The organism is Amycolatopsis sp. CFH S0740, from assembly GCF_004522315.1.
Classification (GTDB): domain Bacteria; phylum Actinomycetota; class Actinomycetes; order Mycobacteriales; family Pseudonocardiaceae; genus Amycolatopsis; species Amycolatopsis nivea.
Genome location: NZ_SDLS01000009.1, coordinates 166,528 through 223,349 on the forward strand (window position 1 = coordinate 166,528; position 56,822 = coordinate 223,349).

Genomic DNA, 56,822 nt, shown 5'->3' on the forward strand with positions numbered 1-56,822 from the left:
CGGTTTCCAGGAGCACCGCGGTGAGCGACACGTAAATGGTCGCCGCGCTCGCGACGCCGAAATCGACGGGACCGAGCAATCGCGCGAGCACCAGCGCGAACCCGAGCCGGCCGAATTGCCGCGCGATCATCGCGATGATCGTCCACCGGGCCCCGTGCGCGGCGGTGGCGGCCTCGGTTTCCCCGGGCAGCACCGGCTCGGGTGCGGTGGGCTGCCCGGCGCCCGGGCGGTGAACTGTCACAGTAGTCGTCTTCCGCCCGATTCCGGTGGGACAGCTGGGATACTCCTGAAGTCGCCCGTTCGCCGCGGTGGGTTACGCCCGCGGAGATATCGAATCCGACTCGGTTGTCCGGCGCAGCACCGCGATCGCCGTTCCGGCGACGGCCAGCCCGAGCAGCCAGCCGCCCGCGACGTCGGTGAGCCAATGGTCGTCGACGTAGACCCGGGCGAAGCCGACCAGCAACACCCAGCAGCTCGCCACCGCCCGCCACCCTCGCCGTTCCGGGGCGAACAAAGCCACGAACAGGAGCGCGACGACGACGGCGGTCGCGGCGTGTCCGGAGGGATAGGCGGTGCCGTCGACGTGCAGGGTGCCGGGGGTGCGGTCCGGGCCCGCACGCCCGATCAAGACCTTGGCCGTCACCGTCACGGCGGACAGCAACAGGAGCGGGATGCCGCAGGCGAGCACCGGCGCCCATGACGAACGACGGATCGCCAGGATCGCCGCGCTGGCGAACAAGATCGGCGCGGACACCGGAAACTGGGCGACCGCGCTCACCGCGGTCATCGCCGCGTCCAGCGCCGCGCTGTGCTGGCGGGTCACTAGGTCGTGCACCGGCAGATCGGCCTGGGTCAGCGGGCCGCGGCTCAGCACCTGCTGGGTGAGCACGACGAATCCGCCGAGGGCGAGTGCCGGAAACAGCCAGAGTCCGGCCCGGGGAGCGCTTCGGCTGCCTGCGGAATTCACGATGTCGGGAGGGCCTACGTCCGGGCCAGCGGTGCGACGGCCGTTTCGGCGACTCCCCTGGCGAGGCTCCGGGCGAACTTGGTCCGGTTGGCCATCGCCCACTTGGCGAGGACGGCGTACGCCCGTTGCCGTTGCGGTGGCGTCAAGTCGGCTCGTTTGATCGCCCGGAAAAGTTCCGCGCCGTGGTGCCAGGTGAGGAACCGCGAGCCGTAACCGGTCTTCCGGTTGAACGCGCTCACTTGCCGTTTCGCGACCTGGGTGGACAATTTCGCGCTGTGCTCCCGTTCCTGGAACAGCGGTTCGCCGAGCATCACGATCGGCCCGGCCAGTGCGAGTTCGGCGAGGAAAACCCGGTCGCTGCCCCAGAACGGAAGCAACAGCCGCGTACGCGCGGCGAGTGCGCGTCGTTGTACACCGAAGGCGACCGCGCACGAGTAGTCGTAGCGGATGAGGTCTGCGAACCGGTCAGCCGGTTCCGGTGCCTCCGAGGTGCGGAGATCCTGCGTGATGCCGAGCGAGTTGCCGTCCTCGTCGATGTGTTCGATGGCGGAGCAGGCTGCGGCGGCTGCGGGAGCGTCGTGCAAAGCCGTCACGCAACGCTGCACAAACGTTTCGTGCTGGAGGTCGTCCGCGGCCGCCCATTTGAACAGAGCGCCTGAGGTGGCTTGGAAAACGTAGTTGAAGTTCGCAGCCGCGCCGATGTCGTGCGGGTGCCGGTAGTAGCGCACTCGCGGGTCGCGCCGGGCGTAGTCGTGGACGATTTCCGCGGTTTCGTCGGCGGAGTCGTTGTCGGCGACCAGCAGCTCGAAATCGCCGAAAGTCTGGGACAGCAGGCTTTCCAGCGCTCCGGCGAGGAAGCCGGCGCCGTTCTTGACGGGCAACCCGATCGACAGTGGCGCTGGAGAGTTCGGCACACCTTGACGGTCGTCGCGGGCGGCGCTGCCGTTACGAACGCCGGTCAGGAATCGGGAGGAGGCCACGAAACCGCGGTCCCGTCCGGAAAATGATTGCCGGAGAACACCTTCGGCGGCGGGCCTGGGTAGATCGGCTGGTACCGGTAGTCGCGCCGGAACGTGTTCCCAGTGATCTCGACGTCCGGGTAGTCCGGATTGTGGTAGAGCGTGTTCGCCCCGCCGCCGAGCACGTTGTCGCGAATCGTCACCGGGCCCGCCACCGCGGGGGTCGGGTCCGGAGACGAGGACAGGATAATCGCCGAGGTGACCTCCTCGGCCGTGCCGGGATCGATCACGTTGTCTTCCACCAGGATCGAGCCCGCGAGGTGGTCCGACTGCGCCCCGTCGGAGTGCGCGCCCGGTGCCGGGGCGAAGTCGTGGATCCACGAGTCCGCGAGGCGGACGTTGTTGCCCAGCTTCACGCCGTCGTGCGTCATGCCGGAGATGTCGACCCGTTCCGCGGTCCAGTTGTGGAAAGCGATCGCCGCGCTGCGGTAGTCCCCGGTGATAGTGACGTTTCGGATCGTCACCGATCCCGCGCCGGTCGTGGTGATCGCGAAGTAGTCGGCACCGGTGCCGGTGAAGCGGCTGCGCTGAATCACCACACCCGGTGCGGACACCGTCACCGCGCCGCGCACGTCGAGCCCGTCGAGGACTTGCCCCGGCTGGTCGGCGTTGAGCGAGCCGGACGGGCGCAACGACTCGGACGGCGGTGACCCGATCGTCGGCGGCGCCGGACTGGCGGACGGTGTCGTCGCGGCAGGCGGCGCGGCGGGCTGGGCGGTGGCCACGCAAGCCGCGGCCGCCAGCAGGACGGCTCCGGTGCAGGCGGCTGCCGCCAGCCGGCTCATCGGACGCTCTCGAGCGGCCGGACCGAGCGGTCCCGGACGGCGATCCGCCACAGCGCGGCGGCCGCGCCGAGCAGGCTGAACGTCATCACGAACATGATCTTGTAACCGAACGCGTCGAAGGTGAACGCGCCGACCGCGGCGGCGGCGATCGAGGCGGCGAGGGCCTGGGCGAGGCTGCGCACGGCCGGGTCGGCGACAGTGCGGTGCACCCGCCGGGCGAGCGAGTAACCGGTGGCGAGGATCGCGAGTTCGGCGGCCACTCCGAGCGCGCCCATCGTGGCGAGCGTGAACAGGTACTCGTTGTCCAAGATCCGGTACAGCTTGGGAATGTAGGTGCCGACGCCGAGGCCGAGCAGCGGATGGTCGTGCCAGACCGTGAACACGGCGGTGTAGTCGTCGGTGCGGCCCTGGATGCTCGGGTCGGTCGCCAGGGTGCTGGGCAGCAAGATGCTGCGGAGACTGCCGAGCAGCCCCGGCACCACCGCGCTCATGCCGACCAGCCCGGCGATCGCGAACGGAATCAGGTTGAACACCATCCGCAACCGGACGCTGAGCAGGTACACCGCCATCGCGACCCCCGCGGTCAGCACCCCGGACCGGGACACCGACAGCGGCATGCACCCGGCGATGAGCACGAACATCGCCCACCACCGCACTCGGCACTCCTTCGGCGCGGTCAGCGCGAGGTGCAACGCGATCGGCGTCGCCATGCCGAGCACCACGGCGTACTCGATCGGATGGCCGGCCAGCCCTTGCACCCGGTGGAAACCGGACCGGGCGAGCGCGTCGACGTCCTCGGTGAAATGGAAGGTCAACCCGGGCAGCCGGAGCTGCTGGTAGAGGTCGACGACTCCGAAGAACTGGAGCAGCGCGCTGACCGCGAGCAGCCCGCAGGCGATCACGATCAGCCGCAGGAAGCGGGTGACGCCGCCGATGTCGCGCAGGGTGTCGGTGACGAAGAGCAACAGGCCCATCGCGCACGCCTCGCCGAACAGCGAGGCGTCGGAGGCCGACGCTTCCAACGGCGAAAGGCCGCGCAGCTGACCGGCGATGTAGCTGGCGAGGACCACCCCGACGAAAATGAGGCAGACGATCCGCATCGGCTGCCGTCCCCGGTCGGTGCCGAGCGAACTGTCGACCCGCCCGTAGCACCAGAGCACCAGCAGCAGTGCCGCCACGATCAACCCGGGCACCCCGATCTGCCCGAGCGGATTGATGATCAGCGACGCCGGGACGAGAAAGGTCAGCGCGAACAGGATGGCGAGCGCGGTTTGCTCGTCGCGGCGGGCGTTCAGCCAGAGCGCGGACACGATGATGACCACGACGACGAAGGGCGTCATCGTCGGCGCGATGATCGGGACGGCCAGCAGCGCGAGCGCGGCGGCCGCGCAGATCGCCCGCAGGATCGGCCGCCCGGCGAGGTCGGCGCTGAAGCGCGCGATGCCGCGGCCGGTGAGCGAGTCGAGGGGACGCTGGCTCATCAGCCGCGCCGGCCGAGCGGACTCCGGGTGCCGGTCTTGCCTCCGTCGCTCTCCTCAGCGTTCGCCGGCGCGGTCACCGGCAGCAAACGGGCGGTTTCCTCGCCGTGCCGGACGGGTTCCGCGACGCCGGGCCCGCGGACGGGCGTGGCCACCCGGTCCGTCCTCTCGGGTCGCGGGTCCACCGGCAGTTCGCCGCGGTGGCTCTCCGGCGGGTGACCGGACTGGGCTTCCGGGACGGCCGGGCGGGCCGGGCGTTTGCGCGAACGCAGTTCCACGACCACGCACGCGGTCAGGGACAGGATGACCCCGAGCGCACCGGCGGCCAAGGCGGTCTTGAGCTGGTTGCTGTGCGAGACCGCGGCGTCCTGCGGTTGCACGACGTCATCGACCGTCACCCGGAACGGACCCGGGATCTGTTTCTGCGCCTGCAAATCGTCGAGCCGTTTCGCGAGCTGTGCCGCGATCGCGCGGTAGGTGGTGAGCGTGTTCTGCCGGCCGGGGTCGGTCACGGTGACGGTGAGCACCGCCTTGCCGCTGTCGTCGATCTGGTACTTGGCGGTGCCTCCGGCCGCGGTGATCGCGGCGGCGACGTCCGGCGACTTCGCCAGCTGGCCTAGCACGAGCGCGGTCGCGGCGGTGTCGTAGTACGGGTTGCTCTGGAGCCGGGCCGACTGGTCGGCGGTGGCGGCGAAGGGATAGCTGACCTTGAGCGCCCCGTCCACCTCGTAGGTGGGGGACACGCTGCTGGCCAGGATCCAGCACACGACTGCGGAGACGACGAGCGCGGGGACGAGGATGAGCCAGCGACGGAGAGCGACCTGGAAGATTGCGAGCAAGTCCATCGGAGTTCCCCTCACCTCCTGCGTTTCTTATGCTGTCGGCGGTGCCGAATCGCAGTCCGGCGTCATTTCGTTGTCGCACCCGGCTGCCCGGATGTGACATCGGAACCTTCCGTCTTCCGGAAAGGCATCGAATCGTGACCACGCCGAAGATCGGGTTCGCGTGCGCCTGGGACCGCCCTCCGCAGGGGACGTGGTCGCACACGCCGTGGAACCTTCGCGCGGCGCTGCGCGAGCGGACTGCCGTCGTCGACCTCGGGCTGGAGTGGTCGCTCCCGGTCCGGTCGGCGCTGCGGGGCCTCGGCGCGCACCGCCACGAAGGCCGCTGGGGCAGCCACTGGAAGCACCTGCCGCTGACGATGGCGCTGGCCGGGACGAAACTCCGGGCCGCCGAACGCAAGCTCCGTCCCGACGTCGTGCTGCAGATCGGCGACCTCGCCCGCACCGACACGCCGTTCCTGCTCTACCAGGACTCCAGCTTCGACATCCTCCTCGAACGCCTCGACACCGAAAGCGGCCGTGCCCTGCACTTTCCCGGTCTCGACCGGGCCGCGCTCGGCCGGCTGCGCGACCGGCAGCACCGGATCTACCGGGAAGCCGCCGGATTGCTGACGATGAGTCAATGGCTGGCGGATCATCTGGTGCGCGTGTCGGGAGTGCCGCGGGACAAGGTGCACGTGGTCCCGCCCGCGGCCAACGGGCTGCCGGACGGCCCCGTAGCCCGGTGCCACGAGGGGCCGCGTCGCCGACTGTTGTTCGTGGGAAAAGACTTTTCCACCAAGGCGGGCGATGTGGTCGTCAAGGCGCTCGCGGTATTGCGCGCGGAATCGGACCCGGAACTGACGCTCACCGTGGTGGGCCCCAAGGAATGGCCATTGCCCGGCCCAGTGCCCGCGGGCGTCGAATTCCTCGGCCGAATTCCGGTCGAGCAGGTGCGAATGCTTTACCGGACACACGATCTGTTCGTGATGCCCAGCCGGTTCGAGGGGTACGGCATCGCATTGGTGGAAGCGCTCGCGCACGGGCTGCCGTGCGTGGCGAGGCGGGATTGCGCGATGCCGGAGATCGTCCGCGCGGGGGAGAACGGCGACCTGATCGGTTCGGACGATCCCCGGGAACTGGCGGGCGTGATCGCTGGTCTGCTGGCGGACGACGGCGTTTACGAACGCGTGCTGGCCACTGCTCCTCAGGTGATCGCGCGGCATTCGTGGGGGAGGGTCGCCGACGACGTGCTCCGCGTGGCTACGACGGTGCGTTAACCGTTTTCGAGCGCGTCAGCGGGCACCCACCGGCCGCCTGCCGCTTCGACCTGGGGGAACTGCCTCCGGACCTCGGCCAGCAGGTCGGGGAGGAAGAGCAGGACCGCGTCGGGGCGAGCCTCGACCAGTTCCGCGGGCGGGATGATCGGGATTTCGCTCGACGGCATCCGCCGGCCCTGTTTGGCTTCCGAGGCGTCGGCGATGGCTGGGAGCAGCGCGCGCGTGACGCCTGCCCGGCACAGTTGTGCGACCGCACGGGAAGCCGCGCCGTACCCGAGCACGCGTTGACCGGCAGCCAATTGCTCTTCGAGCCAGGCAGCTACGGAACCCGCGTTGCGGACCGCCGCTTCCTGCAGTCCGGCAACGATTTTCGGCTCGGTCACGCCGGAATCGGCTTCTTCGGCGACGAGCGCCCGCATTGAGCTGTCCGGTTCTCCGCCGCGGCCGGCGGCCAAGAGAACCGTTCCGCCGTAAAGATCGAACCGGAACGCGGAGCGGGCGACGAGCCCGGCCGCTCGCAGCATTTCGACGAGGACCGGCGTCGAGTAGTACGCGTAGTGACCGTGGCGCAATGCGTTCCACTGTCCTTCGCGCAGAATCGAGGCCAGCGAATGGAATTGCAGCAGCAGCACGCCGTCGTCGGCCAGCCCGGCAACGCGGGCCTGCAGAGCGGCCTGCTGATCGGGTTCGTGCATGAGACCGAAACAGTCGACGATCACGTCAGCGTTCCCGTCAGACACCGGGGCGAGCCCGCGCGCGCCGAGCAAGGAAAGCCACGAACCACCGTGCGGGCTGCCGTATTCGCGGACAGTGCCGCTGGCGGGCAGCATTCCCGCGGCGTGGCTGACCGCGTCCGCCGCCTGCTCGACCAGCGCGGCCGGTTCGACTCCACGCGGTTCGTCCGGTTTGGTCTCGTCCTCGGCGAGCTGCGCGAGCCCGCATCCGGCGCACAACCACATCCGGAGCGGGAAGACGAGGTCCGGGCCCGGCTCGGAGAGCGCCGGGAAATGATCGGCTGGCGGTTGCGGGCCGAGGTCGAGCACCACGGCGCCGTCCGCCGATCGGCACCAGCGGCAGCGTGGCGAGGTCACCGCGAGAGTCCTTCCGGGGGGAAAATGGGCGAATGAGAGTCGAATCTTGTGCGCTTGCCGGAGTACTGGTGTTCGTGCCGGAACCGCATCACGACGACCGCGGCCTCTTCACCCGGACGTTCGACACGAAGATCGCCGCCGAACACGGTCTGGCCGCCGAAACGTTCCAGCAGGATTCCCAGTCGCGCTCGCGATCGGGAGTCCTGCGGGGCATGCACGGCCGATCCGGCCGCGGCGAGGCGAAACTGGTGCGCTGCGCGCGCGGCGCGGTGCACGACGTGCTCGTGGACATCCGCCCCGGGTCCGCGACGTTCGGCAGGCAACAGGCGTTCCGGCTCGACGACGTCGAGTTCGCGCACCTGTACGTTCCGCCGGGTTTCCTGCACGGGTTCCAGGTGCTCACGGAGTACGCCGATGTCTGCTATCGGATCGACCGCCCGCATGACCCGGCCGAGGATCTGGCGGTGCGGTATGACGACCCGGACTTGGCGATCGAGTGGCCGCTGCCGGTCACGCTGCTCAGCGCGCGCGACGCCGCTGCCGGGACGTGGGCCGACTTGGTCGCGAGCGTCCGGGGGTGACGTCATTGGGCTCGAGGCCGCAGGTCCGCGCCCAGCGTGCCGTCCGCCCGGCGGACCGAGAGGTGCGCGAGCCGGGTGAACCGCTGGTCGAAGGCGGCCTGGGTGAGGTGATGCTGTCGGTAGGCGTCCGCGAGTTCGCGGGCCCCGGCGGGCACCGTCCAGGCGCACGTGAACTCCGGCAGCGCGGCGCGGATCCGGCTGAAGTCGACCCGGTAGGACCGCGGGTCCGCACCGGCCTCGCCGGTGATCTGCAGGTCGGCTCCCGGCACCGCTTCCACGACGGCTTCGGCGATCTCGGAAACCCGCAGGTTGTTGGCCTCGGTGCCGACGTTGAACGCCTTCGCGTGCACCGCGTCGCGGGGAGCGGTCAGCGCCGCGGCGAAAGCGGTGGCGATGTCCTGGGCGTGCACCAGCGGACGCCAAGGCGTGCCGTCCGACAGCACCTTCACCGTGTTGGTCAGGATCGCATGGCCGACCAGGTTGTTCAGCACGATGTCCGCACGGAGCCGCGGGGAGAATCCGAATGCGGTGGCGTTGCGCAGGAAAACCGGGCTGAAATCGTCGTCGGCGAGGCCGAGCAGATCGTCTTCGACCCGCACCTTAGATTCGGCGTACGGCGTCACCGGCCGCAGCGGCGCGTCCTCGTCCACCAGACCGTCGTTTCCGCTGGCCCCGTAGACCGAACATGTTGACGCGTAAAGGAAACGCCGCACACCGGCGTCCTTGGCCAGTTGCGCCAGCCGGGTCGAGGCGCGGTGGTTGATCGCGTAGGTGATTTCCGGGTCCAGCGCGCCGAGCGGGTCGTTGGACAGCGCGGCGAGGTGGATCACCGCGTCGAAGCCCGCGACGTGCTCGGGGCGAACGTCGCGCAGGTCGACGCTCACCGCCTTGGGATCGTTGACCGCCGGACCGAGCACGCAGGTCGAGTACAGGCCCGAATCAAGGCCGACGATGTCGTGGCCCGCGGCGGCGAGGACGGGCGCCATGACCGTGCCGAGGTAGCCGAGGTGTCCGGTCAGAAGTACGCGCACGGGTCTTCCTCATCTCATTCCGTAGCGGAGCCGCGGGCTGCCGCGATCGTCAGTTTCGGTGCGTGGAAGGCCTCGGCGTACCGCTGCTGGCACTGCACGCCGCGCACCCGGGCGAGCCCGGCGAACGCTTCGTGGTCGAACCAGCCCCTCCCGTGCTGCGACGGGTAGTGCGCGGCGAGCAACTCGCTTTTCTCCCGGACGGTTTCCTCGCTCAGCGGGAAGAAGACCGTCGGCTGTGCGAGGTCGGACTCCCACTTCAGGATTTCGTAGCCGAGGATCAGGTGGTCGCGGAACGCGGTCGGCACGAGTTTCGCCAGTCCGCGGTGGTCCTGGTGCGCGTCGTGGGCGGCCGGGGCGAACACCAGGTCCGGTTCGCAGTTCCGGCGCACCGCCTCGAGCGCGTCCTTGGCCAGGTCCCATTGCGCCGGAAGCCGCCCGTCGCGGAGGTCCAGGACGGTCACCGCCACCTCCGCTTTGGGACAGAACGCCTCCAGCGCGGCACGTTCTTCGGCTTCCCGCGGCGTGCCTGCCCCGGACAGCACGAGCGCGGTCACGCGTACGCCCGGGTTGGCCCGGCACAGTTCGAGCAGACTCCCGCCGGCGCCGATCGCGATGTCGTCGCAGTGCGCGCCCAGCACCGCGATCTCCGAACAGACTTCGGGAAGCAGCGCCCGCATCAGCGTCCTGCCCGCGCGGTTTCCCAGAGCATCCAGGGCCGGTCCCCGTGCGCGTAGGCGGCGTTGAGCGAGAGCCGTTCCTTGACCGTGTCGGTAGGTTTCCAGAACCCGCGGTACGGATAGCCGAGCAGCTTGCCCTCCTTCGCCAGCCCGACACACCCGTCGGCCACGAGGTCGCCGTTCTCCGGGATGTGGTCGAAAACCTCTTGCCGGAGAACGAAATAACCGCCGTTGGACCACAGCGGCATCTCGCTCACCGGGGTGATCCCGCCGACGCGTCCGTCCGGGGCGAGTTCGACGCAGTGGAAGGTCGACTCCGGCGGGACGACCATCATCGAGGCGCCCGCGTCGGTGGCCGCGAACCGCGTGATCATCTCGTCGAGCGGTGCGTCGGTCAGGACGTCGGCGTAGTTGGCGAGGAACATCTCCTCGCCGTCGAGATAGGGGCGCACGCGCCGCAGGCGCTCCCCGATGGGAGATTCGATTCCGGTCTGCACGAAGGAAATCGACCAGTCGCTGATGTCTGTCGACAGCAGTTCGACCCGGCCGTCGCGGAGCACGAAGTCGTTGGACTCGGTCTCGCGGTAGTCGAGGAAGAAATTCTTGATGTGGTGCGCCCCGTACCCGAGGCACAGGACGAACTCGGTGTGCCCGAAGTGGGCGTAGTAGCGCATGACATGCCAGATCAATGGCCGGGGGCCGACCGCGGCCATCGGTTTCGGCAGATCGTCGTCGGTGCCGTTGCGCATGCGCATGCCGTAACCGCCGCAGAACAGAACGACCTTCACTTCACTGCCACCTCGACGATTTCCAGGCGCGGAATCGGGAAGACGAGCTTGCCGCCCCACGCGCCGACGTAGGAAAGCTGCTCGGTCAGTTCGTCCCGCAGGTTCCAGGGCAGGACGAGCACGTAGTCCGGCCGGTCGGCCGCGATCCGGTCCGGTTCCACGACCGGGATCCGGGTGCCCGGCGTGTACCGGCCGTGCTTGTACGGATTGCGGTCCACCGTGTAGGCCAGCAGGTCCGGGCGGATGCCGCAGTGGTTGAGCAGGGTGTTGCCCTTGCCTGGCGCGCCGTACCCGACGACCGTTTTCCCGGATTTCCGGGCGGCGAGGAGAAATTCGAGCAATTCGAGCCGGACGCGCGTGACCCGGTCGGCGAATTCGGTGTACCCGGACAGCTCGTGCAGCCCGGCGGCCTTCTCCCGCGCCAGCACGTCGACCATCCGCGCGCTCGGCTCCCCGGCGGCTTCCTCAGGCCGCGCCCAGAGCCGGATCGACCCGCCGTGCGTGGGAAGCAGTTCGACGTCGACGACGGTCAGGCCGCCCGCCGCCAGCGCCCGCCGGGCGGATTCGACGGTGTAGTACTGGAAATGCTCGTGGTAGATCGTGTCGTACTGGTTCTTTTCGATCAGCGTGAGCAGATGCTGCACCTCGATCGACACCCAGCCGTCGTTCGCGACGAGCGCCCGCAGTCCGTGGGTGAACCCGCGGATGTCCGGGATGTGGGCGTAGACGTTGTTCGCTACGACCAGGTCGGCCGGACCGTGTTCGGCGCGCACCTCCCGGCCGGTTTCCTCGGAGAGGAACGCGGTGTGCGTCGGCACGCCGGCCTCGCGGGCGGCCTGCCCGACGTTCACCGAAGGTTCCACGCCGAGACAACGGATTCCGCGTTCCACGACGTGCTTCAGGAGGTAACCGTCGTTGCTCGCGACCTCGACGACGAAGGACAGGTCGGTCAGCCCGAGCCGCTCGACCGCGGCGTCGGTGAACCGTTTCGCGTGCTCGACCCACGAGGTGGAAAAAGACGAGAAATACGCGTAATCGGTGAAAGTGTCGGCCGGATCGAGCAACGGCGGGAGTTGCGCGAGCCAGCATTCGGTGCACACTTCGAGATGCAGCGGGAAAGTCGGTTCGGGTTCGGCCAGCTGCGCGGCGGTCAGGAACCGCTCGCACGGCGGGGTCGCGCCGAGGTCGACCACGCTGGCGGTTCTTTCCGAACCGCAGAGTCGACATGTGGTCATGTACCAGGCTCCTCCGACTCGGATGCGCGATCTGCGTAGGGCAGGTCGATCCGCGCCCGGCCGTCGTTACAGCGTGCCGGGAACGTCGCCGGAGTCGATTCGGAACCGAGACCATGACAGCGGCGGAATGCCGCGAGGTGCTGGGACGAACGGGTGGGCGACCGGAGCCGGACGGCGCAGCCGCCACCCGTTCGTCAGCGGATCACAGTTTTTCCGCCGCCGGGATCACTTCGGTGGCGAACCGTTCGAGCACCGCCGGGTCCGGCACGCCGTGTGCCCAGCCGGTCGCGACGGTGAACCCGAGCTCCGACAGCCGGCCGAGTTCGTCCAGCAGTTCCCCGGTTTTCTCGCCGTTTTCGCCGGTGTCGAGCCGCAGCGAAGCGGTTTTCGTGATCTCGGAGTAGTCGCGGCCGACGTCCTCGCAGTGCTGCTTCAGGACTTCCAGTTTGCGCGGAAGGTCCGCGTTGGGCAGCAAATTGCAGATGTCGCCGTATTGCGCGACAAACCGCAGGGTCTTCTTCTCGCCGCTGCCCCCGATCATGATCGGCGGATGCGGACGCTGGATCGGCTGCGGGCTGTTGAGCAGCCGCTCACCGCTGAAATGCGTTCCGGTGAACGGTTCGTCGCTGTCCGACCACATCTGGTGGACGTACCGGAGCGCGTCCTCGAGCTGTTCGAACCGCTCCTTCATCGGCGGGAACCGGAACCCGAGCGCGCGGGATTCCTCCTCGTTCCAGCCTGCCCCGATGCCGAGGATCGCCCGCCCGCCGGACAGCACGTCGAGCGTCGTCGCCGCCTTCGCGAGCAGTCCGGGGTGGCGGTAGATGACGCCGGTGACGAGCGTGAGCAGCTTGACGCGCTCGGTGTGCGCGGCCAGGAAGCCGAGCGTGGTCCAGGCTTCCAGCATTTCGTGCTCGGGCGGGCCGTAGCTCGAAATCTGGAAGAAATGGTCCATCACCGACAGGTATTCGAACCCGGCCTCGTCCGCCGTCCGGGCCACCCGCGCCAGGTCCGCGCCGAGCGCCGCCGGGCCGTTCGGCCAGGTCTGCTGAGCCAGGTGCAACCCGAGTTTCATGCCAACTCCTTAACCGCCGGAATGATGTCTTGCGCGAAAATCTCGATCCGGTCCCGATCCAGGCCGCCGGGCAGCGGGCCGATCACGGCGTGCACGCCGAGCCGGTGCAGCCGCCGCGCCTCGGCGAGAAATTCGCCGGTTTTCTCCCCGGACGGACCGATGTCCAGGTAGTGGTAAACGGTCTTGGCGATCTCGGCGTAGTCGCGGCCCTCGGTTTCGCAGTGCCGCTTGAGCACGTCGAGCTTCCGTTCGAGATCCGGTCCGTTGCCGATGTTGCAGAAGTCGCCGTACTTCGCGACGAGCCGCAGCGTCTTCTTCTCGCCCCCGCCGCCGACCATGATCGGCGGCCGGTGCGGCGGCTGCGGACTATTGAGGAGCCGTTCGGCGGTGAAATGCTTGCTGGAGAAGGGTTTTTCGTCCTCGTCCCACATTTGCCGGACATACTGCAGGTTCTCTTCGAGCAGCTCGAACCGTTCCGAGGTGGACGGAAACGGGAAGCCGAGACCACGGGCTTCTTCTTCGTTCCATCCGGCTCCGATGCCGAGCATGGCCCGCCCGCCGGACAGCACGTCGAGCGTGGTGACCGCCTTCGCGAGCAGGCCGGGATGCCGGTAGATCGCGCCAGTGACGTAGGTGAACAGTTTCGCGCGCCGGGTGTGTGCGGCGAAGTAGCCGAGCGTCGTGTACGCCTCAAGCATGGGGCGATCGCTCGGACCGACACTGGGAATCTGGAAGAAGTGGTCCATCACCGCGAGATACGCGAACCCGGCGTCGTCCGCCGCCCGCACCGCCTCGGCGAGTTCGCCGCCGAGCGCGGCAGTCCCTCCCGGCAGCGTGAAGTCGGGCACTTGGAGGCCAAGTTCCATACCCGACACCGTATACCTGGAGTAACTTCATGTGCGCAGTCAGAAATCGCGCACCACGTTGACCGTGCCGTGCAGCGGATCGGTCACGTACACCGTGCGCGTGCGCTGATCCACCGCCACGGCGCCCGGATTCACCCCGAGGCTCAGTTCGCCGGTCAGCGTCCCGGTTTGTCCGTCCACGCGGGACAGTCCATTTTGCCCGCCGTTGGTGTACACGACATCGCTGCCCTGATGCACCGCGAGCGACGAAGCTTCGCTGCGCAGCAGCACCGTCTTCACCTGCGCCCGCGCCGCGCCGTCCACAATGGACATATGGTGGATCGCTGAATTCGCGACGAACACGGCCCCGCTCAGTTCGTGGACGTCGATCCCGGTAGGAGAAGCACCCACCGGAACGCTCGCGGTGAACGCGCCCGCGTCCAGGTCGCAGATCTCGACCGAATTCGTGTTCGGGCTTGTGCAGTAGGCGCGCCGTCGGCCGCGGTCGAGCGCGATTCCGGCGAGGCCCGGCTTCGGCGCGGGCAGCAGGTCCTGCTGAGTGAGACTGATGCTGTCCAGCACCGCGAACGTGCCGGTCTTGCCGCTCACCGCGTATACGAGGTTGGCCTGCGGATCGATCGCGAGCGCCGACGCCCCCGCCCCCGCGCTGACGGCGCTCAGGAACCGGTGCGTCTGGCTGTCGAAGGCGAGCACTGTGCCGCCGGCCGGATTGGCGACGTAGATCCGCTCGGCGTCCACCGCCACATCGCTCGGTTCCCCGCCCACCGCGAGCGCGGCCACGACCCTCGCCGCGTCCGGATCGAGCACGACGACCATGCCGGACGCCTGGTCGGCGGCGTACACGAGCCCGGTGACCGGACTCACCGCGAGCGCCGCAAGCGTCCCGCCGACCTGCACGCTGGTGACCCGCCCGGACGCCCCCGCGGTACCGCCGAGCAGTGCCGCCGCACCCGCGCTGACCAGGCCGAACAGCCCTCTCCGGGACCACTGGGAACCGCGCATCGCTCACCTGCCCCGGTCGGTTGGGTTGCCCGCCGACCCTAACCCGGACGAGGATCGGCTGAAGGAACTTCGCGTCCCCCGATCGCGTTGTTTCCAGTGAGTAACCCACCTTGCGGCACCTGCCAGAGCGGACGGAGGCGAGCGCGCGTGCACAAGCACCACAACGGGCTGAAGACGGCGATGCTGCTCGGTCTGCTCTCCGCGATCATCGTCGGGATCAGCGGATTGTTCGGCCGCGGAGCGCTGGTGATCGGCCTGATCGTGGCGCTGGGGATGAACGCCTACGCCTACTTCAACTCCGAGAAAATGGCCCTGCGCGCGATGCACGCGCGGCCGGTGTCGGAGGTCGAGCAGCCCGCGATGTACCGGATCGTGCGGGAACTGGCGACGTCCGCGCGGCAGCCGATGCCCTCGCTGTACGTGAGCCCCACCGCGGCGCCCAACGCCTTCGCGACCGGGCGCAACCCGCAGCACGCGGCTGTGTGCTGCACCACCGGGATCCTGGAACTGCTCGACGAACGCGAGTTGCGCGCGGTGCTGGGGCACGAGCTGTCGCATGTGTACAACCGGGACATCCTGATCTCGTGCGTCGCCGGGGCGCTGGCGAGTGTGGTCAGCGTGCTGGCGAACATCGCGTTTTTCTTCGGCGGGAACGACCGCGAGGGCAACCCGTTCATGTCGCTGCTGCTGGTCTTGATCGGCCCGATCGCGGCCGGGGTGGTGAAGATGGCGGTGAGCCGGTCGCGGGAGTACCAGGCGGATGCTTCCGGGGCTGAGCTGACCGGTGATCCGCTGGCGCTGGCCTCGGCGTTGCGGAAGCTGGAGCGGGGGACCCGGGCCGCGCCGCTCGCCCCCGAACCGGCGGTGGTTTCGCAGTCGCATCTGATGATCGCGAACCCGTTCCGCCCCGGGGCCGGGCTGAGCAAGATGTTCTCGACGCACCCGCCGATCGAGGACCGGATCCGGCGGCTCGAGGAGATGGCCCGCGGCCGCTGACCCGCGTTACTCCCATTCCGCGGTAGCCGGATCCACCCCGTGCACGATCGCGTTGGCGAAGATCACGTCCCGCAGCCAGCCCGCGAGGCCCGGTGCCAACGCGTCGTAGTACTCCGTGTATCCGGCTTCCTCCACGAACTTCCGCCCGAGACACACCTGCATCGAATGCGTGCAGTCGAAGTACCGCGACAAGGTCGCCCGATGCCGCTCCGCGAGCGTGTTCGCCTCCGCCGACCCAGGCTCGACCCCCGCCCGCCGCGCCGCCGCCAGGTCCGCGTGAAGCGTCTCGTGCTCGGCCGCGGCCTCCTGCCAGTCCTGCGGGGTCAGTTCGGTGGTCCGCTCGCGGTACTCCGCCCACTGCCGCGTGTCGCCCCAGCGCTCCGCGGCCTCGTCGACCCACTCCGGATCCCACTCGGACCCGAAGATCTCGACCTGCTGCTCCGCCGTCAACTGCATCCCGCCCCGGGTCGCCGCCGCCATCCGGTCCACCGCGGACGCCATGTGCTCCAGCCGCGCGATCCGGTCGCGCAGCTCGCGCCGCTGCCGAGTCAGATGCGCGTGCGCGTCGGCGGTCGGATCGTCCAGCAGCCGCCCGATCTCCGACAGGGGAAAGCCGAGTTCGCGGTACACGAGCACCCGATGCAACCGCGCGATGTCCTCGGCGGAGTACACCCGGTAGCCGGCCCTGGTGCGCCCGCTCGGACGCACCAGGGCGACGGCGTCCCAGTGATGCAGGGTTTTGACACTCACGCCGACCAGCGTCGCCGTGCGTCCGACAGTGAGGCCGTCTTGCTCGGTCACGACCTCAGTGTCGCAGCTCACGAGCGTGGCACGTCGATCCCCGCAGCACGCATCCCCTCCGCGACGGGCCCGTCCGGATCGATCGGCTCCGCCGCGGTCATCACGACCCTCATGCCCTCCGGCGTGACGACCGTCAACTCCCGCGAGTTCCACGGCATCAACTCCGGCCCGCTAGTGCACCCCGGCGCGATTTCCTCACACCGCTTGGCGATTTCGTCGAGTTCGCTGAGCACGCAGGAGAAACTGATGCTGACTTCACTCGGTGCGGCCGGGGTCCCGGGCTTGAGCAGAACGTCCTGAAACGCCCAGCGCCGCAGATGCACGATCTGGCCGGGCAAGGTGAACAGGTTGTCGAAGCCGAGCCCGCGAAGCCAGAAGTCCGTGGAGGCATCGAGGTCGGCGGTGGGCACGTTGGGGAACATCGGCATCCCGTAGAAGCCGAGATAGTTGCCCGGAGACACCGCGTCGTAGGCGGGGGTGGGAACCGGGCCGCGAAATTCGTTCATGGGGAGAGGGTGGAGCCTCCTGTCGCAGGAGGGTCAAGTCCGCGGATACGACGAACGCCCCGGGTGTCCGGGGCGTTCGTGTGGGTGTGGCAGGTGAGGGATTCGAACCCCCGAAGGCTGAGCCGTCTGATTTACAGTCAGATCCCTTTGGCCGCTTGGGTAACCTGCCATGGCCGGGCGAACCGGCCGGGAAGAAGGATACCCAACGGTCCGGACGGCCGGTCAACCGGGATCCCCCGGCGCTACGCTGGGGGTCCCTGACGAGCTGAGACAAGGTGTGAGGACACGTGGCGGATCCCTCTTTCGACGTGGTGAGCAAGGTCGACCGCCAGGAGGTGGACAACGCGCTCAACCAGGCCAGCAAGGAACTGGGCACGCGGTTCGACTTCCGCGGCACCGGAACCGGCATCAGCTGGTCCGGCGAGGAAGCCATCGCGATCGAGTCGGAGACCGAAGAGCGCGCCCTCGCGGCGGTGGAGGTCTTCAAGGAGAAGCTGATCAAGCGGAACATCTCGCTGAAGGCCTTCGAGGCAGGCGAGCCCGCGATCTCCGGCAAGATTTACAAGATCAGCGGCAAGATCCTGCAGGGCATCGCGTCGGACAAGGCGAAGCAGATCGCGAAGTTCATCCGCGACGAGGGCCCGAAGGGCGTCCAGGCCCAGATCCAGGGCGACCAGCTGCGGGTGTCGGGCAAGAAGAAGGACCAGCTGCAGGAGGTGATCTCGTTGCTGAAGGGCAAGGACTTCGAGATCGCGCTGCAGTTCACCAACTACCGGTGACCTACAGGTGCTGCGGACGCCAACACGTCCGCAGCACCTCACCAGGCGGTGAAGGTCCAATCCGCCTCGAACGTCTCCACTGCCACATACGTGGGTCCTTCGAGAGGGAACTCCTCGGTGGTCTGGCCGATGTGGTTCACCGCCAGGTGCGGGTAGCCGTCCGCCAGCACCCAGACTCCGTTCGAGCCCTTCGAGCCCGTGAAGAACTTCCCCGTCACCATCCCTGGCGGCACCGCGAGGACCGCGTCTCCGTGGCCGTTGTACGGCTTGCCCGGTTCGACAGGCGGCACTCCGCGGTAATCGGTGATCGTCGCGGTCCACGCACCCTTCGCCTCGACCGTCAGCGTGTGGACGGATTTGCCGCCGGGGGAGACGTTGAACCAGGCCGTCCCGTGGTAGGCGTCGCCGTCGTTGACCAGCAGGCTTTCGGTGCCGTCGGTCGTCACCGCGATGTGCCCGGTGCACTTCGGACAGTCGAAGGTGAGGAATCCCGCCACCCCGGACGGCCAGGTCAGCGGCACGGTCGCGTTGTTCTTGCCCTGATGGGTCTCCGTCGGGTTCTCGGCGAGGCGTGGCTTCTCCGGACGCGGCGGCGGAGGCAGCACCGGCGCGGGGGAGTCGCCGGGTTCGTCTTCCATCGGGTACGCGATCGCCCCGATGCCGCTCGGCTGCAGTGAGCACGACGCGGTGAGCGCTACCGCCGCGCAGACGGCGGCCAGACGCACTGCGGTGCGGCGCATGATTCCCCCTCGCTTGCCCCGACGGGGCCTCCGGATGATCTTTCGTCACGCTCCGCCCAGTCGTTACGAAACGGGCGCCCTGAACAGCCCAGTGATCTCCTCGAAGGGGTGGACTCACGCGGGTGACCAGGCGAAATCGATGGTGGCGACGCGACCACGTGGTGTAATCGCCCGGCTGGTCGTGAGAGGAGTTTCTGGATGCGCCGTTGGACTCCCGTGCTTGCTTTCCTCACCTCGCTGGCGGTCCTCGTGACCGCGATCGCGCCGGTCGCGGAAGCCGCCGACCGGAAGCTGCTCGTCCCCGGCTTCGGCTCGTACCCGCGGCTGATCCGGCTGGAGCACTCGCCGTTCGGGCGCGGGAACATCATCGCGTCGCTGACCAGCGAGGACGGCAACGGCCGGTTCGCGCCGATCCTCGAGAGCACCGACGAAGGCGCGAGCTTCCACCAGATCGGCGAGATCCGCGACTCCGACGCCCGGTCCGGCCAATGCTGCGGAACCCTCTACGAACTGTCGCAGCGGGTCGGTCGCCTGCGGGCGGGCACGCTGCTGTGGGCGGCGACCTACCGGCAGGACGCGGGGCCGCAGCGCCGGATGGGGATCAAGGTGTGGGCCAGCCGCGACGGCGGGCACAACTGGCGGTACCTGTCCGAGGCCGCGCTCTCGCACAACCACGACGGCGTCTGGGAACCGGAGTTCACTGTGGACGCCGGCGGCACGCTCTGGCTGCACTACGCCGACGAGACGCAGGCCCCGAAGTACGGCCAGGTGCTCAACCGCGTCGCCTCGACCGACGGGATCAACTGGGGCACCAAGCAGCTCACCATGGCCATCGGACCGTCCCGGGTGCGTCCGGGCATGCCGATCATCCGCAGGCTGCCCGACGGCCGGTACTGGTTCGGCTACGAGATCTGCAACTACCGCGACCGCTACTGCGATCCGTATTACAAAATCTCCGCGGACGGCGCGAACTGGGGCGATCCGGCCGATCCCGGCACCAGGGTGAACACCGCGAGCGGCAACTACTTCCAGCACGCCCAGACCACCACGCTGTTCCCCGGCGGCCCGAACGGCGTGCGGCTGGTGATGGTCGGCCAGATCTACACGACCGCCGACGGCGCCCCGGTGGCCGGAAACGGGCAGACGCTGCTGGCCAACGACAACTTCGGCGCCGGCAACTGGTACGAACTGCCCGCGCCGGTCCACATCAGCGGCATCTACAACAACTACTGCCCCAACTATTCGTCCACCGTGCTGCCGGTCGACGGCGGGAAGAACGTGCTGGAGATCGCCACCGAGTACGCGCACGGCTGCCAGGCGTTCTTCGGGAAAGGTCCGGCTTTCTGAGTTGTGCGAAGCCCCGGACGGCCTCCATGCTCACTCGGTACGGTGAACACCACCACCGCATTGAGGAGGGGCTGTGAAGGGCATCGTGCTCGCCGGGGGCAGCGGAACCCGTCTGCATCCGATCACGCAGGCCGTGTCGAAGCAGCTGCTGCCGGTCTACGACAAACCGATGATCTACTACCCGATCTCAGTGCTCATGCTGGCCGGGATCCGGGAGATCCTGATCATCTCGACCCCGGCCGACCTGCCGAACTTCCGCCGCCTGCTCGGCGACGGCAGCCAGTTCGGGCTCTCCTTCTCGTTCGCGGAACAGCCGAGCCCGAACGGTCTCGCCGAGGCGTTCGTGATCGGCGCGGACTTCGTCGGCGACGATTCCGTCGCGCTGGTGCTCGGCGACAACATCTTCTACGGCCAAGGCTTCTCCACGACCCTGCGCACCGCCGCGACCGACCTGGACGGCTGCGTCCTGTTCGGCTACCAGGTGAAGGACCCCGAGCGCTACGGCGTCGGCGAGGTCGACGAGAACGGCACCCTGCTGTCCATTGAGGAAAAGCCCGAGAAGCCGCGGTCGAACAACGCGATCACCGGGCTGTACTTCTACGACAACGAGGTCGTCGACATCTCCCGCAACCTGAAGCCCTCCGCGCGCGGCGAGCTGGAGATCACCGACGTCAACCTCTCCTACCTGCGCCGCGACCGCGCCAAACTGATCGAGCTGAGCCGCGGTTTCGCCTGGCTCGACACCGGCACGCACGATTCGCTGCTGGAAGCCGGCCAGTTCGTGCAGGTGCTGGAACACCGGACCGGGGTGCGGATCGCGTGCCTGGAAGAGGTCGCGTTGAAGATGGGCTTCATCAGCGCGGACGAATGCCACGCGCTGGGCACCAAACTGGCGAAGTCCGGATATGGCGAGTACGTGATGAACGTGGCCTTGCTCGCGGGGGCGCAGGGCTGACCCGGAGGGGAAATTTGTGAGTTACGACCTGGGGGTATGGGCTGGGGATGCCGAGGATCCGCAAGCCCGCTACGCCAGCCTTTGCGACAGCTCTGGTTCGGCTGCTCCGGAGCTGGACGGGTTCTACCGCGACCTGACCGCGAAATACCCGGAACTGCACGAGGATCCCGAAGCGTCTCCGTGGAACGCGGCGATCGAGGTCTCCGGCGATGGCGCGGTATTGGCGATCCAGCACGCGCGCGCGGTCGAGGTGACGCGTGTTGTCCTTGACCTGGCACGAAAACACGGCTTGACGGTGTTCAATCCGCAGACCGGCGAGGTGCACCGGCCGAGCGTGCTGGACCTGACCATGTGCGACGGTTCCCGCGTGGAAAACCCTGACGCAGCAGGGATCAAGGCGGCGCTGGGCCGGTTGTCGGCGAAAAATTGGTACGCCGTCTTGGAACGCGGCGACCACTATGTCCAAATAGGACAGGGCAAGTTCGCGGCGGCTCCGCGGGGGAAGTTCGCGCTGGAGCGCCGGGACGGGTCGCCGGAGCGGCATTACCGCACGGAGGTCGGAAGCCTGGCGGAGGTGGTGACGGCGTTCACCGGCTTTGCCGCGCAGGATTCGTCTTGGGCGGAAGGCTTCGAATGGGAGAAGGTCGACTTCTCCTGACGTGCCGTGAAGGGCTCCTTGAGGGAATCAGATTCCTTCAAGGAGCCCTTCACGGACCTACGGTCAAGCCGCCTGTCGAACCTCCGAAGACGCTGGCGTCAAAGCCAACTCCAGCACCTCCCGCACGTTCGCCACCGCGTGCACCTCCAGCTGCGACAGCACCTCCGTCGGCACGTCATCCAGATCCGGCTCGTTCCGCTGCGGGATGATCACCGTCTTCATCCCCGCCCGGTGCGCGGCCAGCAGCTTCTGCTTGACCCCGCCGATCGGCAGCACCCGCCCGGTCAGCGACACCTCTCCGGTCATCGCCACATCGGCCCGGACCACCCGGCCCGACAGCAGTGACGCCAGCGCGGTCGTCATCGTGATGCCCGCCGAAGGTCCGTCCTTCGGCACCGCGCCTGCCGGGACGTGTACGTGGATTCCCCGCTCTCGCAGGTCTCCCACCGGCAGTTCCAGCTCCGCACCGTGCGAGCGCAGGTACGACAGCGCGATCTGCACCGACTCCTTCATCACGTCACCCAGCTGCCCGGTCAGCTGCAGGCCCGACGCCCCGCTCTCCGGATCGGCCAGCGACGCCTCGATGTACAGCACGTCTCCGCCCGCGCCGGTGACGGCCAAACCCGTTGCCACGCCTGGCAAAGATGTCCGCTGGGTCGCCGTCGGCAGCGACGATTCCGGTACGTGCCGCGGGCGGCCGAGGTAGGTCTCCAGGTCCGCCGCCGCAATCGACAGCGGCAGCGAGACCGAACCCAAAGCCACCTTCGTCGCGATCTTCCGCAGCACCTTCGCGATCGTCCGGTTCGCGTCGCGCACTCCGGCCTCGCGGGTGTACTCCGCGGCGATCCGGCTGAACGCGTCGTCGGTCAGCACCACGTCACCGGAGGCCAGACCGGCTCGCTCGAGTTCGCGGGGGAGCAGGTGATCCCGCGCGATGGTGACCTTCTCGTGCTCGGTGTAACCGTCCAGCGTCACCAGTTCCATCCGGTCCAGCAGCGGGCCGGGGATGGTTTCCAGCGCGTTGGCCGTCGCCAGGAAGACCACATCGGACAGATCCAGCTCCACCTCGAGGTAGTGGTCGCGGAACGTGTGGTTCTGTTCCGGGTCCAGCACTTCGAGCAGCGCGGCCGTCGGGTCGCCGCGGTAATCGGCGCCGACCTTGTCGATCTCGTCGAGCAGCACGACCGGGTTCATCGAGCCGGCTTCCTTGATGGCTCGCACGATCCGGCCGGGCAAAGCGCCGACGTACGTGCGCCGGTGGCCGCGGATCTCCGCCTCGTCCCGGATGCCGCCCAGAGCGACGCGCACGAACTTGCGCCCCATCGCCCTCGCGACCGATTCGCCCAGCGACGTCTTGCCGACCCCGGGAGGGCCAGCGAGCGCCAGCACCGCGCCGGAACGCCGTCCGCCGACCGGGCCGAGGCCCGATTCCGCGCGGCGCTTGCGCACGGCCAAGTACTCGATGATCCGTTCCTTGACGTCGTCCAGACCCGCGTGGTCCGCGTCGAGCACGGCGCGCGCGGCGGCGATGTCGTAGACGTCCTCCGTCCGCTCATTCCACGGCAGCTCCAGCACCGTGTCGAGCCAGGTCCGGATCCAGCCGCCCTCGGGCGACTGCTCGGAAGTCCGCTCCAGCTTGTCGACCTCGGCCAGCGCGGCCTTGCGCACCTCGTCCGGCAGGTCGGCGGCCTCGACGCGGGCGCGGTAGTCGTCGTCGGCCGCGGTGCCGTCGAGTTCGCCCAGTTCCTTGCGGATCGCTTCGAGTTGGCGGCGCAGCAGGAATTCCTTCTGCTGCTTCTCCATCCCGTCCGCGACGTCCTTGCGGATGGTCTCGGTGACCTCCAGCTCGGCCAGGTACTCCCGGCTCCACTCGAGGGCCTTCTCCAGCCGGACGCTGACGTCGAGCGCGCTCAGCAGCTCCAGCTTCTGGTCGGTGGACAGGTACGGCGCGTTGCCTGCCAGGTCGGCGATCGCGGACGGATCCTCGACCTGCTGGACGGCGTCGATCATCTGCCAGCCGCCGCGTTGCTGCAGCACCGAGATGACCACGGCCTTGTACTCGGCGGCGAGCTGCGCGGTGCGGTCGTCGGAAGTCTCGTCCGCGGAGTCGGCGTGCACCCAGCGGGCCGCGCCGGGGCCGTCGGCGATCCGGCCGACGGAAGCGCGCGAGGTGCCGCGGAGCAGCACGGCGGTCTTGCCGCCGGGGACGCGGCCGATCCGTTCGACGGTCGCGACGGTGCCAAGTTCGGCGTACTCGCCGTGCACGCGCGGGACGATCAGGACTTCGGCCTTGCTCGCCGCGCCCGAGCGGATCCCGGGGAACGACGCGGTCGCGGGGGTCTTGGCTTGAGCGGACTCCACTGCGGCCCGGGTCTCTGCGTCGCCGAGGTCGAGCGGGACCACCATGCCCGGCAGCACGACGTCGTCATCGAGCGGGAGGACGGGCAGGAGGCGGGGGTCGGACATGTGCACTCCTCGAATAAGTTGAGTCTGCAGTGCTCAACTCTCCGAAGGGCGGGTTTGTTTCCCAGGGAGTGTTCGCTGGGAGAGAAGTCAGGGCTTGACCGCGACGGCGCCCCAGGCGAACGGCCGGACCTCCGCGGCGAACTCCGACACCGGCTCGTCCGGCCGCCAGTCCGGCAGCGCACTCATCCCCGGCTCCAGCAGCGGCCAGCCGCCGAAGAACGGCAGGATCTCCTCGTCCGAGCGCAGGTACGCCGGGTTCGACGTGTCCCGGTACGCGTCGACGAACGCGCGGACCTCGGCGGCCCGTTCCGGCGGCGCGTTGTCCCGGCAGGTGCCGTGCGTGACGGCCAGCCACGACCCGGGCGCGAGCTGGTCGCGGTAGGCGGCGACCAGCTCTTCCGGGCGGTCGCCGGGGCCGAGGAAGTGCAGCACGGTGATCATCAGCAGGCACACCGGCTGCGACCAGTCGATCAGCTCCTCGGTGATCTCGTCGGCGAAGATCGCTTCCGGATCGCGGATGTCGCGTTCGACGATCCCGGCCCAGTCGGTCGCGTCCTCGCCCTCGAGGATCACCCGCGAATGTGCCGCCGCGACCGGTTCGTAGTCGACGTACACGACCCTCGCCGGCAGCCGATCGCGGACGATCTCGTGCACGTTGCCCGCCGTCGGCACGCCCGAGCCGAGGTCCACGAACTGCCGGATCCCCGCGTCGAGCGCGGCCCGGACGACCCGGTTCATGAACGCCCGGTTCTCCCGCGACATCGGCCGGATCAGCGGCCACACCTTCTCGACGCGGCGGCCGAATTCCCGGTCGACCGCCCAGTTCTGGGTGCCGCCGAGGTACCAGTCGTAGATCCGGGCGGCGGACGGTTTGTCGACGTCCACGCCCCGCGGTGCGTCCGGCGCGGTCACGGCTTGCGCGCCACCGCGCACCAGGCGAACGGGCGGGCCTCCGCCTCGACCGCGTTCAGCTCGCGCTCCGGCCGCCAGTCCGGCAGATGCGTGATCCCCGGCTCCAGCAGCGGCCAGCCGCCGAAGAACGGCTCGATCTCTTCGCGGTCGCGCAGCCACATCGGGTTGCTCGTCTTGCGGTACTGCTCGACGAACCAGCGCAGCCCCTCCAGCGCGGGACCGCTGCCGTCGCCCTCGCTCATCTGCGAGATCGCCAGCCAGCTGCCGGACACGAGCTTGTCCCGGTAGGCGCGCACGACGGCGTCCGGATCGTCGTCCGGGCCGACGAAGTGCAGCACCGCCATCAGCATCACGCACACCGGCTTGTCGAAGTCGATCAGCTCGCGGGTGCGCGGGTGGTTCAGCACCGCCCGGGGATCGCGCATGTCCGCCTGCACGATGCCGGCCCAGTCGGTGGCCGCCTCGTCCTCGAGGATCAGCGTCGCGTGCGCCACGGCCACCGGCTCGTAGTCGACGTAGACCACGGTGGCCTCGTCGTCGTCGCCCAGCGCGGCCTCGACCACCTCGTGCACGTTGCCCGCGGTCGGCACGCCGGAGCCGAGGTCGAGGAACTGCCGGATGCCCGCGTCCAGCGCGGCGCGCACCACGCGGTTCATGAACTCGCGGTTCTGCTTCGCGCCGGGCCGGGCGAGCGACCACATCTTCTCGACCTTGCGGCCGAATTCCCGGTCCACCGCCCAGTTCTGCTTGCCGCCCAGGTACCAGTCGTAGACCCGCGCGGCCGAAGGTTTCTCGACATCGACGCCTTCCGGCGCTTTCGGTGCAGCGTCGGGCTTTTCGGTCACTGGGACTCCCCTCGAACAGGCCGTACCGCGCCAGACTAGCGAGAACGCACGGCGGGCCGGCGTTGCCAGCCGGTCCACAGCGGCCGGTAGCCCTGCGCGTACCAGAACGGCGTCGACCGCGGGTTCGCCACGGCGTGGTGCAGCAGCACGACATCCGCGCCCGCCTCGTCGAAGACCTGGTGCGCGTGCGCGGCCAGCGCGGTGCCGACACCGGAGGACCGAGCGGCCTCGGAAACCGCCAGCGACGACAGGTAACCCACGCGGGAAGCGGCCACCCGGTGCCGGATCCAGCCGGTCTCGTCGGGCATCTGCAGCACGACCATGCCGAGCGGCTGGCCGTACAGCTCCGCGATCCAGACCTGCGGTTCAGGCCGTTCGAGGTGGTGCAGCAGTTCCTTGGCGATCAGCTCCTCGACGCCGGGACGGAGCGTGATCCGGCCGAACTGCGCGTCGTACCGCTGCAGTTCGAGCTGCAGCGCGACCGCGGTGGAGAGGTCGTCCGGCGTCGCGTGCCGGATGCAGACGCCCGGCGTCGCGTCGGGTCCGGCGGCCATCCGCTGCGCCGGGCGCACCGCCAGCACGCCGACCGGGGCGAAGCCGTGCCGGAGGAGTTCGGTGGCCCCGGCGGTGTCGCGGCTGGGCCGGGAGAGCACCGCGGCGCACTCCGTATCCCCCACTCGGGCGAGGGACCGCAGGTGTTCATCCCATCGAGTGAGCAACGCGTCGAGTCCGGCGGCCGGATCGGGACCGGCGAGCTGGACCTCCAGCCGGTGCTCGACGAGCGCCCGCCACATCGACCGCGGGCTGTCCGGGCCGAGCCCGGTGCAGGTGGTCAGACCGGCCGCGGTGGTGTCGCCGACCTCGGCGGAAAGCAGGACGGAATCCCCTCCGACCTCGAAGGGGAGTGGCGCGGGAAGCAGCGCGTCCACCGTGGCGATGCGCGCCGCATGCCCGGTGGCTGTCACGTCGTTGTGCATGCCGCCATTGTCCGCCGACCGGGCCGGAAAAGACCCCCAGAACACTCCCCGGCCCGGGGGTTCCGGGGCGAACCGGGAGTTTCACTCCTTGGTCCACGCAGGTCAGAGAAGAACGCCCATTGTTAACCCTGGGGTGATCTCCTACTGTCTCGAAAGGGACGCCGGTACGCCCTACGGGGTAAGGTGGCGCCCTCGCCCACACCTGACGTCACGGACGAGCGCGACCGGGCAGCCGGGAAGGAAGGTCGGATGCCGGACAGCAACGCCCATCCCGGTACCGCGCCGGAGGCGATGGGCTCGGGAGGTGCTGGCTCCGCACCGGCCGAAGGCCGCACGGACGAGAGCCGCTTCCGCGTTTACACCTTCTTCGTGCTGGGTCTCGGCCTGCTCGCGGCCTTCGCCGTCGGCGCCTGGCTGCCGTTCCACGGTTCGGCGAAGCTCTGGTGGATCGGCCCGGTGCTCGCGGTCGCGTTCCTGCTCGCCGAACAGCTCGGCATCAACGTCGACGTCCGCAGCGGCATTTCGTGGACCATCTCGTTCACCGAGATTCCGCTGGTAATCGGTTTCTTCGTCGCCCCGTTCGAAGTGGTGCTCGCCGCGCATCTCGTGGCGGGCATCGGCACGCTGCTGGCCCGCAAGGTCGCCGGCCGCGTCCTCTACAACGCGGGCGCGTTCCTGCTCGAAATCACCGGCGCGTTCGCCGTCGCCGGGCTCGTGCACCTGGCCATGGGCGGCGGGCCGACCATGCCGTGGGTCGCCGCGCTCGCCGGAACGCTCACCGCGCCGCTGGTCAGCACGCTGCTCGCGCTGGCCGCCGTGCGCGTGCTGCGCCGCCGGATGCGCGTGAGCACCGCGATCCGGCTGACCGGCCGCATCCTCGTGGTCGGCTTCGTCAACGCCTCGGTCGGCCTCACCGGCTACCTCGTCATCGCGAGCACCCCGCAGGCCTGGCCGCTGGTGCTGGCGGTGTTCCTCGGCCTGACCGCGCTGTACTGGGCTTACTCCGATCTGCTTCGCGAACAGCGGGACATGGAAGCGCTGTCCGACGTCAGCCTGATGGTCGCGCGGTCCGGACAGCAGGCCGCCGCCCGTCCGGCGAGCCGTGGCGAGGAACTGGTGGGCGGCGTCGACGTGCGCGAATGGGCCACGATCGCCGAGCGGATCAAGGACCAGCTCGCCGCCGGACGCGTCGTGCTCCGGCTGCGGCTCGAGCCCGAAGACCCGATGCGCGTCGTGGTCGCGGGCAACGAACTCCCGGCTTCGGACCCGGCCAGCGACGACCCGCTGCTGCGCCTGCCCGGCGCGCACGTGCGGCACTTCCGGATCACCGAGGCCAACCCGGACGTCCGCGCGGCGCTGCTGGAACGCAGTGCGCAGGAAGCGCTCGTGGTGCCGCTGCGCAGCGCGAACCGGCTGCTCGGCGTCGTCGAAGCGCACGACCGGCTCTCGCGCTGGCGCGGTTTCGGCAAGTACGACGTCCAGTTGCTCGGCACGATGGCCAGCCACCTCGCGACGTCGCTCGACAACCGGCGGCTGCTCGCCACGCTCCGCCACGACGCCTACCACGACCCGCTCACCGGGCACCTGAACCGGCCGGGATTCCAGCAGGTCTCGCGGGATCCGCTGCGCGAATCGGCGGAGGTCGTGGTGCTGCGGATCGACCTCGACGTCTTCTCCACGGTCAGCGACGCGCTTGGCTACTCGTGGGCGGACCGGATGGTCGTCGCCGCGGGCACTCGCATCCGCGGTGCCCTCGGCCCGGACGTCCCGCTCGCCCGGCTCGAAGGCGCGTCCTTCGCCGCACTGCTCGTGGACTGCACGATCGAAGACGCACACCGCGCCGCGGAACGGCTTCGCGTGCAGCTGTCCGAGCCGTACCCGGTGGACCGGCTTTCGGTCGAGGCCAACGCGATGATCGGCTACGCCAGCTCAGTGGACGACGCCGGCGAAGTCGACGTCGACGGCTTGCTGCAGCGCGCCGATGTCGCCGTCCGCGCCACTCGCGGCGGCGAGGAAGTACGCGGCTACGTGCCGAGCATGGGACAGATCTTCCTGCGCCGGTTCCAGATGGTCACGCAGTTCCGGCAGTCGCTCGAAGACGGCCACGTCTCCGTGCATTACCAGCCGAAGGTGACGCTGCCGAACCGGCAGGTGCAAGGCGTCGAGGCGCTCGTGCGCTGGGTGCACCCGGAGTTCGGCAGGCTCGGCCCGGACGAGTTCGTGCCCGCGATCGAGGCGGCCGGCCTGATCGGCGTGCTGACGTCGTTCGTGCTGGAGCAATCGCTGAAGCGAGTGCGCAAGTGGCTCGACGAGGGCCTGCGGATCTCCGCGGCGGTGAACCTGTCGGTGCGGAACCTGTCCGACGACGACTTCCCGGCGAAGGTCCAGCGCGAACTGGAACGCTTCGACGTGCCGCCGGAACTGCTGACGTTCGAGCTGACCGAGTCCGGCGTGATGTCCGACCCGCAGAAGGCGCTGCCGATCCTGCGCGAGCTGCATTCGCTGGGCATCGTGCTGGCGGTGGACGACTTCGGCACCGGCTACTCGTCGCTCGCGTACCTGCGCCAGCTGCCGGTGGACCAGGTCAAGATCGACAAGAGCTTCGTGCTCGGCATGGGCACGGATCTCGGCGACCTCGCGGTGGTGCGGTCGATTGTCGAGCTCGGGCACTCGCTGGGCCTGACGGTCGTGGCGGAAGGCGTCGAGGAGGACGTGGCGCGCGATCAGCTCGAGGCGATGGGATGTGACGTCGCCCAGGGCTATCTGATCTCGCGGCCGCTGCCGGAGGACCGCCTCGAGGCGTGGCTGCAGGCCCGCACGGCACGCTCGCCGGGACGGCACTCGGAGACCGTGCTGACCCTGCTGACCTGAGGTTTTGCGGTTAACCGACCCCGGTTGCACGTGCGGGTGAAGGGGCTTGCTAATCTTTCCAAGTCCTCGCGAGAGGCAGGCCCCTTTAGCTCAGTCGGCAGAGCGTCTCCATGGTAAGGAGAAGGTCTACGGTTCGATTCCGTAAAGGGGCTCTCGACCTCTAGCCGCGTCACGTTAGCGTGTCGCGGCTTGGGTCATGTAAGGGCGGTGTAGCTCAGTTGGCAGAGCAAGCGGCTCATAATCGCTGTGTCGCCGGTTCAAGTCCGGCCACCGCTACGCGGTAACGACGGGGCTGGCCCCCGGATCTGAGAGAGAAGGAAACGCTGTGGCTGCCACCGACGTGCGACCCAAGATCACGCTGGCGTGCGAGGAGTGCAAGCACCGCAACTACATCACCAAGAAGAACCGGCGCAACAACCCGGATCGCCTGGAGATGAAGAAGTTCTGCCCGAACTGCGGTACGCACCGGACTCACAAAGAGACCCGCTGACGCAGGCGGTCTTTTACCAGCTTCGCAAAAGCCGTCCCGGCACTCGCCGGGGCGGCTTTTCGCTGTTACCGACGGGTTTAGGCACCCGCGCGGGACGGCCGCCGGGTTCGGTTAGCCTTCTTCGCGTGCCTTTGGACCAGTCGTTCACCGGGCGGGAGTACCCGTCGGACAGCAAGTACTTCGTGAGCCGGGAGAAGATCCGCGAGTTCGCCGACGCGATCGACGACCCGAACCCGGTGTACCGGGACCCGGAGGCGGCCCGCGCGGCCGGCCACCCGGACGTGCTCGCGCCGCCCACCTTCCTCACCATCCTGAACCTGCCGAAGATCAACGGCATCGTGACCGACCCCGCGCTCGGCCTCGACTACTCCCGGATGGTCCACGGCGACCAGGGCTTCCGCTACGAACGCCCGGTCCACGCGGGCGACGAGCTCGAAATCTCGGCCACGATCGAGTCGATCATGGCGCGGGCGGGCAACGACTTCATCAACCTCCGCGCGGAAATCACCGACGCGGACGGCAAACTCGTGTGCACGACGCGGGCGCAGCTCGTGGTTCGGGGGGCGGAAGCGTGAACGTCGGCGACGAACTGCCTCCGCTGGAGGTCCGCATCACCCGCGCGCAGCTGGTCCGCTACGCCGGGGCCTCGCTCGATTTCAACCCGATCCACTGGAACGAGAACTTCGCGACCAAGGTCGGCCTCCCGGACGTGATCGCGCACGGCATGCTCACGATGGCCCTGTCCGGCCGCATCGTCACCGACTGGCTCGGCGACCCGGCCCGCCTCGTGGACTTCAGCACGCGCTTCACCCGCCCGGTCGTGGTGCCGGACAACGACGAGGGCGCACTGGTCGAGGTGACCGCCAAGGTCGGCGCCCTGACCGACGAGGGACTGGCCCGGATCGACCTGACGGTGAAGTTCGAGGGCAAGACCGTGCTGGGCAAACCGCAGGCTCTCGTCCGCCCCTGAGCAACCCGGCTTTGCCCAGCGGTTCCTCCGTGGCCGGTCCTGCCGCCATAGGTCCGGCGCGCTGCTGCGGTCCGGCGAGCGCTACCGGGAACCCGCCGCAAACCGCAGCTCGCGCTCGCCCCTGACGAGCCCGCAGTTCGGCCCGATCACCCCAATGTGGCGTTGGGTGCATCTGACGCACCGAATGCCACATTGGGTGCGTGGGACGCACCCAACGCCACATTGGGTCGGTCTCAGTGCACCCCGAGCACCGACTCCACCACGTCAGCCATCCCCGCCTCGCCCCGTGCGTTCGGGTGCAGGGCTGCGGCCGAGGACGTCGGGATCACCCCTTCGACCCACTTGACGTCCGAATTCGCGCACACGTCGTGCCCCTTGCTCGGCGCGGCGGTGTCGGCGAACCCGGCGTCGTGCGACTTGGCCTGGTCGGACAGGGCGTCGTTGAGCTTGCCGAGCGCGTCCCGCAGGTACGCCACGTCGCCGGAACCCAGCGGCAGCACCGGCCAGCAGCCGTCGCCGTCCGGGAGGACCGTCGGGTAGCCGACGACCACCACTCGCGCCTTCGGGGCCTTCTTGTGGATCTGGTCGAGCGCGGTGCCGACCTTCTTCGCGGTCGCGCTGATCCGGTCGGCCAGTTCGTCCTTGCCGCCCGCGGTGAGCCGGTCCTTGCACGGCGAGGCGCTCTGGTGGGAGGTCACACAGGTCTGGGCCAGTGAGATGAATCCCACATCGTTGCCGCCGATGCCCAGGGTGACGAGCGTCGTGTCCGCGGTGACCGAGTCGAACTGCGGCGGGTTCGAACCGTTGCGGGTCGACTGGGTGTCGGTCAAGTCCTCGGTCGTCGCGCCGCTGCAGCTGACGTCCACGAACTTCGCCGGCTTCAGCTTCGCCGACACCAGGTGCGGATAGTTGTTGTCCGACCGCGCGCATCCGGCCGGCGAGCCCGCCTGCTTCCCGGTGCGCGGCGCGGACGTGTACGAGTCGCCGAGCGCGACGTAGCGGCCGCTGCCGCCGCCGGTGCCCGCGCCCGACGGCGGTGCGGTCGACGAGTCGTGCTTCGACTTGTAGTAGCCGATGGCCAGCAGCGCCCCCACGACCACGAGGACGAGCAACCCGCATCCACCGCTTTTGTTTGCCCCCACCCGACCGTTTTACCGGTCCCGCTCCTCGCCGACGACCCGCTTACGGGTGATCACGCAAAGACAGCGGCGTGCAGTTCGCCCGCCAGTTCCAGCGCGTGCGGGACGGTTTCGGCCACATAGTGCAGATCGACCAGTGCCTCGGTGATGCCGTCCGCTTCGGCGGCCTTCAGCTGGGCTGCGACGTCCTCGACGGACGCCGTCTTCGAGCCCGGCGTCGGGTTGATCCGCAGCACCCGGCGCAGCGACTCCGGATCCCTTCCGGCCTTCTCCGCGGATTCGACGACCACGTCCCACTTCTGCCGCAGCATCGGGATCGGGAGCCCGGCGGGAAGCCAGCCGTCGGCGATCCGGCCGACGCGGCGCAGTGCCGCGTCCGACGCCCCGCCCAGCAGCACCGGCGGACCGGGCTGCTGCAGCGGACGCAGGCCGATCAGCGAGTCCGGGATGTCCCAGCGTTCGCTCTGGTGCCCGGCCGGATCCGCGGTCCAGAGCGTCCGCAGCACCTGGACCAGTTCGGCGAGCCGCGCGCCGCGGTGCTCCCACGGCACGCCGGCGGCGATGTACTCGTCGCGCAGCCAGCTGAGCCCGAGGCCGACGTCGAGCCTGCCGCCGGACAGCAGGTCGAGCGAAGTCAGCGAACGCGCCAGCAGCACCGGGGAGTAGAGCGGGCCGTTGAGGGTGCTCGACCCCATCCGCGCGGTCTCGGTCGAATTCGCCGCGATGGTGAGCGCCAGCAGCGGATCGACGAAGCGCACGAACTCCGGCGGGTACGGCTGTTCGGGTGTACCGGACGGGTAATAGGTCTTCGGGGCGACCGGGGTCAGGACCCGGTCGCCGACCCACAGCGAAGCGAAGCCCATCCGCTCGGCTTCGGTGGCGAAGCCGGCGATGGCGGAGGGATCGGCGAGCTTGCCGTACTGCGGCAAAGCGAGGCCAAGCCGGAATGAGGTCACCGCTGCTCCTTGATCAGATTTTCGCTTGCGGGTCAACGAAGATCATCTTCCAGTGTGCCGGTCTTGGCTTCCTGACGGGGAATTTCGCGGGCGTGGAAGCGATTTCGGTTGCCGTGCCAGCGATCCGGAGCGGTCGTGAAGCCGGGCGGGACAGCGCTCGTCAGCGGCTTTACGATTAATCGGATAGCGGGCACGCGCTCATATTCGCACGATCAGGTGATCTTCGCCGAGGATTCCGGGGTGCTGTCCGAAGGGTCCGGAACGGCCGTCTCCGGGGTGCCGCGAGACCGTCGCGGCGCGGTCGAGGGGGCTGGGTTGCGAGGCTTCATACGGGTTGCCGTAGACTTCGGAACTCGGAACGCACTACGGTCATCCCCGCCGGATGGTGGGGACGATGGAATGCGTCCTCCGGAGCCAGGGTGACCGGGCTCCACAGGGGTGTAGCTCAATTGGCAGAGCAGCGGTCTCCAAAACCGCAGGTTGCAGGTTCAAGTCCTGTCACCCCTGCGTACGGGAACTGGTGGAGCGGAGGAGTGGTCGTGAGCGACAGCGACGCCAGCGGCGAGCACGAGCAGGACGATTCGGGCAAGCAGCCCGGAGTCGAATCCCGCCCGGTGTCCGCTGCGGCTCGGCGCGAACGCCGCGCTTCCGCTCGGCCGGCAGGCAAGTCCGAGGCACGGCCGGGCTCGACCCGTCCGTCCGGCAAGGCGGGCGACAAGGTCGCGAAGCCCGCCGACGCCAAGGGCGTGCCCACCCCCAAACGGGACCGGAAGGCCAAGAAGGCCTCGGTGTTCGCCCGGTTCACGCGGTTCATCCGCGAGGTCTGGGCCGAGCTCCGCAAGGTCATCTGGCCCAACCGCAAGCAGATGGTCACCTACACCGCGGTCGTGCTGGTGTTCGTGGTGTTCATGGTGGCCCTCGTGAGCGGCCTCGATCTCGGCTTCAAGGAGCTGGTCGGGCTGGTCTTCGGCTGACGCCCGCAACGGGCGCGCCACCGCGCTGGCCGGGCCCCGGTCCGGCCCGGCAAGCGATCAACTGAGAGGACGGAACGTGACCTCCGACAACGGCACCGAAGCCGGTCGCGACCTGACCGAGCTTTCCGACGAGCAGGTGCAGACGGCACCCGGCGACGAGGAGTCCGCCGACGCCGTCGAGGTGCCCGTCGCCGAGGACGAGGTCGCCGCCGACGAGAGCGCTGAGGAAGCGGACGACGCCGCCGAAGCCGACGTGACCGAGCCCGCCCCCGAGGCGGACGACCCGGTCGCCGCGCTGCGCGCCGAGCTCAAGGCCGCGCCGGGCGAGTGGTACGTCGTGCACTCGTACGCCGGTTACGAGAACAAGGTCAAGACCAACCTCGAGACGCGTACCCAGACCCTGGACGTCGAGGACTACATCTTCCAGATCGAGGTCCCGACCGAAGAGGTCACCGAGATCAAGAACGGCCAGCGCAAGCAGGTGCAGCGCAAGGTGCTGCCCGGCTACATCCTGGTCCGGATGGACCTCAACGACCAGTCGTGGAGCGCGGTCCGCAACACCCCGGGCGTCACCGGGTTCGTCGGGGCCACCTCGCGGCCGTCGCCGCTGACCGTGGACGAGGTGCTGAAGTTCCTCGCCCCGCAGGTCGAGAAGGAAGCCCCAGCCAAGGCGGCCAAGGGCGGCGAATCCGCCGCGGCCGCGCCGTCCGGTGCGCCCGCCGTCGAGGTCGACTTCGAGGTCGGCGAGTCGGTCACCGTCATGGACGGCCCGTTCGCCACGCTGCCCGCCACGATCTCCGAGGTCAACGTCGACGGGCAGAAGCTGAAGGTCCTGGTGTCGATCTTCGGCCGGGAGACCCCGGTCGAGCTCTCGTTCAGCCAGGTCTCCAAGATCTGACGGCCGGGCCATCCCGGTCGGCAGTCCCCGCGTACTGGCAGGTGTGCGGGGGACTCACGTCAGTTAAGAAGGACACAAGGTAATGCCACCCAAGAAGAAGAAGCTTGCGGCGATCATCAAGCTGCAGATCAAGGCGGGTGCGGCCAACCCCGCGCCGCCGGTCGGCCCGGCGCTGGGTCAGCACGGCGTCAACATCATGGAGTTCTGCAAGGCCTACAACGCCGCGACCGAGTCGCAGCGCGGGGACGTCGTCCCGGTCGAGATCTCCGTGTACGAAGACCGGTCGTTCGACTTCAAGCTGAAGACGCCGCCGGCCGCCAAGCTGCTGCTCAAGGCCGCGGGCGTGGAGAAGGGCTCCGGCGAGCCGCACAAGACCAAGGTCGCCAAGGTCACCTGGGACCAGGTCCGCGAGATCGCGAAGACCAAGGAGACCGACCTCAACGCGCACGACATCGACCAGGCCGCGAAGATCATCGCCGGCACCGCCCGTTCGATGGGCATCACGGTCGAGTAATTGCTTCGGCCTCGCCGAAGCAAAACCAGTGGGAGAGCCAGGTGCTGGCTCGTCACCACACTGATCCACTGACTTACTAAGGACAGAAGCATGACCAAGCACAGCAAGGCCTACCGCCAGGCCGCGGAGCTGATCGACAAGGCGCGCCTGTACGCGCCGCTCGAGGCCGTGAAGCTGGCGAAGGAGACCTCCAAGACGAAGATGGACGCGACCGTCGAGGTCGCGATGCGTCTCGGGGTCGACCCGCGCAAGGCCGACCAGATGGTCCGCGGCACCGTGAACCTGCCGCACGGCACCGGTAAGACCGCCCGCGTCATCGTTTTCGCCGTCGGCGACAAGGCCGCTGAGGCCGAAGCCGCCGGCGCGGACGCGGTCGGCACCGACGAACTGATCGAGCGCATCCAGGGTGGCTGGCTCGACTTCGACGCCGCGATCGCGACGCCGGACCAGATGGCCAAGGTGGGCCGCATCGCCCGCATCCTCGGCCCGCGCGGCCTCATGCCGAACCCGAAGACCGGCACGGTGACCCCCGCGGTCGAGAAGGCCGTGAAGGACATCAAGGGCGGCAAGATCAACTTCCGCGTCGACAAGCAGGCGAACCTGCACCTGGTGATCGGCAAGGCGTCGTTCGACACCGAGAAGCTGGTGGAGAACTACGCGGCCGCGCTGGACGAGATCCTGCGCGCCAAGCCGTCGTCGGCGAAGGGCCGCTACGTCAAGAAGATCACCTTCACCACGACGATGGGCCCGGGCATCCCGGTCGACCCGGCGCGGACCCGCAACCTCCTCTCCGAGGAAGCCGCGGTCTGAGTCGCACATCACGCGAAAGGGTGGTCACGCTTCGTGCGTGACCACCCTTTTTTCGTGTCTCATGGACGTATGCCAACGACGTTCCTCGCCCCCGACGGGCTCCAGCTGAGCTACACGGTCTGGGAGGGCGACGGACGGCACCGGCGGCCCGTCGTGCTGCACCACGGTTTCGCCGCCGATTCCCAGGTGAACTGGGTCAACCCCGGAGTCGTGGACGCACTGGTCAAGGCCGGGTTCACGGTGATCGCGCTGGACGCGCGCGGACACGGCGAGTCGGAGAAACCGCACGACCCGGCGGCCTACGGCGAGGACATCATGGCCGCGGACCTGACCGCGCTGTTCGACGAACTCGGCCTGGACGAGGTGTGCCTGGCGGGCTATTCGATGGGCGCGATCGTCTCGCTGCTGGTGGCTACGAGTGACCGGAGAGTCCGCTGCCTCGCGGTCGGCGGCGTCGGCGCGGGAATCGTGGACTTCGGCGGGGTGGACGCCCGGGTCATCAACCGCAGCCAGATCGCGGACGGACTGCTGGCCGAGGACCGGTCGCAGGTGCCGCCGGCGGCCCGCCCGTTCCGCCGCCTGGCCCGCCGCGCGGGCGCGGACGTCGAAGCACTGGCCGCGGTCATGCACGCGACCCCGCACGGCCCGATGCGACTCACGAACCTGTCGGCGGCGACGCTGATCCTGGCCGGGGAGTCGGACGAACTGGCGACCCAGCCGGAACGCCTCGCCGCGGGAATCGCCGGTGCGAGGTTGGTGCGGGTGCCGGGGAATCACATGGAAGCCGTGGCACATCCGGCTTTCGCGGCGTCGTTGGTGGACTTCTTCGCGTACTCGGACACGGGGGAGACCCGGTTGCCGATCAGCTCGCCTGCCTGACGGTCAGCCCGGGGCGGAGGTCGCCGTCGGCGGCGTGCACTTCTCGGGTCCGCGTTTATGCCCGACGATCAGCCACTGTCCTTTTTCGACCTGCTTGACGGTGAAGTCTCCGAGAGCCGGGCCGCCGGTGATCGCGAAGTCGCACGACTTGATCACCACGTCCTCGCCCGGCGGCCATCCGGAGCGCTTCGAGATCGACTCGGCGTAGGCGTCGACTGAACCGGGTGCCCGGTCAAGCCGGTCGTGCAGGCCCTGCACCGCGGCGGCGCAGTCCGTGAAACCGAGATCGGTCGCGAACTTCTGTTGCGTTGCCTGGTCGAAAAGGCCGCAAACGTGGTCGACCATGCTCTTCGGCCCGGGGCCGTGCTGAGCGATCCCGTCGTAGACGCGGCGCACTGATTCATAGGGCGAGGCCGTCGTGAGGATCTGGTTCGTGTGGTAGGTCCCGCCGCCCTCGGCGGCGATCTGGGCCGAGGTTTTGCCGTCGTCGCTGGGGAAGATCTGGTGGTATCCCCAGTTGACCAGGATCCCGAGGATGACCAGGGCGATCACCCAGCCCAGGATCTTCCCGCCGAGCCGCTTCACCCAGCGCGGGACCGGGCGGCGGTTCTTCGGCGGTTCTTCGTACGCGGTCAGCGCGCCCGGATGGTTCGGCGGCGCAGGCGGCTGGCCACCGGCCAGCGGTTGCGGCTGGCGGTTTCCGGCCGGGACCAGACCCGCGTCGGGGGCCGGTTCGGTGCCCTGCTGGGACTGGGTGAACCGCAGGTACTCCTGGAACCGCTGGAATTCCTGGAACTGGCGCAGCTGTTCCGGATCCAGCTGGGGCTCCGCTGATGCGTTCGGCTGCGGGAGATTCGGCGCTGCCGGTTGGGGCAGGTTCGGCGTCGAGCCGGGAGAGGGGGTTTCTTCCGGCTTTCCGTGATCACGCTGTTCCGCCACGTCACCAATGATGCCCGCTCCGGCGCGATTTCCCGAGACTGCCCCGGTTCTCGCAGCTCAGCAAGGGGGTGCCCGCGAACGGCGAACAACCCTCCCGTATGCTGGTCGACGGTTCTACCAAAGACCGCTGGTTCTCTCCGGATTCCCGGGGAGCGAAGGTTCGCCCGCAACGGCGACGGCCCGCGCAGGAGGAACGAGGCTTTCACCCCAGTCTTCATGGCTGGGCAACGCCCCGCGTCTGACTGCGCGTGGGCGTTTTTTCGTTCGGGGGCGCCTCCGCCGAAGCCAGTGGTGACACTAGCCAAGAGAGGAGGCGACCATGGCGAAGCCCGACAAGGTGGCGGCCGTCGCCGAGATCGCGGAGAGTTTCCGCAGCAGCTCGGCCACCGTCGTTACCGAGTACACCGGCCTCTCCGTGACTCAGCTGTCCCAGCTGCGCCGCGCTCTCGGCACCAGTGCCAAGTACCGGGTCGCGAAGAACACCCTCGTCAAGCGTGCCGCTGAGGACGCCGGCCTCGAGGGGATCGAGGACCTGTTCGTCGGCCCGACCGCGATCGCTTTTGTGCACGGCGAGGCAGTCGACGCCGCGAAGGCGCTTCGCGACTTCGCGAAGGAAAACAACGCGCTTGTCATCAAGGGCGGCTACATGGACGGCAAGTCGCTGTCCGTGGACGAGATCACCAAGATCGCCGATCTCGACAGCCGCGAGGTGCTGCTCTCCAAGGCGGCGGGCGCGTTCAAGGCGAAGCTTTCCCAGGCCGCGGCGCTGTTCCAGGCGCCTGCGTCCCAGGTTGCCCGCCTGGCTGCCGCGCTGGAGGAGAAGCAGCGCAACGCCACCGGTACCGAAGCAGCCGAAGCACCCGCCGAGAGCTGAACCACCCCACCCCCGAACGTCTCGTTCGTTTTTCTGAGAGGAAGCCATCATGGCGAAGCTGAGCACCGCCGAGCTGATCGACGCCTTCAAGGAGCTGACCCTTCTTGAGCTGTCCGAGTTCGTGAAGGAATTCGAAGAGGTCTTCGACGTCACCGCCGCCGCCCCGGCCGCCGTCGTCGCCGCCGCCCCGGGCGCCGCGCCCGCCGAGGCCGCTGCGGAGCAGGACGAGTTCGACGTCATCCTCGACTCGGCCGGCGACAAGAAGATCCAGGTCATCAAGGTCGTCCGCGAGGTCGTCTCCGGTCTGGGCCTGAAGGAGGCCAAGGAGCTGGTCGAGGCCGCTCCGAAGGCGCTCCTGGAGAAGGTCGACAAGGAGGCCGCCGAGGCCGCCAAGGAGAAGCTCGAGGCCGCTGGCGCCAAGATCTCCATCAAGTGATCCCGGGCGCGCAAGCGCCTGTTGCACCACCTCGAAAGGGGCGGACACCCGACACGGGTGCCCGCCCCTTTCGCTGTCCGGACAAAAAAGACGCACAGTCGCCGAGCCGGGCCCGCGACACCCTCGTTCAGGCGAACAAACCGCGTGTCCGGCGACCCCGGGTCACCCCCTGTTTGCCGCGTTTCCGCCGGTTAACCCGTCAGGGTGAGCGGAAGTCGGCCATCTGGATCTGCGCCCGAACGTGACGTGCACTACCGTGCTGCCAGCGGTCGCCGTACTGGATCCCCGTCGCGTGAGGTGTGCACGGGGGCTGGCCAGAGAACAAAACTGGTGAGTAACCTGTTCGCGCTCAGCTCGTTGCACCTGGTTGAAGCGGAGTTCGCCGCGCGAGCTCCGCCGCTGCCAGCGGTGACGGGGCGGCGGTGCGCGACGACGCGGAACAGCTCCTGGAGGTGCGATGGGTGCCGAGGTGGTCATCGAAGGTCTGACGAAGTCCTTCGGAAAGCAGACCATCTGGCGGGACGTGACGCTGACCCTGCCTCCCGGCGAGGTCTCGGCGATGCTCGGCCCGTCCGGAACCGGCAAGTCCGTGTTCCTGAAGTCGATGATCGGCCTGCTCAAGCCGGACCGCGGACGATGCGTCATCAACGGCGTCGACATCGTCACCTGCTCCGAGCACAAGCTGTACGAGATCCGGAAGCTCTTCGGCGTCCTGTTCCAGGACGGCGCGCTGTTCGGCTCGATGAACCTCTTCGACAACGTGGCCTTCCCGCTGCGGGAGCACACGAAGAAGTCCGAGACCGAGATCCGCCGCATCGTGCTCGAGAAGCTCGAGATCACCGGTCTGGCCGGCGCGGACAAGAAGCTCCCCGGCGAGATCTCCGGCGGTATGCGCAAGCGCGCCGGCCTCGCCCGCGCCCTCGTGCTGGACCCGGAGATCATCCTGGTCGACGAGCCGGACTCCGGTCTCGACCCGGTCCGCACGACCTACATCTCGCAGCTCTTCCTGGACGTCAACGCCCAGATCGACGCGACGTTCCTGATCGTGTCGCACAACATCAACCTCGCCCGCACGGTGCCGGACAACCTCGGCATGCTGTTCCGCAAGGAACTCGTCATGTTCGGTCCGCGCGAGGTGCTGCTGACCAGCGACGAACCGGTGGTCGAGCAGTTCCTCAACGGCCGCAAGCTCGGCCCGATCGGCATGTCCGAGGAGAAGGACAGCGCCCAGATGGCCCGCGAGCAGGCCGAGGCCGAGGCGGGCCACGGCGACGTGCTCAACGAGGACGTGCGCGGCGTGGTGCCGCAGATGCAGGTCAGCCCGGGCGTGCCGGAGCGCGCAGGGGCGAAGCGGCGGATGGACCGCGTCATGCGGATCCTGCACACGCTCCCGCCGAGCGCGCAGGAAGGGATCATCGAATCCCTGACGCCCGAGCAGCAGCGGCACTACAACGTGCGGCCCAACCCCGGCGCCTTCCACCATCAGCCAGGTCCCGAGGACACTCAGCAGCTGCCTCCGGTCAGCTCGCCGGGTCCGGTGCCCAACCAGCACCAGGGACAGCTCCCCGCCGACCAGGTCGCGCGCATCCCCGGCGCCGCGGACCGCCGGTCGCCCCGGCACGGGCAGGGTGGCGCGTGACCACCAGCACGGCCAAGATCCCCGGCTACGGAATGCTGCGGGAGACCGGGAACCTGTTCGCGCTCGGCCTCGACATCATCCGCGGCATCTTCCAGCGCCCGTTCCAGTTCCGCGAGTTCATCCAGCAGGCCTGGTTCGTCGCGAGCGTGACGATCCTGCCGACGGCGCTCGTCGCGATCCCGTTCGGCGCGGTCATCTCGCTGCAGTTCGGCGCGCTCGCCCGCCAGCTCGGCGCGCAGTCCTACACCGGTGCCGGTTCGGTGCTGGCGACCGTGCAGCAGGCCAGTCCGCTGGTCACCGCGCTGCTGGTGGCCGGCGCGGGCGGCAGCGCGGTCTGTGCGGACATCGGCGCGCGGACCATCCGCGAGGAGATCGACGCGATGGAGGTGCTGGGCGTCTCCGCGGTCCAGCGCCTGATCGTGCCCCGCACGCTCGCCATGATGCTCGTCGCGCTCCTGCTCAACGGCATGGTCAGCGTCATCGGCGTGCTCGGCGGCTACTTCTTCAACGTCGTGCTCCAGGGCGGTACCCCTGGCGCGTACCTGTCCAGCTTCTCCGCGCTCGCGCAGCTGCCCGACCTCTGGGTCGGCGAGATCAAGGCGCTGATCTTCGGCTTCATCGCGGCGGTCGTGGCGGCTTACCGCGGCCTGCACCCGAGCGGCGGCCCGAAGGGCGTCGGCGACGCGGTGAACCAGTCGGTGGTCATCACGTTCCTGCTGCTCTTCGTCGTGAACTTCGTGATCACGCTGATCTACCTGCAGCTCGTGCCCGGAAAGCTGGACTGATCATGACGTTCCTCTCGGGGGCGAAGCGGATCGCCAACCGCCCGCTGGAGACCCTGGACACGCTCGGCGACCAGATGTCGTTCTACGGCAGGGCTCTGCTGTGGACGCCGCGCACGCTGCGCCGCTACACCAAGGAAGTGCTGCGGCTGCTGGCCGAGGTGAGCTTCGGTTCCGGCTCGCTCGCGGTCATCGGCGGCACGGTCGGCGTGATGGTCGGCCTGACGCTGTTCACCGGTGTCCTCGTCGGCCTCCAGGGCTACTCGGCGCTGAACTCGATCGGCACCTCGGCCTTCACCGGCTTCCTCACCGCGTTCTTCAACACCCGCGAGATCGCGCCGCTGGTCGCCGGGCTGGCGCTGTCGGCGACGGTCGGCGCGGGCTTCACCGCGCAGCTCGGCGCGATGCGGATCTCCGAGGAGATCGACGCGCTCGAGGTGATGGGCGTGCCGAGCCTTCCGTACCTGGTGACCACGCGGATCATCGCCGGGTTCGTGGCCGTGATCCCGCTGTACGTGATCGGCCTGCTGAGCTCGTACCTCGCCTCACGGCTGGTCGTTATCTATATCTACGGACAATCCGCGGGTACCTACGACCATTACTTCGACCTGTTCCTACCACCGCAAGACGTGCTCTATTCGTTCATCAAGGTGCTGATCTTCAGCGTTTTGATCATTCTTTCGCACTGCTACTTCGGGTACCGGGCCAGCGGCGGGCCCGCCGGGGTGGGCGTGGCCGTCGGCCGCGCGGTGCGGCTTTCCATCGTCACGGTTTCGGTCGTGAACTTCTTCATCGGTTTCGCGATTTGGGGAACCGACGTCACGGTGAGGATTGCGGGATGACCACACTACGGCGCAGGTTGCTCGGCCTGCTGCTGGTGGCGGTGCTCGTCGGCGGGATCGCGCTCAGCATCGCGATGTACGACAAGGCGTTCAGCAAGTTCGTCACCGTGAAGCTCGACGCGGGCCACATCGGCAACCAGCTGCTCAAGCAGTCGGACGTGAAGGTCCGCGGTTTGATCGTCGGTTCGGTGCAGGACATCAAGGCGACCGAGAACGGCGCGGAACTGACGCTGGCGATGGATCCGGAGTCGGTGAAGCTGATTCCGGAGAACGTGTCCGCGCGATTCCTTCCCAAGACGTTGTTCGGCGAACGCTATGTGTCGCTGCAGATTCCGCAGGACCCGTCGAGCAGGACGCTTTCCCAGGGCGACGTGATCACCCAGGACCGCACTTCCGGCGCGGTCGAACTGGACCAGGCGCTCGAACACCTGATGCCGGTGCTGCAGGCGGTGCAGCCGCAGAAGCTGTCCAGCACGCTCACCGCGATCTCGACCGCGCTGCAGGGCCGCGGCAAGCCGCTCGGCGAAACGCTTTCGCAGCTCGGCCAGTACATCGGCGAGCTGAACCCGCACGAGCCGGAGCTGCAGCACAACCTCCAGGCGCTCGCGGAGTTCTCCGGCCACCTGAGCAACGCGACGCCGGATCTGGTGCAGAGCCTGGACAACCTGAGCACGACCACGCGCACCGTGGTCGCCGAGCAGGCGAACCTGTCGAGCCTCTACGGCAATCTCACCACCGCGTCGCAGGACCTGCAGTCGTTCCTCGAGGCGAACTCGCAGAACCTGATCAGCCTCGCCAGCACCGCGCGCCCGACCGCTGAGCTGCTCGCCAAGTACTCGCCGGAATACCCGTGCGTGCTGAAGCAGATGGCGAAGGTCGTGCCGGTCGCGGACGCGGCGCTGGGCAAGTACAACGGCAAGCCCGGCCTGAACGCGACCATCGAGGTCGTCGTCAACCGCGGGCCGTACAAGCCGGGCGAGGAACCGCGGTTCGAGGACAAGCGCGGTCCGCGCTGCTACGACCTCAACCCCGCGCCGGACCCGTTCCCGCAGCAACCGCCGGACGGCCCGTTCAAGGACGGCACCAAACAGGGCGCGGCTCCGAAGACCGTGGGCGAGGGCCTCAACCCGGCCAACTTCAAGGCGGACGCGGCCGGGGTCAACGGCGGCGGCACGTCGGGCGGGAACCCGGTCAACACCGCGGCCGAGAACAACTTCCTCGCCGCGCTGGTCAGCCCGGAGATGGGGATTTCGCAGAACCAGTTCCCGGGCTGGGGCTCGCTGCTCGTCGGCCCGCTCTACCGGGGCACGGAGGTGACGGTCAAGTGAGGGGACTCGCCGCACCGCTGATCAAGCTGACGATCTTCGTGGTCGTCACGGTGCTGTTCACGACAGTGCTCGGCATCAGCATCGCGAACATCAACACCACCAGCACGAGCGCCTACTCCGCGCGGTTCACCGACGCCACGCTCCTGCTGCCGAACGACGACGTGCGCATCGCCGGCGTCCGCGTCGGCCAGGTCAAGGACGTGAAGATCGTCGACAAGCGCCAGGCGCAGGTGGACTTCGAGGTCGACTCCGGACGCAAGCTCCCGGCAGGCGTCACCGCGCAGATCAAGTTCCGCAACCTGGTCGGCCAGCGCTACGTCTCGCTCGGCGAGGGCGACGACACCAGCGGCGCGACGCTCAAGCCGGGCGACACCATCCCGCTCGAGCGCACCACGCCCGCGCTGGACCTGACCGAGCTGTTCAACGGCTTCAAGCCGCTGTTCACCGCGCTGAACCCGGCCGACGTCAACAAGCTGTCGTACGAGGTCATCCAGGTCCTGCAGGGCGAGGGCGGCACGGTGGAAAGCCTGCTGTCGCACACCGCTTCGCTGGCTACCACGATCGCCAACAAGGACCAGGTGATCGGCGAGGTCATCGACAACCTCAACTCGGTCCTCGACACGGTCAACCAGCACACCCCGCAGCTCAACGACCTGATCGTGAAGCTGCAGCAGCTGGTGTCCGGCCTCGCCGCGGACCGCAAGCCGATCGGCGACGCGATCGAGGGGCTGGGCAACCTGGCCAACACGACCGCCGGTCTGCTGACCGACGCGCGGGCTCCGTTGAAGGACGACATCGCCGCTCTGGGCAAGCTCACCACGAACCTGAACCAGAACGAGCCGCTCGTCGAGCACTTCATCCAGTTCATGCCGAAGAAGGTCAGTGCGCTCACCCGCACCGCCGACTACGGCTCGTGGTTCAACTTCTACTCCTGCGAGATGACCGGGACGGTGGGCGTGCCAGGGCTGCTGCCGCCGACGGACTTCACGCTCGCGCCGGTGAACCGGGACAGGTGCAAGCCATGAAGTCCTTCCAGAAACGCAACCCGATCCCGATCGCGCTGGTCGGCATCGCGGTCATGGCGCTCGGCCTCGTCGCCGCCATGAACTCCGAGGACCTGCCGGTGATCGGCGGGGGCACCACCTACAGCGCGGACTTCTCCGAAGCGGCCGGGCTGCAGAAGGACAACGACGTGCGGATCGCGGGCGTGAAGGTCGGCAAGGTGTCCGACATCAAGCTCGACGGCCCGAACGTCAAGGTGTCGTTCAAGGTCAAGGACGCCTGGATGGGCGACAAGACCACGGCGGCGATCAAGATCAAGACGCTGCTCGGCCAGAAGTACCTCGCGCTCGACCCGCAGGGCAACGGCAACCTCGACCCCGGTTCGCCGATCCCGCGCGACCGGACGATGTCGCCGTACGACGTGCTCGACGCGTTCCGCGGCCTGTCGCAGACGGTCGACGCGATCGACACGAACCAGCTGTCGAAGAGCTTCGAGGCGATCACCCAGACGTTCTCGAACACGCCGCAGGACGTGAAGGGCGCGCTGTCCGGGCTGTCGAAGCTGTCGGACACGATCGCCAAGCGCGATTCGCAGCTGGCGAACCTGCTGGCCAACACGCGCCAGGTGTCGCAGACGCTCGTCGACCGGGACGCCGAGGTGCAGAAGCTGATCACCGACGGCAACCAGCTGCTGGACGAGATCGGCAAGCGCGAGCAGGCGATCAAGACGCTGCTCGACGGTTCGAAGCACCTGTCGACGGAGTTGCAGGGCCTGATCGACGACAACGACGGCCAGCTGAACCCGGTGCTCACCCAGCTCGACCAGCTCACGTCGATGCTGCAGCGCAACCAGGACTCGCTGGCGCAGGGGATAAGTAAGTTCGCGCCGTTCATCCGGGTCTTCAACAACACGATCGGCACCGGGCACTGGTTCGACAACTACATCTGCGGCCTGGTGCTTCCTTCGGTCGGCCCGCTCAATCCGGAGGGGTGCAACTCCAAATGACCGACACCCGCTTCGGCCAGTCGCTCACCCGCGGCTTCACGATCGCGATCGTCCTCGCGCTCGTGGTCGCGGGCGCGCTCTGGTGGACGTTGAAGGACGCCGGCCGCAACCACCTGACCGCGTACTTCTCCGGCGCCGTCGGCCTTTACGAGGGCAACAGCGTCCGGATGCTCGGCGTGGACATGGGCACGGTGACCAAGATCCAGCCGATGGGCAACCAGGTCCGGGTCGACCTCGAATACGACCGCTCGGTCGCGGTGCCCGCCGACGCGAAGGCGGTCATCGTGTCGCCGTCGCTGGTCAGCGACCGCTACGTCCAGCTCGCCCCGGCCTACACTGGCGGACCGCGGATCTCCGACGGCGCGACGATCGGCCTCGACCGCACCGAGGTTCCGCTGGAGGTCGACCAGCTCGCCGCCAGCCTCGCCAAGGTCAGCGAGACGCTCGGACCGAACGGGGCCAACAAGAACGGCTCGCTCTCGGACCTGCTGAACACCGCCGCGAACAACCTCGACGGCAACGGCAAGGCGCTGCACGACACGATCACCAAGCTCGGGCAGGCGTCCGGAACGCTGGCGGGCAACAAGGACGACCTCTTCCAGACGGTGCAGAACCTCGGCAAGTTCTCCCAGTCGCTCGCCAACAGCGACGGCCAGGTGCGCCAGTTCGAGAGCCAGCTCGCCGACGTGAGCGGATTCCTCGCCGGGGAGAAGGACAATCTCGCCCAGACCGTGCAGCAGCTCGGCACCACGCTGCAGTCGGTGCAGGGCTTCATCGAACGCAACCGCGGCCGGTTGAAGTCCAATGTGGACAAACTGGCCAGCGTGACCAAGGTGCTGGTGGACCAGCGCAGCTCGCTCGCCGAGATCCTCGACGTCGCGCCGGTCGCGCTGTCCAACATCGTCGGCGTCTACAACGGCTCGTCCGGCACGCTCGACGCGCGGCCGAACCTCAACGAGCTGACCCAGCCGCCGCTGGTGATGGTCTGCAGCCTGCTCAAGCAGACCTCGGTGACCAAGCAGCTGCTCGGCAATGCCTGCGACGGCATCGCCAAGGTGGTCGACGGCGTGGTTCCGCTGCCGTCCACCGCGCAGGTTATCCAGGCGATGCAGAACGGCCAGCTGCCGCCGCTGCCGCTCCCGCTGCAGGGCCAGGTCTACGGGACGCAGGGGAGCTGACGTGAAGCGACTGACGAAGTTCGCCGCGGGCGGAGCGCTCGCCACGGTGTCCGCGCTCGTGCTGAGCGGCTGCGCGTTCAACGGCGTCTACGACGTCCCGCTGCCCGGCGGGGCCGACCTCGGCAGCCACCCGTACACGCTGAAGATCCAGTTCAAGGACGTGCTCGACCTCGTCCCGCAGTCCGGGGTGAAGGTCAACGAGGTGCCGGTCGGGCAGGTCAAGTCGATCGGGTTGACGCCGGACGGCTGGCACGCCGAGGTGACCGTCGAGGTCAACGGAGACGTCAAGCTGCCAGCCAACGCGATGGCCAACGTGAAGCAGTCGAGCCTGCTCGGCGAGAAGTACGTCGAGCTGGCCTCGCCGGGCGGCGACGAGGCGACCGGGCAGCTGGCGAACGGAGCGACCATCCCGCTCGCACGCACCGGCCGAGACGTCCAGGTCGAGGAGGTGCTCGGCGCGCTGTCCCTGCTGCTCAACGGCGGCGGCGTGGAGCAGCTCAACACGATCACCAAGGAACTCAACAACGCCACCGCCGGCCGCGAGCCGGACATCAAGGCGCTGCTGGCCAACGCGAACGAACTGGTCACCAACCTCGACAACCAGTCGGCCAACATCACCCGCGCGCTCGACGGCCTCAACCGGCTGTCCATGACGCTGCGGGACCAGAAGGACAAGCTGGTCGGCGCGGTCGACAACCTCGGGCCCGGGCTCGGGGTGCTGGAGCAGCAGCGCGGCCAGCTGGTGACCATGCTGAACGCGCTCAACAACCTCTCCGGCGTCGCGACCGACACGGTCAACAAGAGCAAGGCGGACCTGGTCGCCGACCTCAAGGCGCTCACGCCGACGCTGCAGAAGCTCGGCGAGGCGGGCAGCGACCTGCCGAAGGCGCTGGAGATCCTGCTGACCTATCCGTTCACCGACCAGGCCTACAACGACGTCAAGGGCGACTACTTCAACCTGTTCGCCAAGGTCGACCTGAACCTCAAGGACGTCATCGACAACCTCGGCCGCAGCAGGCAGAACGGGCTCAACGGGCTCATTCCCGCGCCGGGGCTGACCGGCGGCGTCGAAGGCTCGCCCGCGAACCAGCCGCCGCCGCTGTCGTTCCCGGGCAGCCAGCCCGCGCAGCAACAGCAGCAGGCTCCGTCCTCGACCGGCGGCCAGGGCGGCGGGCAGCCGTCGCAGAGCGGGTTGTCCGGCCTGTTCGGGGTGCTTTCCGGAGGTGCTGGCTGATGTTGCTGCGCAGGACGAAAATCCAGCTGGTGGTCTTCGCCATCATCTCGGTCGTGGCCATCGTGTACGCGCTGATCCGGTTCGCCGGCCTCGGCACGGTGTTCGGCAGCAACGGGTACACGGTCAAGCTGCAGCTCAACGAATCCGGCGGGATCTTCACCAACGCCGAGGTCACCTACCGCGGCTTCAACGTCGGCCGCGTCGGGCAGCTGCGGCTGACCCAGAGCGGGCTCGAGGCCGACCTGAACATCGACCCGTCGGCCCCGCGCGTGCCCGCCGACCTCGACGCGGTCGTCGCCAACCGGTCCGCGGTCGGCGAGCAGTACGTCGACCTGCGGCCGAAGAACGACCAGGGCCCGTACCTCGCGAGCGGTTCGGTGATCCCGGCCGCCCGCACGAGCACCCCGGTCAGCACCGACCGGCTGCTCGGCGATCTCGACTCGCTGTCGGCCTCGGTGCCGACCGACGCGCTGCGGAAGGTCGTCGACGAGTCCTACGACGCGTTCCGCGGCACCGGCGGCGACCTGCAGAAGCTGCTCGACACCGCGCGCAGCTTCACCACCACCGCGCAGCAGTACCTGCCGCAGACCGTGCAGCTGCTGCAGGCAGGCGGCCAGGTGCTGGACACGCAGAACGACGAGGCGTCGAACTTCGCGTCCTTCTCCAAGAGCCTCAACCAGCTCAGCGGGACGCTCAAGAACTCCGACGGCGACCTGCGCAAGCTGATCGGCGTCACCCCGCAGGTGGCGACCCAGATCAGCCAGGTGCTCAAGGAGACCGGGCCCGGCCTCGGCGCGCTGACCGCGAACCTGCTGACGACGGCCAACCTGACCGTGACCCGGCTGGACGGCCTCGAACAGGGCCTGGTGACCTATCCGGCACTGGCGGCCGCCGCGCCGTCGGTGGCCCCCGGCGACGGGACCGCGCACCTCGGCCTGGTGCTGAACCTGTTCAACCCGCCGTCGTGCACGAAGGGCTATCTGCCCTACAGCCAGTACCGTCCGGGTTCGGACACCTCGCCCCGGCCGGAGGACGACAAGGCCTACTGTGCCGAGCCGAAGGGCAGCCCGATCAACGTCCGGGGTTCCCAGAACGCGCCGTACAACGGCGTGCCGGTGCAGCCGTCGCAGCAGGACATCGCGGCGAACCAGAACCGGCCGGCGCAGCAGCTGCAGGAGCAGCGCGACGCTCAGGTGCCGGGCGTCGTCGGCAGCCCCGGGGTGTCCCTGAACAGCATGGGCTCGCTGCTGGGACTCGGCTGACCGGGATTTGATGACTGTTACCTACTCTGGAGTGTTATGAGTGCCGAGCACGCGGTCGCCGAGGAAGAGGTGACCGCTGATACGCCCGAACCGGCAACGGCGGTGGCGGCGAAGGAAAAGTGGACGCTTCCCGGATCGCCGCGGGTGTGGCTGTTCGGATCCGGGGCGTTCGCTCTCGCCGCGCTGGTGGTGGCGATCGTGTTCGGGATCATGTGGCTGGTCGCGGAGATGGACGGCGACCGGGAGCTGGCTTCGGCGCGCGACGACGTGCTCAAGGACGGCACCGCGGCGGTGCTGGCCTACACCCAGGTCGACTACCAGCACCTGGACACGTACTTCCAGCAGCAGAAGGACGTCTCCAGCGACGACATGGCCAAGCAGATCGAGCAGGCCCAGCCGAACTATTCGAAGGCGCTGACCGACCAGAAGGTCAAGGTCACCACCACGATCCAGGACATCGCGGTCGAGGAGCTCAACGACCACGACGGCAAGGCCAGCTTCCTGGCCGCGATCAGCACGGACACCTCGGCGGGCGGGAAGAACGCCACCAAGGCGCTGCGGCTCGAGGTCCAGATGACCCGGGTCGACGGCAAGTGGAAGCTGTCCGGGATCGACCAAGTGCCGCTCGTCGCCGCCGGCAAGTAGCTTCACCCGCAGATCGGAGTTCCGCAGTGCCCCCCTCCCGTCGCCAGCCACCGCGCAGCAGCAGCACGCCACCGGCTCGCAAGCCGAAGGTCGCCGGGCTGCGCAAGCCGTCGGACCCGGCGGTGCCGGCGGCCTCGCCCAAGCCGCGCCCCCGGCCGCGGCCGCTCCCCGACGCGGATCCGGCCGAGGTGACCCAGGAGCTGCGGATCCCCCGCGGCGGCTTGGTGCGCCCGGCCGACCCTGAGCCCGCTTCGACCGAGACCGAGCCTGCTTCGGCCGAGGTCGCGGAGACCCCTGTCGAGGAAGACGCCGCCGAGGTCTCCGGGGTAACCAAGGAAGCCCCGGCCGAAGAGGTCGACGCGCTCACCGGCGAGACCGTCGAGGACGAGAAACCGGCCCGGCCGAGCCCGCGGCGCAAGAAGCGCGACACCGGTTCGGAGAAGCCCTCGGACGTCGAGGAAGCCGAGACCAAGGCCCGGGCGGAGGAAGCCGCCGAGGTACCGGCTCAGCGGTCCGTGGTCAGCCGCAACACCGTGCGCGTCGCACTGCTGCTGGTGGTCGGGCTGGCACTGGTCGCCGCGGCGGTGATCTTCCAGGTCAAGGGTTCGGACGCGGCCGATTCGACGAGCAACCGCGCGGTGCTCGACGTGGCGAAGACCGCGCAGGTCAAGGACCAGGTCTCGAAGGCCATCGAGACGCTGTTCTCCTACGACTTCAACAACATCAAGAAGACCGAGGACGCGGCCAACCAGCTGCTCGCCACCGACCAGGTCAAGACGAGCTACAACGCGCTGATGGGCCAGGTCAAGAAGCTCGCGCCGGAGCAGAAGGTGGTCGTGACCTGCAAGGTCACCCGCAGCGCGGTGATCCGGCTGAACGGCGACCTCGCCAGGGTGATGCTGTTCATCGACCAGACGTCGACGCGCGCGGACACGAAGCAGACCGCCGCGGGCACGGCGCAGATGCACGTGGACGCCCAGCTGCAGGGCAACACGTGGAAGATCACCGACATGGACACCTACAAGGCCGCCGCACCGGCCGCCGGTGCACCGGCGCCGTCCGCGCCCGCTTCGGCTCCGCCGTCGAAGTAAGCGTCCTGAGCAGTCGTCACGGCCCGTTCCCGGAACCTCCGGGGGCGGGCCGTTGTCGTGCCAGCGTCCGGAACGCCGTCCGAAGCGGCTCCTTCAGCTCATCCGGGCTCTCCGGCGGCTCCAGGGCCTCCGAGCCGGTCACGGCCAGCCGGTTCAGCAGAGAGACCGTGAGGCCGTCCAATTCGGCCCGGAGCACCGACAGGTCGGGACCGCCCTCGGGCAGGTCGCCGGGATGCGCGCTCCAGTGCGTGAAGAGCTGATGCTGGATCTGCTTGCTGGCGGCGATCTGATCCGAGAGGAACCCGGCGGCGAGATCCGGGTCGAGGCCGATTTCGCGGGCAAGCACCCGGACGCGGGCCAGCTCCCGCTGCTCGCGGACGGGATCGTCGACCGGCCGCCCGGCCCCGAACTTCGCGGCGGCGACCTGTTCGCTGATCGCCAGCCTGCGCAGGACCAGGTCGGGAAGCGACGCGTCGGGTCCGGGCATCGTGCGCACCTCCGGGGAGTTCGGGCCCCGCCAGTTGATCACCGGGACGCATCCGTTGCCAAGCGTCGCTTCCGGCGTGCGCAACCCCCCCAATACCAGGAACTTAAGGCGGCGTCGCGGGTGCGTTCGAGCCGCGTCCGCCCAGGTCGAAGGTCTCGCCTGGCCTGGGACGCGGGATGCGGGTCGTGAGGGCCACCCTGAGGGAATCAGATTCCCTCAGGGTTCCCCTCACGGACCTCAAGACACGGTCAGGCGGGGATGAATCGGGCATTCGGCGGCGGTAACGTCCCTNCAAGACACGGTCAGGCGGGGATGAATCGGGCATTCGGCGGCGGTAACGTCCCTTGTGGACGGTCAGCGGGCGGAATCGGCGCGGCTTAAGTCCCTGGCATTGGTGCGCAACCCCTGTCCGGGGGACCCGGAATCGGGTGCCGAGCTGCCCGGAGTTCCCCTGTTTTCGTCCGTCGCGAAGCACCCGGCCGCTCGCGGAATGTGATCCATCCCGCGCCCGCCGCGCCGATGCGGAAACCGCCGCCGAAACCGGGCGCAGGCCGCCCACCTGCGTCGCTGTCCGGCCGACCTGCGCGGCTGCCCCGGGGTACCCGGCGGTAACCGGGACCGCGGCCGGATCGGTCACCCTGTGCTGTCCGGGTTCGACGCTGCGCCAACCGGCGGGAGAGCCGCGCGGCATCTTGACTCCAAAGCCGCGTGGGTTCACGCTTACTGCCAACGGTCACGGCCGGGGAACGCGAACCTTGCGGGAGGGGCGCGAAAACCCGGGCGAACCGGGAGCCGGAAGGACGCAGTGAGGCTCAGGGAGACGCACTGCCCCAAGGTGACGCGATGCAGGCTGGGCCCCGTCGGGAGTGCCCCCTGGACAGACCGCGTCATCGGGGCTAGACTGCTTCTTTGCGCTGCCCTCTTTCAGGCTGCCCGGAGCCGGTAGTTAGGATAGTGGGCACACGGCACCCCTGACAGTCCGCGACAGCTGTTGCCATCGCGGCTGCTCACCGCTCATTGTCCCCGGAAGGACGCATCTTGGCAGTCTCTCCCGCGAACCAGGCCACTGCTGCGACCACCTCGGCTGAATCCCGCGCGCAGGCCACGGGAATCCCCGGAGCGCCCAAGCGGGTCTCCTTCGCGAAGATCCGCGAGCCACTCTCCACCCCGAACCTGCTTGACGTCCAGATCCAGTCGTTCCAGTGGTTCACCGGCAACGAGGCGTGGTTCGAGCGCCGCGTCAACGAAGGCGAAGAAAACCCGGTCGGCGGTCTGGAAGAGGTCCTCAACGAGATCTCGCCGATCGAGGACTTCTCGGGCTCGATGTCCCTTTCCTTCTCCGCTCCGCGCTTCGACGAGGTCAAGGCCTCGATCGAGGAGTGCAAGGACAAGGACATGACGTACGCGGCCCCGCTGTTCGTCACCGCCGAGTTCGTCAACAACAACACTGGCGAGATCAAGAGCCAGACGGTCTTCCTGGGCGACTTCCCGGTGATGACCGACAAGGGCACCTTCATCATCAACGGCACCGAGCGGGTCGTCGTGTCCCAGCTGGTGCGTTCTCCGGGCGTGTACTTCGACAGCAGTGTCGACAAGACGACCGACAAGGACGTCTTCAGCGTGCGCGTGATCCCGAGCCGCGGCGCGTGGCTCGAGTTCGACGTGGACAAGCGCGACACCGTCGGCGTCCGCATCGACCGCAAGCGCCGCCAGCCGGTCACCGTGCTGCTGAAGGCGCTCGGCTGGTCCACCGAGGCGATCCGCGAGCGCTTCTCGTTCTCCGAGACGCTGCTGGCCACCCTCGAGAAGGACCACACCGCGGGCACCGACGAGGCGCTGCTCGACATCTACCGCAAGCTGCGCCCGGGCGAACCGCCCACGAAGGAGAGCGCGCAGACGCTGCTGGAGAACCTGTTCTTCAAGCCGAAGCGCTACGACCTGGCCAAGGTCGGCCGCTACAAGGTCAACAAGAAGCTGGGCCTCGACACCCCGTACGAGACCGGCACGCTGACCGAAGAGGACATCGTCTCGGCCATCGAGTACCTGGTCCGGCTGCACGCCGGCGAGGACAAGATGACGAGCTCCGCCGGCGTCGAGGTGCCGGTCGAGACCGACGACATCGACCACTTCGGCAACCGCCGCCTGCGCACCGTCGGCGAGCTGATCCAGAACCAGATCCGGGTCGGCCTCTCCCGCACCGAGCGCGTCGTGCGCGAGCGCATGACCACGCAGGACGTCGAGGCGATCACGCCGCAGACCCTGATCAACATCCGCCCGATCGGCGCGGCGATCAAGGAGTTCTTCGGCACCTCGCAGCTGTCGCAGTTCATGGACCAGAACAACCCGCTGTCGGGCCTGACGCACAAGCGTCGTCTTTCGGCCCTCGGCCCGGGCGGTCTGTCCCGTGAGCGCGCCGGCATGGAGGTCCGCGACGTCCACCCGTCGCACTACGGCCGGATGTGCCCGATCGAGACGCCGGAAGGCCCGAACATCGGCCTGATCGGCTCGCTGTGCTCGTACGCGCGGGTCAACCCGTTCGGCTTCATCGAGACGCCGTACCGCAAGGTCGTCGAGGGCCAGGTCACCGACCAGGTCGACTACCTGACCGCGGACGAGGAAGACCGTTACGTCAAGGCGCAGGCCAACGCGCCGCTGACCGACGACGGGCACTTCGTCGAGTCCAAGGTCCTCGGCCGCCGCAAGGGCGGCGAGGTCGAGCTGATCGACCCGCTCGAGATCGACTACATGGACGTGTCGCCGCGGCAGATGGTCTCCGTCGCCACCGCGATGATCCCGTTCCTGGAGCACGACGACGCGAACCGCGCGCTGATGGGCGCGAACATGCAGCGGCAGGCTGTTCCGCTGCTGCGCAACCAGGCTCCGTACGTGGGCACCGGCGTGGAGCTGCGCGCCGCGGTCGACGCCGGGGACGTCCTCGTCGCCGAGCAGGCGGGCGTGGTCGAGGAGCTGTCCGCGGACATCATCACGATCATGCACGACGACGGCACGCGGAAGAGCTACGGACTGTACAAGTTCCGCCGCTCCAACCACGGCACGTGCTTCAACCACCGGCCGATCGTCAACGAGGGCGACCGGGTCGAGCAGGGCCAGGTCATCGCCGACGGCCCGTCCACCGAGAACGGTGAGATGGCGCTCGGCAAGAACCTCCTCGTCGCGGTCATGCCGTGGGAGGGCCACAACTACGAGGACGCGATCATCCTCTCCGAGCGCCTGGTGCAGGACGACGTGCTGACGTCGATCCACATCGAGGAGCACGAGATCGACGCCCGCGACACCAAGCTGGGCGCCGAGGAGATCACCCGGGACATCCCGAACGTCTCCGAGGAGGTCCTGGCCGACCTCGACGAGCGCGGCATCATCCGCATCGGCGCCGAGGTCCGCGACGGCGACATCCTGGTCGGCAAGGTCACGCCGAAGGGCGAGACCGAGCTGACCCCGGAGGAGCGCCTGCTCCGCGCGATCTTCGGCGAGAAGGCGCGCGAGGTCCGCGACACCTCGCTGAAGGTGCCGCACGGCGAGACCGGCAAGGTCATCGGCATCCGGGTGTTCTCCCGCGAGGACGACGACGAGCTGCCCCCGGGCGTCAACGAGCTGGTCCGCGTCTACGTGGCCCAGAAGCGCAAGATCCAGCCGGGCGACAAGCTCGCCGGCCGGCACGGCAACAAGGGTGTCATCGGCAAGATCCTGCCGGTCGAGGACATGCCGTTCATGGAGGACGGCACCCCGGTCGACATCATCCTGAACACCCACGGTGTGCCGCGACGGATGAACATCGGCCAGATCCTCGAACTGCACCTCGGCTGGCTGGCCTCCCAGGGCTGGACGATCGAGGGCAACCCGGACTGGGCGAAGAACCTGTCGCAGGAGCTCTACGACGTCGCGCCGAACACGAACACCGCGACCCCGGTGTTCGACGGCGCGAAGGAAGAGGAGCTCACCGGGCTGCTCGGGGCGACCAAGCCGAACCGCGACGGCGAGCGCATGGTCAAGGAGAACGGCAAGGCCACGCTGTTCGACGGCCGCTCCGGCGAGCCGTACCCGTACCCGGTGTCGGTCGGCTACATGTACATCCTGAAGCTGCACCACCTGGTCGACGACAAGATCCACGCCCGCTCCACCGGCCCGTACTCGATGATCACCCAGCAGCCGCTGGGCGGTAAGGCGCAGTTCGGCGGCCAGCGCTTCGGCGAGATGGAGTGCTGGGCGATGCAGGCCTACGGCGCGGCTTACACGCTGCAGGAACTGCTCACGATCAAGTCGGACGACGTGGTCGGCCGCGTCAAGGTGTACGAGGCGATCGTGAAGGGGGAGAACATCCCCGAGCCGGGCATCCCGGAGTCGTTCAAGGTGCTCCTCAAGGAGCTCCAGTCGCTGTGCCTCAACGTCGAGGTGCTCTCCAGCGACGGCGCGGCGATCGAGATGCGCGACTCCGACGACGAGGACCTCGAGCGCGCAGCGGCGAACCTCGGCATCAACCTGTCCCGCAACGAGTCGCCCAGCGTGGACGACGTCGTGCACTAGCCCGCCTCTCCGGCATTTCCAAGTGTGGTCGCGTTTTCGAGGACCGTCGCGCTGGGAGGGGTACCGTGGCCGGCTGCCGTCACGGTACCCCTGAGGTGCGGTTGATCCCGGGGCCACAAAGGCTTTAATCCTCAAGGAAAGAGGGAAGAAAAGACGTGTTGGACGTCAACTTCTTCGACGAACTCCGGATCGGTCTTGCTACTGCCGACGACATCCGTCAGTGGTCCTTCGGCGAGGTCAAGAAGCCGGAGACCATCAACTACCGGACCCTCAAGCCGGAGAAGGACGGGCTCTTCTGCGAGAAGATCTTCGGTCCGACCCGGGACTGGGAGTGCTACTGCGGCAAGTACAAGCGC

At 68.5% G+C, this 56,822-nt stretch carries 56 protein-coding genes and 4 tRNA genes (2 of these 60 only partly in view); 34 read left to right on the forward strand and 26 right to left on the reverse strand.

From position 1 onward, the window contains the following. The 6 genes from EIZ45_RS18090 to EIZ45_RS18115 form a co-directional block, all read right to left on the reverse strand. Nucleotides 1-241, reverse strand: partial view of a lipopolysaccharide biosynthesis protein gene (locus EIZ45_RS18090; protein WP_134663707.1) — the beginning only. 1,298 nt of this gene lie to the left of the window's left edge; the window shows 241 of its 1,539 coding nt (coding positions 1-241); the start codon lies at nt 239-241; its stop codon lies off the left edge, out of view. Nucleotides 242-313: 72 nt separating this feature from the next. Then, nucleotides 314-889, reverse strand: a complete 576-nt coding sequence (locus EIZ45_RS18095; protein ID WP_134663708.1) for a phosphatase PAP2 family protein — start codon at nt 887-889, stop codon at nt 314-316. A 92-nt stretch (nt 890-981) separates the two neighbouring features. Next, nucleotides 982-1,881: a glycosyltransferase family 2 protein gene (locus EIZ45_RS18100; RefSeq protein ID WP_167756482.1), complete on the reverse strand. Its 900-nt coding sequence runs from the start codon at nt 1,879-1,881 to the stop codon at nt 982-984. Between the two features lie 44 nt (nt 1,882-1,925). Next, entirely contained in the window at nt 1,926-2,771 is an 846-nt protein-coding gene (locus EIZ45_RS18105; RefSeq protein WP_134663710.1) for a hypothetical protein, read from the reverse strand. Continuing rightward, a complete protein-coding gene (locus EIZ45_RS18110) occupies nt 2,768-4,252 on the reverse strand; it encodes an O-antigen ligase (RefSeq protein ID WP_037816337.1) in 1,485 nt (494 codons plus the stop codon). The genes EIZ45_RS18105 and EIZ45_RS18110 overlap by 4 nt, the downstream gene beginning before the upstream one ends. After that, nucleotides 4,252-5,094, reverse strand: coding sequence for a hypothetical protein (locus EIZ45_RS18115; protein ID WP_134663711.1), 843 nt, complete (start codon nt 5,092-5,094; stop codon nt 4,252-4,254). Before EIZ45_RS18115 ends, EIZ45_RS18110 begins: the two co-directional genes overlap by 1 nt. A 134-nt stretch (nt 5,095-5,228) precedes the next feature. On the opposite strand from EIZ45_RS18115, the gene EIZ45_RS18120 reads away from it, so the two are divergent. After that, nucleotides 5,229-6,350 (forward strand): glycosyltransferase family 4 protein, encoded by a 1,122-nt coding sequence (locus EIZ45_RS18120; RefSeq protein ID WP_205669982.1) that lies wholly within the window; start codon nt 5,229-5,231, stop codon nt 6,348-6,350. Here the strand turns inward: EIZ45_RS18120 and EIZ45_RS18125 are convergent. Beyond that, nucleotides 6,347-7,441 (reverse strand): class I SAM-dependent methyltransferase, encoded by a 1,095-nt coding sequence (locus tag EIZ45_RS18125; RefSeq protein WP_134663713.1) that lies wholly within the window; start codon nt 7,439-7,441, stop codon nt 6,347-6,349. The two genes, EIZ45_RS18120 and EIZ45_RS18125, sit on opposite strands and share 4 nt — an antisense overlap. 32 nt (nt 7,442-7,473) lie before the next feature. Here EIZ45_RS18125 and EIZ45_RS18130 point away from each other — a divergent pair, with 32 nt between their 5' ends. Beyond that, nucleotides 7,474-8,022 (forward strand): dTDP-4-dehydrorhamnose 3,5-epimerase family protein, encoded by a 549-nt coding sequence (locus EIZ45_RS18130; RefSeq protein ID WP_134663714.1) that lies wholly within the window; start codon nt 7,474-7,476, stop codon nt 8,020-8,022. Nucleotides 8,023-8,024: 2 nt separating this feature from the next. Here the strand turns inward: EIZ45_RS18130 and EIZ45_RS18135 are convergent, their stop codons facing one another. From EIZ45_RS18135 to EIZ45_RS18165, 7 genes are all read right to left on the reverse strand, one after another. Continuing rightward, nucleotides 8,025-9,053 (reverse strand): NAD(P)-dependent oxidoreductase, encoded by a 1,029-nt coding sequence (locus tag EIZ45_RS18135; protein ID WP_134663715.1) that lies wholly within the window; start codon nt 9,051-9,053, stop codon nt 8,025-8,027. A gap of 14 nt (nt 9,054-9,067) precedes the next feature. Further along, nucleotides 9,068-9,730: a PIG-L deacetylase family protein gene (locus EIZ45_RS18140; RefSeq protein WP_134663716.1), complete on the reverse strand. Its 663-nt coding sequence runs from the start codon at nt 9,728-9,730 to the stop codon at nt 9,068-9,070. After that, on the reverse strand, nt 9,730-10,518 hold the full coding sequence (locus EIZ45_RS18145) for a glucose-1-phosphate cytidylyltransferase (protein WP_134663717.1): 789 nt from the start codon (nt 10,516-10,518) through the stop codon (nt 9,730-9,732). Before EIZ45_RS18145 ends, EIZ45_RS18140 begins: the two co-directional genes overlap by 1 nt. Then, nucleotides 10,515-11,753, reverse strand: a complete 1,239-nt coding sequence (locus EIZ45_RS18150; RefSeq protein ID WP_134663718.1) for a class I SAM-dependent methyltransferase — start codon at nt 11,751-11,753, stop codon at nt 10,515-10,517. Before EIZ45_RS18150 ends, EIZ45_RS18145 begins: the two co-directional genes overlap by 4 nt. A 202-nt stretch (nt 11,754-11,955) precedes the next feature. Beyond that, nucleotides 11,956-12,828, reverse strand: coding sequence for an LLM class F420-dependent oxidoreductase (locus EIZ45_RS18155; protein ID WP_037816326.1), 873 nt, complete (start codon nt 12,826-12,828; stop codon nt 11,956-11,958). Beyond that, nucleotides 12,825-13,694, reverse strand: a complete 870-nt coding sequence (locus tag EIZ45_RS18160; protein ID WP_134663719.1) for an LLM class F420-dependent oxidoreductase — start codon at nt 13,692-13,694, stop codon at nt 12,825-12,827. Before EIZ45_RS18160 ends, EIZ45_RS18155 begins: the two co-directional genes overlap by 4 nt. A gap of 39 nt (nt 13,695-13,733) precedes the next feature. Further along, nucleotides 13,734-14,696 carry a YncE family protein gene (locus EIZ45_RS18165; protein WP_134663720.1) on the reverse strand — a complete coding sequence of 321 codons (963 nt, stop codon included), beginning with the start codon at nt 14,694-14,696 and terminating at the stop codon, nt 13,734-13,736. 147 nt (nt 14,697-14,843) lie between these two features. On the opposite strand from EIZ45_RS18165, the gene htpX reads away from it, so the two are divergent. Then, entirely contained in the window at nt 14,844-15,692 is an 849-nt protein-coding gene (gene htpX / locus EIZ45_RS18170; protein WP_037816322.1) for a zinc metalloprotease HtpX, read from the forward strand. Nucleotides 15,693-15,698: 6 nt separating this feature from the next. On the opposite strand, the gene EIZ45_RS18175 is transcribed toward htpX, so the two are convergent. From EIZ45_RS18175 to EIZ45_RS18185, 3 genes are all read right to left on the reverse strand, one after another. Then, entirely contained in the window at nt 15,699-16,493 is a 795-nt protein-coding gene (locus tag EIZ45_RS18175; RefSeq protein WP_037816472.1) for a MerR family transcriptional regulator, read from the reverse strand. 17 nt (nt 16,494-16,510) lie between these two features. Next, the gene (locus tag EIZ45_RS18180; RefSeq protein ID WP_134663721.1) at nt 16,511-16,999 is read right to left on the reverse strand and encodes a VOC family protein; all 489 of its coding nucleotides are present in this window, start codon (nt 16,997-16,999) and stop codon (nt 16,511-16,513) included. A gap of 87 nt (nt 17,000-17,086) precedes the next feature. Then, nucleotides 17,087-17,168 (reverse strand) — tRNA-Tyr (locus EIZ45_RS18185). 118 nt (nt 17,169-17,286) lie between these two features. Between EIZ45_RS18185 and EIZ45_RS18190 the strand changes: the two genes are divergently transcribed. Further along, nucleotides 17,287-17,778 (forward strand): YajQ family cyclic di-GMP-binding protein, encoded by a 492-nt coding sequence (locus EIZ45_RS18190; protein WP_009072171.1) that lies wholly within the window; start codon nt 17,287-17,289, stop codon nt 17,776-17,778. A gap of 38 nt (nt 17,779-17,816) precedes the next feature. On the opposite strand, the gene EIZ45_RS18195 is transcribed toward EIZ45_RS18190, so the two are convergent. After that, nucleotides 17,817-18,518: a hypothetical protein gene (locus EIZ45_RS18195; RefSeq protein ID WP_134663722.1), complete on the reverse strand. Its 702-nt coding sequence runs from the start codon at nt 18,516-18,518 to the stop codon at nt 17,817-17,819. Between the two features lie 198 nt (nt 18,519-18,716). On the opposite strand from EIZ45_RS18195, the gene EIZ45_RS18200 reads away from it, so the two are divergent. The 3 genes from EIZ45_RS18200 to EIZ45_RS18210 all read left to right on the forward strand — a co-directional run bounded on the left by EIZ45_RS18200 (nt 18,717) and on the right by EIZ45_RS18210 (nt 21,478). Then, on the forward strand, nt 18,717-19,865 hold the full coding sequence (locus EIZ45_RS18200) for an exo-alpha-sialidase (protein ID WP_134663723.1): 1,149 nt from the start codon (nt 18,717-18,719) through the stop codon (nt 19,863-19,865). 73 nt (nt 19,866-19,938) lie between these two features. Continuing rightward, on the forward strand, nt 19,939-20,820 hold the full coding sequence (gene rfbA, locus EIZ45_RS18205) for a glucose-1-phosphate thymidylyltransferase RfbA (RefSeq protein ID WP_037816316.1): 882 nt from the start codon (nt 19,939-19,941) through the stop codon (nt 20,818-20,820). 16 nt (nt 20,821-20,836) lie between these two features. Further along, complete coding sequence (locus EIZ45_RS18210) at nt 20,837-21,478, forward strand: hypothetical protein (protein ID WP_134663724.1); 642 nt, start codon at nt 20,837-20,839, stop codon at nt 21,476-21,478. 63 nt (nt 21,479-21,541) lie between these two features. Here the strand turns inward: EIZ45_RS18210 and lon are convergent, their stop codons facing one another. From lon to EIZ45_RS18230, 4 genes are all read right to left on the reverse strand, one after another. Next, a complete protein-coding gene (gene lon / locus EIZ45_RS18215) occupies nt 21,542-23,944 on the reverse strand; it encodes an endopeptidase La (RefSeq protein WP_134663725.1) in 2,403 nt (800 codons plus the stop codon). A gap of 87 nt (nt 23,945-24,031) precedes the next feature. Beyond that, nucleotides 24,032-24,856 carry an SAM-dependent methyltransferase gene (locus tag EIZ45_RS18220; protein WP_134663726.1) on the reverse strand — a complete coding sequence of 275 codons (825 nt, stop codon included), beginning with the start codon at nt 24,854-24,856 and terminating at the stop codon, nt 24,032-24,034. Further along, nucleotides 24,853-25,701: an SAM-dependent methyltransferase gene (locus tag EIZ45_RS18225; protein WP_037816312.1), complete on the reverse strand. Its 849-nt coding sequence runs from the start codon at nt 25,699-25,701 to the stop codon at nt 24,853-24,855. The genes EIZ45_RS18220 and EIZ45_RS18225 overlap by 4 nt, the downstream gene beginning before the upstream one ends. Before the next feature lie 35 nt (nt 25,702-25,736). Continuing rightward, nucleotides 25,737-26,678 (reverse strand): GNAT family N-acetyltransferase, encoded by a 942-nt coding sequence (locus EIZ45_RS18230; RefSeq protein ID WP_037816311.1) that lies wholly within the window; start codon nt 26,676-26,678, stop codon nt 25,737-25,739. A 249-nt stretch (nt 26,679-26,927) separates the two neighbouring features. Between EIZ45_RS18230 and EIZ45_RS18235 the strand changes: the two genes are divergently transcribed. The 6 genes from EIZ45_RS18235 (at nt 26,928) to EIZ45_RS18260 (ending at nt 31,009) form a co-directional block, all read left to right on the forward strand. Next, complete coding sequence (locus tag EIZ45_RS18235) at nt 26,928-29,549, forward strand: bifunctional diguanylate cyclase/phosphodiesterase (protein WP_037816310.1); 2,622 nt, start codon at nt 26,928-26,930, stop codon at nt 29,547-29,549. Between the two features lie 79 nt (nt 29,550-29,628). Beyond that, nucleotides 29,629-29,701: transfer RNA gene (locus EIZ45_RS18240), tRNA-Thr, on the forward strand. Nucleotides 29,702-29,752: 51 nt separating this feature from the next. Continuing rightward, nucleotides 29,753-29,825, forward strand: a tRNA-Met gene (locus tag EIZ45_RS18245). Nucleotides 29,826-29,874: 49 nt separating this feature from the next. Further along, a complete protein-coding gene (rpmG, locus tag EIZ45_RS18250; protein ID WP_005152047.1) occupies nt 29,875-30,039 on the forward strand; it encodes a 50S ribosomal protein L33 in 165 nt (54 codons plus the stop codon). A gap of 125 nt (nt 30,040-30,164) precedes the next feature. Next, complete coding sequence (locus EIZ45_RS18255; RefSeq protein WP_037816309.1) at nt 30,165-30,614, forward strand: MaoC family dehydratase N-terminal domain-containing protein; 450 nt, start codon at nt 30,165-30,167, stop codon at nt 30,612-30,614. Continuing rightward, nucleotides 30,611-31,009, forward strand: coding sequence for a MaoC family dehydratase (locus EIZ45_RS18260; protein WP_167754350.1), 399 nt, complete (start codon nt 30,611-30,613; stop codon nt 31,007-31,009). Before EIZ45_RS18255 ends, EIZ45_RS18260 begins: the two co-directional genes overlap by 4 nt. 233 nt (nt 31,010-31,242) lie before the next feature. Here the strand turns inward: EIZ45_RS18260 and EIZ45_RS18265 are convergent, their stop codons facing one another. Continuing rightward, the gene (locus tag EIZ45_RS18265) at nt 31,243-32,151 is read right to left on the reverse strand and encodes an SGNH/GDSL hydrolase family protein (protein WP_134663728.1); all 909 of its coding nucleotides are present in this window, start codon (nt 32,149-32,151) and stop codon (nt 31,243-31,245) included. A gap of 50 nt (nt 32,152-32,201) precedes the next feature. Further along, entirely contained in the window at nt 32,202-33,104 is a 903-nt protein-coding gene (locus tag EIZ45_RS18270; protein WP_037816305.1) for a TIGR03619 family F420-dependent LLM class oxidoreductase, read from the reverse strand. A 434-nt stretch (nt 33,105-33,538) separates the two neighbouring features. Here EIZ45_RS18270 and EIZ45_RS18275 point away from each other — a divergent pair. From EIZ45_RS18275 to EIZ45_RS18300, 6 genes are all read left to right on the forward strand, one after another. After that, nucleotides 33,539-33,611: transfer RNA gene (locus EIZ45_RS18275), tRNA-Trp, on the forward strand. Between the two features lie 32 nt (nt 33,612-33,643). Beyond that, nucleotides 33,644-34,078 carry a preprotein translocase subunit SecE gene (secE, locus tag EIZ45_RS18280; protein ID WP_107051120.1) on the forward strand — a complete coding sequence of 145 codons (435 nt, stop codon included), beginning with the start codon at nt 33,644-33,646 and terminating at the stop codon, nt 34,076-34,078. A 76-nt stretch (nt 34,079-34,154) separates the two neighbouring features. Further along, nucleotides 34,155-34,976 carry a transcription termination/antitermination protein NusG gene (nusG, locus tag EIZ45_RS18285; RefSeq protein WP_037816303.1) on the forward strand — a complete coding sequence of 274 codons (822 nt, stop codon included), beginning with the start codon at nt 34,155-34,157 and terminating at the stop codon, nt 34,974-34,976. 82 nt (nt 34,977-35,058) lie between these two features. Further along, the gene (gene rplK / locus EIZ45_RS18290) at nt 35,059-35,490 is read left to right on the forward strand and encodes a 50S ribosomal protein L11 (RefSeq protein WP_037360170.1); all 432 of its coding nucleotides are present in this window, start codon (nt 35,059-35,061) and stop codon (nt 35,488-35,490) included. 90 nt (nt 35,491-35,580) lie between these two features. After that, complete coding sequence (gene rplA / locus EIZ45_RS18295) at nt 35,581-36,300, forward strand: 50S ribosomal protein L1 (RefSeq protein ID WP_037816302.1); 720 nt, start codon at nt 35,581-35,583, stop codon at nt 36,298-36,300. Nucleotides 36,301-36,369: 69 nt separating this feature from the next. Continuing rightward, nucleotides 36,370-37,179, forward strand: coding sequence for an alpha/beta fold hydrolase (locus EIZ45_RS18300; protein ID WP_037816301.1), 810 nt, complete (start codon nt 36,370-36,372; stop codon nt 37,177-37,179). A gap of 3 nt (nt 37,180-37,182) precedes the next feature. Here EIZ45_RS18300 and EIZ45_RS18305 read toward each other — a convergent pair whose 3' ends face one another. Next, nucleotides 37,183-38,118, reverse strand: coding sequence for a hypothetical protein (locus EIZ45_RS18305; protein ID WP_134663730.1), 936 nt, complete (start codon nt 38,116-38,118; stop codon nt 37,183-37,185). Nucleotides 38,119-38,437: 319 nt separating this feature from the next. Here EIZ45_RS18305 and rplJ point away from each other — a divergent pair, with 319 nt between their 5' ends. From rplJ to EIZ45_RS18370, 13 genes are all read left to right on the forward strand, one after another. Further along, complete coding sequence (gene rplJ / locus EIZ45_RS18310) at nt 38,438-38,992, forward strand: 50S ribosomal protein L10 (RefSeq protein WP_037816297.1); 555 nt, start codon at nt 38,438-38,440, stop codon at nt 38,990-38,992. A 49-nt stretch (nt 38,993-39,041) separates the two neighbouring features. Then, the gene (gene rplL / locus EIZ45_RS18315; protein WP_037816296.1) at nt 39,042-39,428 is read left to right on the forward strand and encodes a 50S ribosomal protein L7/L12; all 387 of its coding nucleotides are present in this window, start codon (nt 39,042-39,044) and stop codon (nt 39,426-39,428) included. 457 nt (nt 39,429-39,885) lie between these two features. Beyond that, nucleotides 39,886-41,067 (forward strand): ABC transporter ATP-binding protein, encoded by a 1,182-nt coding sequence (locus tag EIZ45_RS18320; RefSeq protein ID WP_037816295.1) that lies wholly within the window; start codon nt 39,886-39,888, stop codon nt 41,065-41,067. Nucleotides 41,068-41,099: 32 nt separating this feature from the next. Then, a complete protein-coding gene (locus EIZ45_RS18325) occupies nt 41,100-41,852 on the forward strand; it encodes an ABC transporter permease (protein ID WP_051165981.1) in 753 nt (250 codons plus the stop codon). A 2-nt stretch (nt 41,853-41,854) separates the two neighbouring features. After that, the gene (locus tag EIZ45_RS18330; RefSeq protein WP_037360186.1) at nt 41,855-42,691 is read left to right on the forward strand and encodes an ABC transporter permease; all 837 of its coding nucleotides are present in this window, start codon (nt 41,855-41,857) and stop codon (nt 42,689-42,691) included. Continuing rightward, complete coding sequence (locus EIZ45_RS18335; protein WP_134663731.1) at nt 42,688-44,019, forward strand: MCE family protein; 1,332 nt, start codon at nt 42,688-42,690, stop codon at nt 44,017-44,019. The genes EIZ45_RS18330 and EIZ45_RS18335 overlap by 4 nt, the downstream gene beginning before the upstream one ends. Beyond that, nucleotides 44,016-45,044: an MCE family protein gene (locus EIZ45_RS18340; protein ID WP_037816293.1), complete on the forward strand. Its 1,029-nt coding sequence runs from the start codon at nt 44,016-44,018 to the stop codon at nt 45,042-45,044. The genes EIZ45_RS18335 and EIZ45_RS18340 overlap by 4 nt, the downstream gene beginning before the upstream one ends. Further along, nucleotides 45,041-46,027 carry an MCE family protein gene (locus tag EIZ45_RS18345; protein WP_134663732.1) on the forward strand — a complete coding sequence of 329 codons (987 nt, stop codon included), beginning with the start codon at nt 45,041-45,043 and terminating at the stop codon, nt 46,025-46,027. Before EIZ45_RS18340 ends, EIZ45_RS18345 begins: the two co-directional genes overlap by 4 nt. Then, entirely contained in the window at nt 46,024-47,205 is a 1,182-nt protein-coding gene (locus EIZ45_RS18350; protein WP_037816291.1) for an MCE family protein, read from the forward strand. Before EIZ45_RS18345 ends, EIZ45_RS18350 begins: the two co-directional genes overlap by 4 nt. A 10-nt stretch (nt 47,206-47,215) precedes the next feature. Beyond that, the gene (locus EIZ45_RS18355) at nt 47,216-48,439 is read left to right on the forward strand and encodes an MCE family protein (RefSeq protein WP_037816463.1); all 1,224 of its coding nucleotides are present in this window, start codon (nt 47,216-47,218) and stop codon (nt 48,437-48,439) included. Continuing rightward, entirely contained in the window at nt 48,439-49,701 is a 1,263-nt protein-coding gene (locus EIZ45_RS18360) for an MCE family protein (RefSeq protein ID WP_037816290.1), read from the forward strand. The genes EIZ45_RS18355 and EIZ45_RS18360 overlap by 1 nt, the downstream gene beginning before the upstream one ends. Before the next feature lie 36 nt (nt 49,702-49,737). Continuing rightward, a complete protein-coding gene (locus EIZ45_RS18365) occupies nt 49,738-50,346 on the forward strand; it encodes a hypothetical protein (protein ID WP_037816289.1) in 609 nt (202 codons plus the stop codon). Nucleotides 50,347-50,372: 26 nt separating this feature from the next. Continuing rightward, a complete protein-coding gene (locus tag EIZ45_RS18370) occupies nt 50,373-51,437 on the forward strand; it encodes a hypothetical protein (RefSeq protein ID WP_240690674.1) in 1,065 nt (354 codons plus the stop codon). A gap of 16 nt (nt 51,438-51,453) precedes the next feature. Here EIZ45_RS18370 and aroQ read toward each other — a convergent pair whose 3' ends face one another. Next, complete coding sequence (gene aroQ, locus EIZ45_RS18375; RefSeq protein ID WP_134663733.1) at nt 51,454-51,924, reverse strand: gamma subclass chorismate mutase AroQ; 471 nt, start codon at nt 51,922-51,924, stop codon at nt 51,454-51,456. 1,038 nt (nt 51,925-52,962) lie between these two features. Here aroQ and EIZ45_RS18380 point away from each other — a divergent pair. Further along, on the forward strand, nt 52,963-56,466 hold the full coding sequence (locus EIZ45_RS18380) for a DNA-directed RNA polymerase subunit beta (protein WP_134663734.1): 3,504 nt from the start codon (nt 52,963-52,965) through the stop codon (nt 56,464-56,466). A gap of 155 nt (nt 56,467-56,621) precedes the next feature. Continuing rightward, nucleotides 56,622-56,822: the beginning of a DNA-directed RNA polymerase subunit beta' gene (locus EIZ45_RS18385; RefSeq protein ID WP_037816286.1), read on the forward strand. 3,711 nt of this gene lie beyond the right edge of the window; the window shows 201 of its 3,912 coding nt (coding positions 1-201); its start codon is at nt 56,622-56,624; the stop codon falls past the right edge of the window.

Coding starts and splice junctions, on each gene's coding strand:
- EIZ45_RS18105 (WP_134663710.1), bottom strand. CDS start 2,771: ATGAGCCGGCTGGCGGCAGCCGCCTGCACCGGAGCCGTCCTGCTGGCG.
- EIZ45_RS18110 (WP_037816337.1), bottom strand. CDS start 4,252: ATGAGCCAGCGTCCCCTCGACTCGCTCACCGGCCGCGGCATCGCGCGC.
- EIZ45_RS18115 (WP_134663711.1), bottom strand. CDS start 5,094: ATGGACTTGCTCGCAATCTTCCAGGTCGCTCTCCGTCGCTGGCTCATC.
- EIZ45_RS18130 (WP_134663714.1), top strand. CDS start 7,474: ATGAGAGTCGAATCTTGTGCGCTTGCCGGAGTACTGGTGTTCGTGCCG.
- EIZ45_RS18140 (WP_134663716.1), bottom strand. CDS start 9,730: ATGCGGGCGCTGCTTCCCGAAGTCTGTTCGGAGATCGCGGTGCTGGGC.
- EIZ45_RS18150 (WP_134663718.1), bottom strand. CDS start 11,753: ATGACCACATGTCGACTCTGCGGTTCGGAAAGAACCGCCAGCGTGGTC.
- EIZ45_RS18155 (WP_037816326.1), bottom strand. CDS start 12,828: ATGAAACTCGGGTTGCACCTGGCTCAGCAGACCTGGCCGAACGGCCCG.
- EIZ45_RS18160 (WP_134663719.1), bottom strand. CDS start 13,694: ATGGAACTTGGCCTCCAAGTGCCCGACTTCACGCTGCCGGGAGGGACT.
- EIZ45_RS18165 (WP_134663720.1), bottom strand. CDS start 14,696: ATGCGCGGTTCCCAGTGGTCCCGGAGAGGGCTGTTCGGCCTGGTCAGC.
- EIZ45_RS18180 (WP_134663721.1), bottom strand. CDS start 16,999: ATGAACGAATTTCGCGGCCCGGTTCCCACCCCCGCCTACGACGCGGTG.
- EIZ45_RS18195 (WP_134663722.1), bottom strand. CDS start 18,518: ATGCGCCGCACCGCAGTGCGTCTGGCCGCCGTCTGCGCGGCGGTAGCG.
- EIZ45_RS18200 (WP_134663723.1), top strand. CDS start 18,717: ATGCGCCGTTGGACTCCCGTGCTTGCTTTCCTCACCTCGCTGGCGGTC.
- lon (WP_134663725.1), bottom strand. CDS start 23,944: ATGTCCGACCCCCGCCTCCTGCCCGTCCTCCCGCTCGATGACGACGTC.
- EIZ45_RS18230 (WP_037816311.1), bottom strand. CDS start 26,678: ATGCACAACGACGTGACAGCCACCGGGCATGCGGCGCGCATCGCCACG.
- EIZ45_RS18235 (WP_037816310.1), top strand. CDS start 26,928: ATGCCGGACAGCAACGCCCATCCCGGTACCGCGCCGGAGGCGATGGGC.
- rplK (WP_037360170.1), top strand. CDS start 35,059: ATGCCACCCAAGAAGAAGAAGCTTGCGGCGATCATCAAGCTGCAGATC.
- rplA (WP_037816302.1), top strand. CDS start 35,581: ATGACCAAGCACAGCAAGGCCTACCGCCAGGCCGCGGAGCTGATCGAC.
- EIZ45_RS18300 (WP_037816301.1), top strand. CDS start 36,370: ATGCCAACGACGTTCCTCGCCCCCGACGGGCTCCAGCTGAGCTACACG.
- rplJ (WP_037816297.1), top strand. CDS start 38,438: ATGGCGAAGCCCGACAAGGTGGCGGCCGTCGCCGAGATCGCGGAGAGT.
- rplL (WP_037816296.1), top strand. CDS start 39,042: ATGGCGAAGCTGAGCACCGCCGAGCTGATCGACGCCTTCAAGGAGCTG.
- EIZ45_RS18320 (WP_037816295.1), top strand. CDS start 39,886: ATGGGTGCCGAGGTGGTCATCGAAGGTCTGACGAAGTCCTTCGGAAAG.
- EIZ45_RS18325 (WP_051165981.1), top strand. CDS start 41,100: ATGCTGCGGGAGACCGGGAACCTGTTCGCGCTCGGCCTCGACATCATC.
- EIZ45_RS18330 (WP_037360186.1), top strand. CDS start 41,855: ATGACGTTCCTCTCGGGGGCGAAGCGGATCGCCAACCGCCCGCTGGAG.
- EIZ45_RS18335 (WP_134663731.1), top strand. CDS start 42,688: ATGACCACACTACGGCGCAGGTTGCTCGGCCTGCTGCTGGTGGCGGTG.
- EIZ45_RS18345 (WP_134663732.1), top strand. CDS start 45,041: ATGAAGTCCTTCCAGAAACGCAACCCGATCCCGATCGCGCTGGTCGGC.
- EIZ45_RS18350 (WP_037816291.1), top strand. CDS start 46,024: ATGACCGACACCCGCTTCGGCCAGTCGCTCACCCGCGGCTTCACGATC.
- EIZ45_RS18360 (WP_037816290.1), top strand. CDS start 48,439: ATGTTGCTGCGCAGGACGAAAATCCAGCTGGTGGTCTTCGCCATCATC.
- EIZ45_RS18365 (WP_037816289.1), top strand. CDS start 49,738: ATGAGTGCCGAGCACGCGGTCGCCGAGGAAGAGGTGACCGCTGATACG.
- aroQ (WP_134663733.1), bottom strand. CDS start 51,924: ATGCCCGGACCCGACGCGTCGCTTCCCGACCTGGTCCTGCGCAGGCTG.